This is a genomic window from Geovibrio sp. ADMFC3 (assembly GCF_054687035.1).
In genome coordinates, this window is sequence record NZ_BAAFZG010000002.1 from 1,550,399 (window position 1) to 1,607,282 (window position 56,884).

Sequence of the window (56,884 nt, forward strand, 5' to 3'; positions counted from 1 at the left end):
TCGTAACCGAAAGAGGAAAAATAATGCCCAGAAGGCTGACAGGCACATGCGCCAGACACCAGAGAGCCCTTGCTTCTGCTGTTAAAACCGCACGTACGATCATCCTTCTTCCCTTCAGCCTTGACAGATAATCATAGGCTGTACCGGAATTAACAGGTTACGGTAAACAATAAAATAGATTAGGGAGTCCTTTTTAAGGACTCCCTTTTTTTATTTGATTTTTAAACCTTCGGGAGTGATTTCAAGAACACCGTAACCTCCGGTGGTTTCCTTCAGATAAGCGTACATTCCTGCGCCGTTAAACATGGTGAGTATTTCGTCGATTATCCCTGCGGGGTCAATATCGCCGTATTTGTCAGGATAGGCGGATTTTGCCATGAGAAAAGCATTAACATAAAGCATTTCAGGGTTCACGAAATAAGACGTATGAGGCGGCAGAAGATATGCTCTTCCGTTTTTGAACGCCTTGAGCCTTGCATAAAACTGCGGGTTTTTCCGCACATCATCAGCGATTATGCCCAGCCCGTTTCCGTCAATAAATATAATCTCAGGATTTTTCAGCAGAAGATATTCTCTGTTCACGAAAAACTGTCCGTTTTTCCGTTCCCCGTCAGTAACATTATTTATTCCGGCGAGCTTCATCGGCAGAAAATCCGCCGCTGTGCTGTTTATTCCCTGATTGCCTCTGTAGGAGATGCCGCCCACATAGGCTTTATTTTTTTCTGCGGGTTTATAGTTCAGCTTTGCGGGTATTCCTTTAATATAATCGGTGAGTTCCTGCGCTCTCTGCTGTCTGTTAAGAATATCCCCTGTGAGCTTAATGGAGCGGATGAATGTCTCCTCATCAAAATTAGGCATGCCGTAGCTGACAGCAACAACGGGAATATTAAGCTTCCGCTGCACAAGCTCCGGCTCTCCTCTGTCTGTGGATATTATAAAAACCACATCCGGTTTGAGGCTTATAATCCTCTCATAGTTCGGCATCCTCACAGCGCCGCCCTTACCGATAACAGGAAGGTTTTTGACATGTTCAAGGTTGGCTCTGATATACGGCTTGGTGGAATCAGCCATCTTGTCCATATCCTCAACGCCTGCGATCATCTCCTGCGCTCCAAGATATGTCACAAACGACAGACTGCTCCCTATACCGATTACCCTCTCAACCTTATCCGGCACTTCCACAGCCCGCCCGAAAACATCTGTAACGGTCTTTGCCCATGCGGGGAAAGAAACTAGAAGAATGCAGAGGCAGAGTATCAGGCGTGCCATATAATCATCTCTATGCTGTATTGGGTTCGTTCGATATACTTTCCGCTTTCAGTATCCAGACACGGCTTGATGTTCGCCGCAAGAATCTCATCATCCGGCTTTATATCATACATAAAAAGCATATCACGGCAGTTTGAAACAGCCTCATCGTATGTTCTGGGCACAACCCATTCACCGTCTACAGGATAGGATTTATAATCAATACCTCTTTTTTCAAGCCACTCACGCATAACCGGAGCATCATGAAACTTCTTCGGAGTTATACCGTAATGCTTATAAAGACCTGCTACCATGTTAGATTCCATTCTGCCGGCAAAGCCCATGTACACAACCCAGCCTTTTGCATGTTCCATAACCTTCGCCCTTGCCTCTTCAGACTGAACAGCGGGGGTCATGGAGCAGAATATCACATCAAACTTTTTGTCCGATTCAAACTCCATCCAGTCACCCAGATAAGTGTCAATATTCTCCAGACCAAGCTTAGATGAATCCTCTTTCAGTATGCGGAGCATCTCCTTTGAGATATCAGTTGCCGTAACGTGCTTTGCCTCTTTGGCAAGACGTATGGTATACATCCCGCTTCCGCAGCCTATATCAAGAATATCCGCATCCTTAAAAACAACGCCGTGCTTTCTGGCAATGTCCAGCATGCCTGCTTCGTAGTTATCTTCCTTCTCCTCATAACGGGGAAAAGTCTGCGCTTTATTGTTCCAGAATGTTTCCTGCTGTTCTCTTGTTTTTACAAAGTCCATTTAATGCTTGCTCCCATATTGAGACCCATGGCGGGGTATCCCCATGTCTCTTCATATTCCTTGTCCGTGAGGTTCTCACCGTATATTTCAAGTACCGTATGCTCATCGAGTTTATATTGGAGACTCGCATCAACAGTGGTGTAGCTCCCCAGCTCTCCTTTGTCCAGAGATGCCGTGTTGACAGTGTAAAAGCGCTTGCCTGTATAGTTAAGCCCCGCATCCAGAGAAAGTTTCTTTGTGATGTTCCAGCTTATACCGGCGCTTCCCTTAACATCGGGAATGTAATCCACTTCCTCCAGCACACCGTCAGGGTCTGCGGGGTCGCTCTTCTTTTCCGTCTGCTGATAGGTGCTGCTGAAACGCACATTTAATGAGCGGGTCATGTCGTATGCACCGTCAAAGGTCACCCCGTAGAACACTGCATCCGTATTGTATGCCGCCCATGCCTGATAACTCTGGGGGCGGTTTACGTACACTGCCTTGTGGAGTATATAGTCTTCTATATCATAATAAAAGCCTGAAAGGCGGGCAAAGCCTTTGCCGCTGAATGAGTGCCTGTAAGCAATGTCCAACCCTGTAGCTGTTTCAGGTTTAATTTTTTTACCTATAAGGTAAGGAACGTTCACAGTGCCGTCGTCAGAGCTTGACTGCGAGTTCCACCAGAGTTCCGGCAGAGTCGGTGTTCTGTAGTTCTGGTAAACATATACAGATATTCTGTCATATGGAGTCACTGCATATGTCAGACCTGCCTTGGGGGTCGCTTTCCCGTCTTCATAGCTTTTCTCTCCGCTTTCAGCTTCGTATCTGTCATAACGGATGCCGAAATCTGCTGAGAGTTTATCTGTCACCCTGTAGCTGTCGGATATGAAGAATCCCTGAACATCCGCTTCTGAGCCGCTGCTTCCCTGTGCTGTTCCGGTCCATCCGTTTGAGCCGTGTTTGTTGTAGTTTGTATCAACATAACGCACATCGATTCCGCCGGATCTCAGAGCTTTGACTTCTGCCCCTGCTGTCACTGTATGCTTATCGTAATCGGCAACGGCTTTAAACTTGTAACCGTAGCTTCTGTCCACCTCAATTTTTCTGTCCAGAACCAGATCACCGTCTGATGTGAGAGACGGATCAAAGGTGTCCATGGGACTTTTCTGCACCTGAACCCTTGCGGCAACATCGGCATAGTTTTTTTCGTAACGGTCTTCGTAGTTTTTATATGCCATAGCCTCTATGTAGACATTATCACTCAGCGGCTGGATATAAGTTATATCAAGCATATGCCTTATTTTGTCCCAGTACGCACCGTCGCCTATGACATTCATAGACGGAGTGGGCGTTCCCCCTGCGAAATATTCACCGCTTGCGGTGGGGTAATCACTGTCAATTGCCGTATCAAACCCCGGAAGCGAAGAATCACTGTCTGATGTGGGGTTTCCGTCTGCTCTGTTGGAGCGTATGAGCCCTCTCTCTGTTTTACTGTACTTGTAGCCGAGTATCAGTTCACCCTTCCATGGCAGAGTAAGGTAAAACTTAGGGTTGATGTGGAGGGATTCATAGTCGTTATTACGCAGATAGGCGTCCGCTTCCTGATGGCTCGCACCAAGGCTTATGCCGAGATTGCCGAATCTCTTTGCGAAACTGCCCCGTATGTTGTGGTAGTCGTCCGCATTGTCCCATCCGCCCATTGTGGCGTATATTGAAGCGGAAGCCTCCTTAGCAGGGCGTTTGGTGTAGGCATTGATAACCCCGCCCAGAGCATTGTTACCGTATTCTGCGGAACTGCCGCCTTTAATTATCTCAAGCTTTTCTATGTTATCAAGGGGGATAGTTCCGAAATCTATATAATTTCCGCCGACATTCCCGGTGGAGCTTATGCTTCTTCCGTCAAGGTTAAGCATGATCCTCTTGCTCTCCATGCCTCTGATGGAGATAATATCCCCGCTGTCCCCGAAAACTGCTTTGCGTTTAAAGGAAATTTCAGGGTCTTTTACCAGAAAGTCTGCTATGTTTCCGCTCCTGTTCTTTTCCGCAACTTCTTTTTCGGTGATATTAAGATTCTCTTCCCCTGCAGATGCAGCGGTGACTGACACTTCCTCCAGATAAATAGTCGTAGTCATAAGATTATCATCCGCAGCAGCGGAACAGACGCAGAATGCAAATACACTCACTCCCAGAATAAACCGTTTCAAAACAACCTCCGTGATGTGTTACTGCAATTTCACTGATAACACAATTTACGGAAGTCATAACACTAGGCTGACTCCCATGTCAACATCTAGTAACACATTATATATATTTCGTGTTACATCGAATTATCCAGACAGATTAACAAAAAGGATCATTTAATGGACATTAAACATTTTTACGGCTAACATTAAGCGGACAATAATAAACATAAAGAGCATTAATTATATGAGAGTTTTTTATCTTCCGGCGGCAAGCCTGATTCTTTTTGCAGCGGTTCTTTTTTTCCCCAGAATAGGGGGACTGTTCATCCCGTTTTCGCCATTGCTCCTCCTGCTTTACTTCTCTGAGCCTGCCAGAGAAAAAAAGTCGGACATTCTGCTTCTTGCTGTTATTGCGCTTTGCGCCGCTTTTGAACCATATTTAAGCGTATATTATGTAATAACCGTAATGTTCACCGCGTACATGATCAACCGCTTCCAGAACATGCCTGATTCAAACTGGCTTCCCGTTGCAGCCTCCCCGATCCCTGCTTTTGTGGTGTCATCTGTTCTGGTTTTCTTCTCAGAGAGTGTGCGGGAATCCCTCATTGAAAATGTTATAAATATTCTTGAAACCCTTGTAAAAGCAGCTAAAGATGCACCCGACACCGGAGCGGCGGCTTATGCGGCTGTGGTGGAGAAGAATATGGATCTGGCGGCGCTCTCACTTGTGCTGATTTTTCCGGGGCTTATCTTCCTTACTTCAGTGCTTGTGGCATACTTTACCAAAACGTTCTTTTACAAAATAAAAAAATATCCGCATGAGATTTTCCGCCTGCCGGATAACCTTGTATGGGTGATGCTCGCAGGGCTTGCCTTCTTTTTCACAAAAGATGTGTATATGCGCTCAGTGGCGTTCAACACCCTGCTTGTTTTCGCCGGACTGTATTTCATTCAGGGGTTTGAGGTTCTGCGTCATTGGGTACACAGGTTCAAGCTGGCAGGCATTTTCAAGGCTATCATCTATATTATAATTTTCTCCGAGCCTCCGCTTATGCTTGCACTCGCCATGGTGGGACTGTTCACTATCTGGTTCAACTTTTTCGGCAAACCAAAGCAGGAGAGTACGGAAGGCTAAATGCTGCCCAACAAAAAATACGCAACTCTCATTTCTGTAAATACCGCATTTGTTCTCGCAGTTGTTAAGCTTATAGGCGGCGCTGCCACAGGTTCGGTATCTGTTCTGGCATCGGCAGTGGACTCAATACTGGACGTGGGTTCATCCACAGTAAACTACTTTGCCATAAAGCAGTCCGAACAGCCGCCTGATAAGGACCACAGATACGGACACGCTAAATTTGAATCCCTCGCATCCCTTATTCAGGCAGGTGTGATAACCCTTTCCGGTCTTTACATTCTCTATGAGGCTTACGTCCGTTTTGAAAGCGGCAGAGCAGTAAAGAGCATAGAGGGCGGCATATGGGTCATGCTGTTCTCCCTTGCTGTCACCTTTATGCTTGTAATACTCCTCAGAAAAGTTGCAAAGAAGGAAAACTCCTCCATTCTGAAAACAGAGTCCCTTCATTATGAGATAGACCTTCTCACCGGCGGCGGTGTACTTCTGGGTCTGGTGCTTGTTAAAGTTACAGGTATAAATGCCATTGACCCGTTCATATCTGTTCTGATAGCATTAAAGACTGTATACTCTGCCCTTGTGCTGGGGAAAGAGGTGTCCGAAGACCTTGTGGACAAGGCTCTGGACGAGGATGAGCTGGTTAAAATCCGCGGTGTACTTGAGGCTTATGATTGTGTTATAGTCGGCTGGCATAAGCTCCGCACCCGTAAAGCCGGAGCAGAAAAGTTTGCGGATCTGCATGTTCAGGTAAACAGGCACTTGTCTGTGGAAGATGCACATATGATTGCAGATATGATTGAAAATGATATTTCAGAAACTTTAAACGGTGCTGATGTTCAGATACATATTGAGCCGTGCGAAGGTGAATGCACGCACAAAATCTGCGCACTTTGCGATACAGAAATCAAAAATGAAATAAACAGACTTAAAAACAAATAATCTGGGGGTATTAATGAGTATTTTCATGGAAAACATGATTGCTGACCGCCTCGGCGGAAAGATGTTCGGCAAGGACACCACCATCTACAAATTTGAGAAGATCAAAAGGGCAAAAAGAGCCGCTGTTGAAGCTAATCCCAATATCGAGCTTATCGACATGGGTGTCGGCGAACCTGATGAAATGGCTGATGCCTCTGTTGTGGAAACCCTTTGCAGGGAAGCACAGAAAAGAGAAAACAGGTTTTACTCTGATAACGGCATTCAGGAATTTAAGGACGCCGCAGCGAAATACATGAAAAAACGTTTCGACGTTGATATTGATCCCAACACTGAAATCAATCACAGCATTGGTTCAAAGCCTGCTCTGGCATTTGTTCCTCTCTGCCTTATCAACCCGGGTGATGTTGCGCTGATGACTGTTCCCGGATACCCTGTTTCCGGCACAATCACCAAATATCTCGGCGGAGAAGTTTACAACCTTAAACTCACAAAAGAGAACAACTTCCTCCCCGATCTGGATTCTATCCCTGCGGATATACTTAAAAGAGCGAAGTTCCTTTACCTCAACTATCCCAACAACCCCACAGGCGCACTTGCCCCTGTTTCCTTCTACGAAAAGGTTGTTGAGTTTGCTAAAAAGAATGATATAGCCGTAATCTCCGATGCGGCATACATAGAACTTACCTACGGTGAAGACCAGCCCTCCTTCCTCAGCGTCCCCGGGGCGAAGGAAGTGGGAATCGAAATCCACTCACTCAGCAAGTCATACAACATGACAGGCTGGAGGATGGCATTCGTTTGCGGTAACCCTCACCTTGTAAAAGCCTTCGCCACTGTTAAAGATAACAATGACTCCGGTCAGTTTATCCCGATACAGAAAGCTGCTGCATTCGCTTTGGAAAACACCGCTCTCATAGAAAGAATCAAGTCTAAATATGCCCGCAGACTTAAAGCCCTCGCAGCGGTTCTCCGCAAGCACGGCTTCTTTGTGAACGAGCCCAAGGGAACATTCTATCTGTATTTTGAGATCCCCAAGGGAACAGCTTCCGGTAAAAAGTTTGAAAGCGGCGAGCAGTTCTGCGACTATATGATAAGGGAGAAATACATCAGCTCCGTACCGTGGGATGATGCAGGCAACTTCCTCCGCTTCACTGTCACTTTCATAGCGGACACTCCCGAAGAGGAAGAAAGAATCATTAACGAAATCGACAGACGCCTCGGCGAAGACAAGTTCGTTTTCTGACAACTAAAACACAAGGCTCCCTTCGGGGAGCCTTTTTTTATTGCAGCATCATCTTAACTGCCGCTTCGGCGTGAATCTTTGTGGTGTCAAAAAGCTTCAGCGGGCTGTCCTTCTGATGAACCAGAAGAGGAATCTCTGTACAGCCGAGGATAACCCCTTCCGCACCCTCTGTCCGGAGTCTGCCTATAATCTCTGAGTATTTCATGCGGGATTGAACCCTGAAGTCACCGAGGCACAGCTCATTATATATAACATTATGCACGAACTGCCTGTCCTTCTCATCCGGAACAATAATTTTAAGTCCGAGCTTTTCCATACGCCCCTTGTAAAAATCACGTTCCATTGTAAATGCCGTTCCCAGAAGTCCCGCTTTTTTCACACCGGAAGCCAGAGCGGCTGACGCTGCGGAATCGGTAATCCTCAAGAGGGGTACATCCAGAGCATTTTCAACCTCATCCGCCGAAATGTGCATAGTATTGGTGCAGATCATTATGAAATCCGCACCGGCTCTTTTGAGCTTAAGCGCCTCATCAATCATCATTTCTGCGCCCTTCTTCCATTCGCCTCTTTTCTGAAGCAGCGCAACCTCGTCAAAATCAACACTGCTTATCAGCATCTTTGCCGAATGCAGACCGCCGAGGGCATTTTTTATTCCTTCATTAATGTATCTGTAGTACAAGGCTGTGGATTCCCAGCTCATTCCGCCTATAAGACCTGCTGTCCTCATATATCACCATATTAATGTATTAGTTACCCGGAAATTCGGATTCATTGTGGATTTTATAATCATACCAGAAGTTTTTTGGATTATAATCTCAAAAAGGGGGTAACGATGTTTGAAGCGGTGGAATTGGGACAAAAAGTCAGCAAAAAAGAATTTGACGATGCCCTGCCCGAACTGCGGACAAGGCTGATACAGGCACAGACTGCCTTTTCAAAATATCACGGACCTCTGGTAATCATACTAAACGGAATGGACGGAGCCGGCAAAGGCGAACTGATGAACTACCTCGGCGGACTTATGGACCTCCGTAACGTTATAATAAAAACCTTCTGGCAGGAAAACGGAGAGGAAAAAAGCAAACCTCTTTACTGGAAATACTGGATGAGTCTTCCGTACAGAGGGCACATCGGCTTCTTTTTCGGTGCGTGGTATTCAGGAGAAATGCTGGAAGCTGCCAAGGGAAATATAGAATCCGCAGAATATGAAAGACGCATGAAAAGGGCGGCTGCTTTTGAATCCTCTCTGGCGGATGACGGAGCAGTATTTGTAAAGTTCTGGTTTCATCTGAGCAAAAAAACCTCAAAGAAAAAAACAGACGAACTTAAGAAAAAGTTCGGTAAAGGGGAAATTGTGGAACGTGCCATGTGGCACAGGGAAAAGTATGACGCCATTGTGAAAGCAGCAGAGAGAGGCATACGGCTCACTGATCATTCCAAGGCACGCTGGCATCTCATAGAGGCGGACGATAAGCGCCACCGTACACTAAAAGCCCTGCGTATAATTGTGGAAACCCTTGAGGCAGCGGTCGCCTCCATAGGAGCAAAACATAAAGCGGAAAAAAGAGCAGTGGGCATAGCTCCGCCTGTTTTATCAAAGGTGGATCTGTCTCTGACAGCGGAATACGAAGACTATAAAAAGAAACTCCCTGAACTGCAGGAGCGTCTTAATGCGATGGCGTGGAAGGCATACAACAAAAAACGTTCCGTCATAGCCGTATTTGAAGGGTGGGACGCCGCAGGCAAGGGAAGCGCAATCCGCCGCATTGTTCAGGGCACTGACATACGCCTTGCAAGCGTTATCTCCGTGGCGGCACCCACTGATGAGGAAAAGGCGCATCATTATCTCTGGCGTTTCTGGCGGCATATCCCCTCCGCAGGGTTCATCACTATGTATGACCGTTCGTGGTACGGGCGTGTTCTTGTTGAGCGTGTTGAAAAATTTGCCGCAGAAAACGAATGGGCCCGCTCCTTTGAGGAGATAAATGAGTTTGAAGAACACCTCACCGAAAGCGGAATTATCCTTGTGAAATTCTGGGTGCATATAAATCAGGAGGAACAGCTAAAGAGATTTAAAGAAAGGGAAAAACTTGCGTGGAAACAGTATAAAATAACCGACGAAGACTGGCGCAACAGAGAAAAATGGGATATGTATGAGGAAGCGGCGAATGAAATGATCGCCCGTACAAGTACGGGACATGCTCCGTGGAATCTCATAGCCGGGAATGATAAGAAATACGCACGGCTTAAAATACTTGAGACTATGTGCGGAGCAATGGAGGAAAAACTATGATAGATTACGAAAGAATAATTGACCAGGTCACAGCACACGCAGCGGATTATGCCTTAAGGTTCGTTGCTGCTATCCTGATCTTTTATATAGGTAAATTTCTTGCCAGAATGCTGGCAAAACTCGCCCAGAGGGCAATGACAAAAACCCATATGGACGAAACCCTTGCAGGTTTCCTTAAAAATGTTATATACGCTCTGCTGTTTGCAGTGGTAATTATCGCATCTCTCAACGCCCTCGGCGTGCAGACAACTTCACTTGTTGCCGTTATGGGTGCCGCAGGTCTGGCTGTTGGTCTTTCATTAAAGGATCAGGTTGCAAACTTCGGCGCTGGGGTGCTTATAGTTATGCTCCGTCCTTTCAAAGTCGGCGATGTGGTGACTTTAGCAGGGCAGACAGGCTCAGTGCTGACCATTCAGGTATTTCAGACAATACTCAAAACCTTTGATAACCTTACGATAATGATCCCTAACTCCAGCGTTATGGGCGGAACAATAACAAACTTCTCTCTTCAGGGAACAAGGATGATTCCCCTTGTTATAGGCATAAGCTACGGCAGTGACATAAAGAAGGCAAAAGACATAATGCTTGAGACGATGACCGCACATGAAAAAGTGCTTAAGGATCCCGCTCCTGCGGCAGGTGTTCTTGAGCTTGCGGACAGCTCTGTTAACCTTTTTGCCCGCTCATGGGTTGAAACTGCCGACTGGTGGGGCACCAAGGCCGACCTCCTTGAAAACATCAAAAATAATCTCACCGCAGCAGGCATAGAAATCCCCTTTCCGCAGATGGATGTTCACTGCTTTAAGATGGATGATAAAGCTTGAGAATTCTGCACGTTGACACAGGTAAAGAATGGAGAGGAGGGCAGAGACAGGCCTTCTTCCTCCATCAGGGTCTCGCAGACAGAGGACACCACAGCCTTATGGTCTGTGCCAAAGGCGGAGAGCTTCAGAAAAGGGCGGAGAACACCACCCCGCTGAATTTCCGCAGCGAAGCAGATCCTGTTTACATATTCCGCCTGCTTAAAATAATAAAACAGTTTAAGCCGGACATTGTCCACTCCCACGACAGCCACTCCCTTACCCCTTGCATTGCCGCTTCATGGCTTAACAGCTCATTCAGGCTTGTCCATACCCGCAGGGTTGATTTCCCTCTGAAGAAGAAGCTCTTCAACAAATACAGAAGCAGCCGGATCAATCTTGTGGCGATAAGCAAGGCTATACGGGAAACAATTGCCTCAAGCGGAATTGACAAGTCAAAGATAGGACTTATCTACAGCGGTTCAGATAAACCGAAAAAGCTTAATGCGGAACTGGCATCTGAATTTGCAAAGAGATACAACCCAAACGGAAAAAAAGTCATAGGCACTGTTGCGAATATTTCAGAACATAAGGACTACCCCACGCTTTTAAAGGCATTTGATAAATTATGTGAAACACGCAGCGACACCATTCTCCTTGCCGTGGGTGACGGTCCTATGTTTCAGGAGATAAAAGATTTTGCAAATACCCTGAAATGCAGGGAGAAGGTTGTATTCACAGGTTTCAGTCCGCATATAACCGAAATGCTCTCCCTGATGGACATCTTCACAATGACTTCAACAAAGGAAGGACTATGCACATCGATCATTGACGCCATGAATTCATCTCTGCCTACAGTGGCGACAAGAGCGGGCGGAATACCTGAACTTGTGGAAGACGGCGAGACGGGATTCCTTTGCGATGTTGCCGATGATAAGGCACTCTCCGAAGCATATGCCAAACTTCTGGAAGATGAACCTCTGCGCATGAAAATGGCTGAAAATGCCCTGAAAAAAGCTTACGGATTCTCCGCCGAAAAGATGGTTCTTTCTTATATCGATTACTATACCGAACTGTTGAAATGAGCGGACTATACATCCACCTCCCGTTCTGCCGGCGTAAATGCCATTACTGCGGATTCATGTCTCTGGATTCCTTTGATGATGGGCTTATCGGCAGATATTCCGACGCTCTCCTGGAAGACCTTGCCTCAACAGGGAAAACAGCATTCGATACAGCCTATATCGGCGGCGGCACACCCAGTGCCGTACCGTATGCGCTGCTGGATAGTTTTCTGGGGAAGCTTCTGAAAAGAGTATCGGTATCCGGCGAATTCACCGTAGAGGCAAATCCGGAATCTATTAGCGAAGGTTTCCTTAAAACCGCCGCCGCACACGGGATAAACAGATTGAGCATGGGGTGCCAGAGTACGGATGATGCGGTATTAAAGCTTCTGGGCAGGCTGCATGACCGAAGAGCGGTATTCACCGCTTATGATCTGGCAAGAAAGCACCTGCCTGAAGCAGGAATCAACCTTGATCTCATATTCGATATTCCGGACACACAGCAGGAAACAGCACGCAAAAGCATGGAGGAGATAACATCTCTTAACCCTGATCACATATCCGCATACTCATACTCCTTTGACACCGGCTATCTGGCGGAAAAGGGCGAAGTGCCTGACAGCATGTTTCTTGAGGTTAAGCACTTTTTACAGTCCAAAGGCTACACCAAATATGAAATATCAAACTTCTCCGGAAAAGGACACGAAAGCAGGCACAACATAAACTACTGGAAGCTTGGGGATTTCACCGGAATAGGGGCATCAGCATGGTCTCTTGAGAACTATAGCGCAAAACGGATTCATAAGGGAAAAGCGAAAGATGTGAACATTTATCTCTCTGATCCGTCATGCTATGTGGAAACCTCTGTTACAGAACAGAGTGATCTTGTTAAGGAATCTGTGGTTTTCGGTTTAAGAATGGCGGAAGGGGTTGACATTAACTCTCTTTCATCATTTTATAACCGCAGAGATACAGAGCTTGAAGAAAAAATAAACCGCCTCTGCGGCGAGGGTCTTTTAGAATGGAAAGAAGGAAAAATACGCCTAACAGAAAAAGGGGAATTGCTTGGGGATTCGGTGTCGGAATTTTTATGGTAGCCCTGACAGCGCTCTACCCCGCATCAGAAGCTGACGCCGGCTGCGCCGGAGACTGTATGACCTGTCACCAGAACCTTGCAAACAGCAAAGAGCATCAGCCTCTTAAAACCTGCATTCAGTGCCACGAACCTTCAGAAAAAAAGACTTTCCTGCCCATGGCTTCTGCCGACGGCTGCGGCACACGCTGCTTTGACTGCCATAACCAGTGGCCCGCAGACGGCTGGCACGCTCCCCTTGACAAATGCTCAGAATGTCATAAGGTTTCAGCAAACATCCTGAACAGGTAAGATAAATCAGCCCTGATCCACCAGCCATAAGCCTATGGCGGCGATTGTTATGCTGTGGGTTATCCCGCCGGTCTGTACCATTTTCAGAACCTCTTCCCGTGTAAATTCGACAGGTTCGGTCTCTTCAAAAAGATCATGATTCATACTGCCCCCGTTCACACAGTTTTCCGCAAGGAAGCAGTGGCAGGTGTTGGTCATAAAAGCCGGGTTGGGGTGCATTATACCAAGGCTTTTTGCAGACAGAGAACTGTAGCCGGTCTCTTCTGCAAGCTCACGCAGTGCGGCGTCTGCAGTAACCTCTCCGTCATCCACAGCACCCCCGGGGAACTCATAGGTCACGCTGTCTGTGCCCACACGAAACTGACGCACCAGAACAAGCTTTCCGGAATCTGCCACGGGTACGGTTATCACCCAGTTTTTGATATTTACAACGGTGAAGGGCATGGAAGCCCCGGCACCGTCAAAGTGATAATGCCTGTGTTCCACAGAGAGAACACGGTCGGCATATTTTTTCTCAGTTTTAATATACCGCCAACGGCTTTTCATTTAAATAATGATCCCGCTGTCGCTTCTGCCTTTGGGAGCAGCGCCGCCCAAACCGCCGATTCCGCCGCCGCCCGCCATGCGGATTCCGCTTTTGGCCTCGATATATTTGTTTTTGATGTCTTCAGGGAATTCAGCGTAAACATACATAACCTTGTCCCAGCCGATTTCTCCGCCTATTTCGTCTTCGTAAGGAAACCCGAAAGGGAGAATTGCTATCTGGATGCCTGAACCACCCATAGGCACAGCCTGAACAACGGCAACATCCTTAAGGATGTTCTTTTCATCGTCTTTTATCCCTATGCATGTATCACCGCTTACCAGCTTGACAAATTTGATATTTTCCATTCCTGCACCGTACCTTAACATTAGATTTTAAGTCGTTGACCTGCTTATTTAGTATATGCTTTTGCACAATAATTCAACGTGTTTTCATTTTTCTTCTGAAACCCCCTAAAGTAAGGTGTTTCTAACTGTCATTTTTGTATTGACAGCCCAGAGGCAAGATCATATGTTCGGAAAATAATATTGGAGGTGTGACATGGCTCACAAAATTACTGACGCCTGTACAAACTGCGGTGTTTGCGAAGACGAATGTCCCGTAAACGCTATCTCTGAAAGCGATGACGCAAGAGTTATCGACGCTGATGCCTGCACTGACTGTGGTGCATGTGTAGAAGTCTGCCCTGTTGACGCAATCGAGGCATAATTAACCAGTGCTAATAATTGCCCCGCAAAACGGGGCTTTTATTTTAATATAGAATACTACACCCGGAGTAGGATATGAACGTATTTCAATATCTCAAGGACGAAATAAAAACAATATATCAGCGTGACCCTGCCGTGCGCAGCGTCGCAGAGGTAATTTTCTGTTATCCGGGCTTTCACGCCATGCTTTTTTACCGTGTTGCAAATTGGTTCTGGCGCAAGAAGCTTTTTTTCCTCGGCAGGTTTACCTCGCACATAGGCCGATTCTTCACGGGTATCGAAATCCATCCCGGAGCAACCATAGGCAGACGCTTCTTTATTGACCACGGAATGGGTGTGGTAATAGGCGAGACAGCCGAGATCGGAGATGACGTAACTATATATCAGGGAGTAACTTTAGGTGGAGTTAGTCTCAAGAAAGAAAAAAGACACCCTACTTTGCAAAATAATGTTATAGTTGGTTCAGGCTCAAAGGTTTTAGGGCCTTTTACTGTTGGTGAAAACGCCAAAATCGGTTCAAATTCAGTAGTTGTGAAGGAAGTTCCGCCCAACGCCACAGTGGTGGGAGTTCCCGGAAGAGCTGTAGGTCAGCAGAAGGACGATAACATCAGTGCGCTGGATCATGACAAGCTGCCAGACCCCGTGGCAAAAGCAATCAGTTGCGTGGTTGCGAGGGTTGTTGAGCTTGAGAAAGAGATTCAGGAGCTAAGAAAAAGGCTGAAAGAACATGAAAATTACGACTAAAAGCAGATACGCTATCAGGGCAATTTATGCCCTTGTTGTTCTGGGCGGAGACAAAGAGCCGGTCGCATTGACGCAGATCGCCCAAATGGAGACTATTTCACGGAAATACCTTGAACAGATCTTCATCCAGCTTAAAAAATACAATATTGTCGTAGGTTCAAGAGGTGCTGGCGGCGGATACATGCTCTCACGGGATGCCGCAGGCATAAGCGTTAAAGATGTCGTGATCGCAATGGACGGACCCATAAGCCCTGTTGACTGCACAGACGGAGAAGACTGCTCCAAGTTCAGCACATGTGCCATCAACTGGCTGTGGCTCGGACTCAAAAAAAATGTTGATAATTACCTTGAAAATATTACTATAGAAGACTTAAAGAAGCACGCACTCGGAGGAAAAAATGCCCATTTATCTGGATTATAGCGCAACGACCCCTGTGGACAGGCGGGTTTTCGAGGCTATGATTCCGTTTCTCACGGAAAAATACGCCAACCCATCCAGCATCCACGTTCTCGGTAGAGAAGTGCGGGAAGACGTTGAAAACGCCAGAGCCGTTGTTGCCTCCTATATCAAATGCGAACCACATGAAATTGTTTTCACCGCAAGCGGAACAGCATCCGACAACCTCGCCATTAAAGGCATGGCTGAGGCGATGAAGCATAAAGGCAAGCATATAATCACAACATCAATAGAACACAAGGCTGTTCTGGAGACATGCAAATCCTTGCAGAAAAACGGATTTGACGTAACCTTCCTGCCGGTAAACAAAGACGGCGTAATCTCAGTTGATGACTTCAGAAAAGCAATCAGACCGGACACAATTCTTGTTTCCGTGATGCTGGTTAATAACGAAGTCGGCACTGTCCAGCCTGTTAAAGAGATAGCCGCCATCGCAAGAGAGAAAGGGATAATTGTCCACACAGACGCTGTTCAGGCTGTTGGCAAACTCTCCACAGATGTCAGCGAACTTGGCGTACACCTGATGAGCTTTTCGGGACACAAGTTCAATGCTCCCAAAGGAATCGGCGTACTTTACATTGATGAAAACCTCAAAGATCTCATAATCCCCATAGTATGCGGCGGAAGTCAGGAATACGGACTCCGTGCCGGAACGGAAAATGTGGCAAATATAGCCGCTATAGCAAAAGCCATAGAGCTTCTTGAAGCCGAAGGCGAAGAAGAAGTAAAAAGAATACGCAGATTCCGTGATATGTTTGAGCAGGAAATTCTTGCCCGTGTACCGGACACATATGTGAACGGCGGCGGAGCAGAAAGAGTATGCTGCATATCAAACATAGCTTTCAGATACATAGAGGGTGAGGCGCTGATGGTCTACGCCAGCGAGGTATGCTGCTCCACAGGCAGCGCATGCACGTCAGACAGTGTGGACGCCTCCCATGTTTTGTATGCCATGAATGCTGACCCTGTGGACATGCACGGCTCACTCCGCTTCAGCTTCGGCAGGTTCACCACCGAAGAGGAAGTTAAGCAGGCTGTTGAAATGATCTGCACAAGCGCAAACAAACTCAGGGCTATGTCACCTCTGGGCTGATGTGAATATAAAGGCTGAAAGCCGGCGCATGATCCGTGCCGGCTTAATAACCTTCTACTTTCTCCACTTTTCCACACTGGGGAGCATGTTCCCTTACGCAGGATATTTCTTTAAATCACGAAACTTCTCAGGAACAGAGATAGGCATACTGCTTGCGGTGTTCCCGGTAATGAAGTTTCTTGCCACCTCTCTCTGGACGGAAACATACAGCAGGCAAACATGGAAAACCTCCTTTGTGCGCTTGGCTGCGGCGCTTTCGTCACTCTCCCTGCTTCCGTTGTTTTTTCTTGAAAGTTTTTCAGCAGCATTTATCTGCCTTATACTCTTTGCATTCTTCAGAGTAGGTATTATCCCTGTCATAGAAAACGCTGCCATGGGATTCTCTGAGCAGTACGGAACACCCTACGGACGTATGAGAATGTTCGGCTCTATCGGCTTCACCATTTCGGCTGTGGTTTCAGGCTTTGTAATAGACCGCTTCGGCGCTTCGGCATTTATTATTCAGTTCACGCTACTTGGGCTGCTATGTACTGTTCCGGTGGGTATGATGCGCCTTGAGCATTGGTCTAAGCTCCACAAAAAAGCGAAAGCTATCCTCCTTGACCGGAACACAGTGCTGATGACAATTATGCTGATTGCATATCTTTCATCCAACGCTTTCCACGGCAACTTCTTTAATATAAAAGTCAGCGAGGTTGGCGGTTCACAAACCTTAGCAGGATATATGTGGGCAGCGGGTGTAATGTGCGAGGTACTTTTGCTTTATTTTACTGACAGTGTGCTTAAGACATACAGCGCAAAGCAGGTAATGCTTTTTTCAGTTTTTATGTCAGTTATACGTTATATTCTCACGGCGTTCAGCCCTTCCCTGACAATTCTTTTCATAGCAAATATGTTCCACGGCTTCAGCTACGGTTCATTCCATGTGGCGGCTCTGACATACTTCCGCAGGGTTTTCGGCGCCGATAAACAGCTTAAGGCTCAAAGCATATACTCCGGTCTGGGGTTCGGTCTGGGCTCCGTTGGCGGTTCATTTATATCAGGTGTAGCATACGACCTCAGCGGCAGCACTGGAGTATTTGCCGCAACAGCAGCGGTGTGCGCAGTCTCCATGGTTCCCTTAATATTTATGAAAACAGATAGATAAGTTGCAGTAAATCCCGAATGGGATATAATATCCTCAGATTCTAAGGAGAACGGATAAGCTGCATGAGCAAAACCAACACCCTGCTGAAAGAACTTGAGGAACTTGCCGCCAAACTTAACATTAAGGTGCGGTATGAAAGAACCAAGGCAAGGGGAGGTCTCTGCCGAAAAGGAGAGCAGTTCATGATAATTATCGACCGCTCCGCAGACCCTCATTACAAAACCGCAGTAATAGCTGAAGCAGTGAAGAAGTTTGATCTTACTGATGTCTACATCAGTCCGAAAGTCCGTGAAGCTATAGAAAGCGCTGATTAACGGGGAAAACAGATTGGAAAAAAACAAACTGGATATAGACCTTGTTTATAATATTCTGGAAGAAGAGTACGAAAAGCTTGAAAAACCTTCTGTAACCGCAATAGCGGAAAAAAAGCGTGACCCTTTCCGTGTTCTTGTCAGCACAATCATATCTCTGCGCACCAAGGATGAAGTGACAATAGCTGCATCTGACAGGCTGTTCAGCGTGGCTGACACTCCGCAGAAGATCCTTGAGCTGGACACGGAAACAATGGAAAAACTTATTTATCCCGCCGGATTCTACCGGAACAAAACAAAAACAATTAAAGATATAAGTGCTATACTCATAGAGAAATACGCAGGCAGTGTCCCTGCGGATATTGATGAGCTTGTCAGGCTGAAAGGGGTGGGGAGAAAAACCGCCAACCTTGTGCTTGTGGAAGGCTTTCAGATACCCGCAGTCTGCGTGGATATACATGTTCACAGGATTTTCAACAGGCTGGGATACCTGAACACCAAAGACCCCGACAAAACAGAGACGGAGCTTAGAAAAACGCTCCCTCAGAAATACTGGATTAAACTGAACGAAATGATGGTTACTTACGGCAAATACGTATGCCGCCCGGTGTCTCCATTTTGTTCTGCTTGCAGGCTTTCTGAATGTTGTGCTAAAGTCGGCGTCACTACAAGGAGGTAAGCCGTGGCGCACCGTATTGATGAAACTGATGTACAGATACTGAACCTTCTCGCTGAAAACTCACGCATTTCCTATGCGGATATAGCAAAAACAGTGGGGATGAAATCACCTTCCGTTATTGAGCGTATCAAGTGGCTTGAATCCGAAGGAATTATCACAGGCTACACAACCCAGATAAACTATAAAAAACTCGGCTATGACATACTTGCCTTCATCGGCATTTTCATAGACAACGCCGACAATATCGCCGACTTTGAGCATCACCTCAAGAAACTCGGAAAGGAAATAATCGGCTGTCATCATGTTACCGGTGAATACACTATGCTTATCAAAGTTATTGTGAAGAATACCGACTCCCTCAGCACACTTATCAAAAAACTCCGAAACACACCCGGTGTAACCAAAACTAATACAATTCTTGTATTCTCAACCATACTCGACCGCTCAAGGATGCTTTGAGAAAAGTTACCGCAGTCATACCTGTCTATAACAGAACGGAAACGCTGAAAGACGCAGTGGAATCCGTTCTGTTTCAGGATTCCGGAGAGATTGAGATCATCGTTGTGGATGACGGCTCGGAAACCGACCTTAGACCCCTCCTCAAACCTTACCTGAACATTATCCGCTTTATCCGCCTTGAGAAAAACATGGGCGTGAGCCGTGCCAGAAACGAAGGCATAAAAGCAGCACAGGGAGATTATATAGCCTTCCTTGACTCGGATGACGTCTGGCTTCCATTTAAAATCAGACATCAGCTCGAAATAATGGAAAAAGAGCAGTCAAAAGTCTGTCATACAAACGAATTCTGGTACAAAACAGACCGCTTCATAAACCAGAGCAAAAAACACACCCGCTACGGAGGAGACATCTTCCCTAAGATTCTGGACATATGCAGAATAAGCGACTCCTCTGTGATTATCGCAAAAGAGGTGTTTGATGAAGCCGGAATGTTTGATGAAAGCATGCGTGTATGCGAGGACTATGATCTGTTTCTGCGGATTGCAGCGCTATATAACGTAAGCTACATTGAAAAAAAATGTATCATAAAAAGATCAATAACAAACGATCAGTTAAGCACCTCGATCAGCCATATAGAGTCTATACGGCTTGAATCACTAAAAAAATTCACCAATAGTTTCAAAAAGTTATCGGAACAATACATGAGTACCGCTCTGGAAGAGATAAAAAGAAAAGAACAAATTGTTAAATCGGGGCTCATTAAAGACAGGTAGGGGTTTAAACTAATTTCTTGCTATTTTAAATTAAACCTGTATAAAAAGCTAAAGAAGACGATGACCTTATCATTAAAGAAGTAATTGAATTTTATGAAAAAATATTTAGCAATTATCCCAGCAGTTCTTTTTGTAGTGTCGTGTGCGGGCAAGCCCGGTCCGAAGTATTCCTCTCTTGTGCAGGAGCCTTCGGCTGCGGAAGAGTCCGAAGTTCAGGAAACCCCTGACACCATGGCTTTTGAAGCCTTCTCTCCGGTATTCCTCACTGATGAAATATCGAAGAGAGAGCTTAATTACGCTCTTCTCCCCTCAAAGCCTGAATTTCATTTTGATGATATTGTACAGGCCCGTTATGTCTATGATGTAATCCCTCTCGTTGAAGAAGACAGATACGAGTATTACGTCAGGCGTTTCACAAAAGACATCCCAAATGTTTTCCAGAACTGGCTTAACAGATCAAACAAATACTTATATATAGTTAAAGACATCCTCCGCAGGGAAGGCGTGCCCGATGAGCTTGCTTATCTCCCCTTCACCGAAAGCGGATTCAACGCCACAGCGATTTCCCGTGCCGGTGCAAGCGGCATGTGGCAGTTCATGAAAGGCACAGGCAAGATCTATAACCTTGACGACAACTTCTGGGTGGACGAACGCAGAGACTTTGAAAAAGCAACAACCGCAGCAGCAAGGCATCTACGTGATTTATATGAAGATTTAGGCGACTGGCACCTTGCCCTTGCAGCCTATAATGCAGGCATGGGAAAAATAATTCGTGCCATCAGAATGTACGAATCAAGAGACTTCTATACGCTCTCCAGATACAGCTACCTGAAAAGAGAGACCAAAGACTATGTGCCTAAGTATCTGGCACTTCGTCATATATTCTGCAACTATCAGGAATACGGCTTTGAGACCCCGGTGGAAACTCCTCTGATTTTTGACCGTGTCACTGTGGACAGGCAGGTGAATCTCTACGTTATAGCCAAGCTGGCCGGAACAAGCTACGATGTGCTGAAGGATCTCAACCCCGAACTCAAAACCCCTGTGACACCTCCCGCAGATTCTTATTCAATAAGAGTCCCCTACGGAACAGGCGAAAGCCTCTCTGTTCAGATGGCGAAGATGTCTCAGGATGAACTTCTGATGTATAAAATCTACTATGCGAAGAAAGGTGAAAGCCTTGATAATATCGCAAGAAAATACAATGTGAGCCTTAGCAATCTTAAAGCCTCAAACGGATTAAGGCACGCAAAGCTCTATATGAATACTCCAATATTCATCCCTGTTCAGAAACACTTCGATCCGTCAGTGGACAGAGAATTCGCAAAGTCACTCAAGCCTTACAACCCCAAGGTACATGTTGTCAGAAAAGGTGAAAACCTTTCTGTAATAGCACGCAAGTACGGGCTGAGGCTTAACGAAGTTGTGGCTATGAACAAGGGAATCAAACCGAGCAGAATCCGCCCCGGACAGAATATCATTGTGTCTGTGGATTATAAAAGAAGCGATAAAAGATACGTAGCCCAGACTAATACATATAAAAAGTACAACACCACGGCAGCAGCTGCGAAACAGAAACGCCATGTGGTAAGAAGCGGCGAATCTCTCTGGGCTATAGCACAGAAATACGGAACAACCGTAAACGCTATCAAGAAAACAAACAAACTCTCCGGCTCTCAGATCCTTCCGGGCAAAGTGCTTATAATTACTGATTAAATGCGGCTTCGCTGCGCACGGCGCAGTTACATCCATGTAACTGTTAAGACTTCTGGCGCATGGCGGATTTCTTGTCTTTATAATCAAAAATTTACCTTCCATGGAAATTTTTGATACACGTTCGCGCCGCATTCAATGCGGCTTCGCTGCGCACGGCGCAGTTACATCCATGTAACTGTTAAGACTTCTGGCGCATAGCGGATTTCTTGTCTTTATAATCAAAAATTTACCTTCCATGGAAATTTTTGATACACGCTCGCGCCGCATTCAATGCGGCTTCGCTACGCACGGCGCAGGTACATCCATGTAACTGTTAAGACTTCTGGCGCATAGCGGATTCCTTGTCTTTATAATCAAAAATTTACCTTCCATGGAAATTTTTGATACACGCTCGCGCCGCATTCAATGCGGCTTCGCTGCGCACGGCGCAGTTACATCCATGTAACTGTTAAGACTTCTGGCGCATAGCGGATTTCATTAATACAATAAGGTCATAAACTCTTTTGACGTCTTTTTCGGTTTCTTCAGGCGTGCCTGAGTTATTAACAATAAAATCAGCGTACTTCACTTTTTCATCTATCGGCATCTGTGTACGGATTATCTTTTCTGCATCCTCTTTCGAGATATTATCACGAAGCATAAGCCTCTTAAGCTGTTCCTCCGGTTCGCAGTAAACCACAATCAGCCCGTCAAACCTTGTGTATACACCGGTCTCTACGCAAAGAGCCGCCTGTGTGAGTATGATTGCCTTATCATCCTTGCCCTTTATCTCACCGACAAGCCTGCTTTCAGTTTTCAGAATTGCCGGATGAACTATCTCCTCCAGCCTTTTACGGGCGGAATCGTCATTAAAAACCACCTTACGAAGTACAGCTCTGTCGATATTACCTTCTTTATCAAGCACATCCACACCGAAAGAATCCACAACAAAAGGGTATGCCAACCCTTCCTTAGCCATAACCCTCCGGCTTAGGATATCGGTGTCAATGGTATAACAGCCCAGCCGCTCAAACATCTTTGCTGCTGTGCTTTTTCCGCCTGCGATATTTCCTGTCAGTCCGAGATACATTTCAAACCCCGTATATCTTCCGCATAAGCCTCACCCTGTCCTCTTCGGTGAGGCTTGAGAACAAAACGCACAGTTCATCAGGCTTATAGCCCGAACAACCCCACGGTCTGTTCTCATATATGCCGCATTGCTTACCATTCGTCAGATGAACACAAGGCTCTCCGGCTTTTTTGCCAAGCTCGCTTATGTCAAACGCAATGCAGCAAGCCCCGCACATGAGGCATTTTATTTCCGGTTTATCAGGCTTCCCGCACATAATTCCGGAGAATGCCAATATTCTCCACCTCAACCTCTACCACATCACCAACCTTAACCGCTCCAACTCCGGGAGGGGTTCCGGTGGCGATAACATCACCGGGGAGAAGGGTCATGATTTCAGAAATGAATGAGATCAGCGTAGGGATGTCAAAAATCATCATATCTGTTGTTCCGTCCTGCTTTGTTTCCCCGTTGACTCTGGTTTTTACGGAGATTCCACGCCAGTCCATATCTGTTTCGATCACCGGACCAAGGGGAGCGAATGTGTCAAAGCACTTGGCACGGGTAAACTTGTTCTCTTCCTTCTGAATATCCCTTGCAGTAAAATCATTCATAACTGTATAGCCGAGGATAAACTCCTCTGCTTTTTCAGGTTTAACATTTTTGCAGTGCTTGCCTATGACAACAGCCAGCTCGCCTTCATAGTCAACTTGCTTTGAAGAACGTGGATAAATAATATTCCCTTCGTGTGCAGCAAGGCATGTGGAAGGTTTAATAAATATCAACGGAGTTGTGGGTACATCATTGCCCAGTTCCTTCGCATGTGCAGCATAGTTCCTCGCCACACAGACAATCTTAGACGGCAGAACAGGGGGCAGAATCTCAACATCTTCAAGAAGATATTCCTCAGTGGTAACAACGAAATCCTCGAACATCGAACCCTGAATACGCCTGATTTTTCCGTCTGTAAGGATACCCTTCTTCTCAACCTTTCCTGTTCTGAACCTTAGAAGCTTCATCTATCCGATCTCCGTATGTATTTTTTATATATTTTTCAGCATCTTCCCTGTCTGTTAGCTTGCCGCTGACAAGGCGGAAGGATACATCCTTTATTATCTCGCCCATAAGCCTGCCCGCAGGCACACCCATTAACGACAGAGATTTACCGTCCACGATGTTCTCTTTATCAAAACGCATCAGCTCATATGCGGAATTGAGCTTATCCATAAGCGATATTTCACCCCTTACAGCAACAAACATATCCGCTGCCGTGCGCCATTCTTCTTTATTATTATAGATATATTTTACAAGGTTATCCACACTCCGATCGGGCAGGGCGGAGAGTTCAGCATACGCCGAAGCGGCACCGGCGGCACGCTTTGCTATTTTGGCGGGGTAGCATTGCCCGTCCATGACTTTTAACGGGTTTTTTCTGAACCCGTAAATAAATGCGCTGACCTTAATGAGTATATCATCCGCTGACATCGCACCGAGGGCATCAAGCAAAAGCTTTTCCTCTTCCTGAGACGTCTCAGCGAAAATGCGGAGTATTCCTTCATCAACCAGCCTTTTCAGCGCACCTTTGTAATATCCGCCTTCGGCAAGCTTCTGCATCTCAGAGAAAATACGCTCCGCTGCAACGGACTTGAGCAATGGTGCCTTAACCGCGGAGAGTTCCGCTGTTTCAGGGTCCATATCAAAACCCAGCTGGGATGCAAACCTGTACATCCTCAGAACACGCAAAGGATCGTCATCAAACACATGTTCATGCACCATCCTGATCAGACCTGCTTTTATGTCCGCATCACTGCCGATAAGCTCCCCGTCAGAAGAAAGGGCAAGGTTATTTATGGTAAAGTCTCTCTTGGATAGATCCTCATGAATATCAGCACCTCTTGGGGCTGATACGTCAAACTCCACACCGTTTTTGGCAATCCGTACATTATCTTTAAACTTTATGGCAGCGGCTTTCAGCCTGTTTGCCAGCCTGAATGCGAGCTTTTCATAATCTGCTGCAAACGGAACCATATCCACATCCTTAACCTTTCTTTCAAGGAGGATGTCACGCACGCAGCCGCCCACAAAATAGATCTCCGCTCCGCTTTCTGCGGCAGTCTGAATAATCTTATTCACGAACGGCAGTTTATTTAATTCTTTCAGAAAAAGCAAAGTTCCTTCCCGAACGGACAAGCCGTTATTTATTGACGAAAGGGTAATAAGTAAAATAAACTTATACCCGTATGAGAATTTTAATTATATCCGATACCCACTCCGATTCAATAGAAAAACTCCCCGCCGCAGTTCTGAACGAGGCAAAGGGAGCGGATGCCGTGCTTCATGCCGGTGATATTATCGGTCTTGGACTCGTTAATGAACTCAAAAAAATCAACCCATCAACCTACGCAGTGAAAGGAAACATGGACAGCATGGTAGCGGAAGAACTTCTTCCCACCAAGAGACAGCTTATATTCGGCGGAATAACTGTCGGGCTGATGCACGGCGACGGAAGTCCCTTCGGGTTGGAAAACAGACTCCTTTACGAATTTGACGGGGCGGATATAATAATATACGGACATACCCACAAGCCCTTCTGGGGAAAAATAGGTGATGTCTATTTTCTCAATCCGGGAAGCCCAACGGCAAACAGATACCAGCCGCAGGGCACATACGCTCTCCTGTTCATAGAAAACGGCAGGTTCAGAGCGGAGATAAAACAGATTCAGGAGTAATACAATGCGTATAGCCATAATAGGCGCAGGCAGTGCGGGCATTACCGCTGCTTATCATTTCCTTAAGGAAACGGGAATTCAGGTAGATCTTTACGAAAAAGGGAACAACATACATAACAGACAGCGTAATGAGGTTATGTCCGGCTTCGGCGGGGCAGGCACATATTCCGACGGGAAGCTCACCCTCACAACGGAATATGGCGGCTGGCTGACAGACTACATGAGCGAAAAAGAGCTTGAAGTCCTCATTGAGGAAGCTGACGATATATGGAAAAATGTCAGCGGTGTACTGGAGCTTGATTCAAAAAGCAATTACGAAGCAGTGAAAGACCTTGAGTATTCATGCAGCAGACAGAACCTTAAGCTCTATCCCGCTAAGATACGCCACCTCGGCACTGACAACTGCCTTCTCTTCATCCGTAAAATGTATGAGATGTTTGAGCAGGCTCCGCACATAAATATCCGCTGCAACAGTGAAATCACCGACCTTATAGTTGACGGCGACAAAGTAACCGGACTGCGCACAGTGGAAAACGGAGAAACTGTTGAACGTGAATACGATAAAATAATCGCCGCTGTTGGCAGAAGCGGAAATAGCTGGATGCAGGAAATTGTACGCAAATATTCTCTGAGCTATGACCTTAACCCTGTTGATATTGGCGTAAGGGTGGAAGTTCCCCGCTCCGTTACTGATCATTTCACCAACCAGCTCTATGAATTTAAGATCAAATATTACACCAACGGGTTTGAGGATGAAGTGCGTACTTTCTGCGTAAATCCCGGCGGGTTTGTGGCAATAGAGCGCAACAAAGACAACCTCCTCACGGTAAACGGGCACAGCTACAAAAACCGCAAGAGCGACAACACCAACTTTGCCCTTCTGGTTTCCACTAAGTTTACAGAGCCCTTTGACGAACCCCTTAAATACGGTGAATACATAGCCCGCCTTGCAAATATGCTCGCAGGGGGAGATAATATTATTGTTCAGCGTTACGGCGACCTCACAAGGGGCAGACGCTCAACCAAAAAACGCATAGAGAAAAACTTTGTTCACCCCACACTCCCCGGAGCAATGCCCGGCGACCTTTCATTTGTGCTTCCCTATCGCTATATAAGCGACATCACGGAAACAATTGAACGACTGAATACGGTAATGCCCGGCATGAGCGACCCCAACACCCTTCTTTACGGCGTGGAGGTTAAGTTCTATTCAGTGAGGATCAAGGTTGACGGAAAAATGCGCTCTGCAAATCTGGAAAACCTTTACTGCGTGGGCGACGGTGCAGGACTGACCAGAGGAATCATTCAGGCATCCGTATCCGGGCTTATCGCCGCTAAGGATATACTGGGAGAATAAAACTGATATGGACTCCGCAACATTAAACAGGCTGAAGGCTCTCCGTAAAAAATACAGAGAAGAGGGCTTCATAATAATAGGCTACACTGGCAGTTCCGCACGGGGCGAGGATACTTCTGAAAGTGATATTGACCTTGTTTATGAAGTTGAAAACCCTAAAGAGTTTGCCGTGCGCAACGGCGGATTCGGTGCTTTCAGCCGCATAGCGGAAATACGTTCAGAGCTTGAAAAAGAACTTAATAACAAAGTAGATCTAATAGCAAAAAATTCGCTCAACGAAGTCGGTATAAAATATATTCTGAAGGATATGAAATATGTCGATTAGAGGGGATGCCGCCAGAGCCGAAAAACCGGAGAAACATTAAGCAAGATCAATCCGGAGCTGATTGAAAAGTTTGATCTTTCCACAGAAGTGAAAGGTTCTTACGGTCTAAGGAACTTTATTGCCCATGATTATCTCGGGGTAGATCTTAATATAGTTGAAAGTGTGATCAAAGAATTTATCCCTGACCTGAAGCGTAAAGTCAAAATGCTTTACGCCTCAGTAAAAGAACACAGTTGATAACTGCCTCCGGCGGCTTCGCCAAAGGCAGCTTAGTATCTAAAAGATTGCTTTTGTAACGATATTTTCCAGAGAATTCGGTCCTTCGATTTTTATAATTCTGTCTCCGCCGAGGACAACAACAGGCGGATTGATTATTCCGTATTTCTGCGGAACGGGTTCTTCTGATGTGTCGATAAGGCGCACATCAACCTTTGCACCATAGCGGTACCTTATGTCTTCCGCTAATTCAGGTGTTTTTTTATCGATCTCGCCGTCATAGAATATTTCGATAAGCATAGCATCCTCCCTGAGCATTAAAACAAACCCCATTATAACGGGCATATGATAAATATATATCCCCTTCATACAGTTTGCCAAGTGAATCTGGCGCAAAACACGTCTGATTGACTATTATGTTATGCTGTAGTATGGTTACGTGTTCCAAAGACAGGCAATATTATTCCGTTTGAATCAGGATTCTGCGGGGTTGCCTGAAAACAACGCAAAACAACTCCCCTATGCGGAGTTTCGCTATTTTTAGCGAACACATCAATCCGGCAGAACATGAGGCTTGATGCTATAAATAATGAGAGGTTCTGAACCATGCTTAAAAAATATCTGCTTGCTCCGGGTCCCACACCCGTACCTGAAACTGTTCTGCTTGAGATGGCACGCCCTATCATCCACCACAGAACATCAGAGTTTTCAGCAATTTTTGATAATGTGCGTAAACGCCTTCCTGAAGTTTTCGGAACAAAAGAGGAAGTTCTTATGCTCGCCGGCAGTGGAACAGGCGGTATGGAAGCGGCAGTGATAAACACCATAAATGCCGGAGAGAAGGTTCTCATTATAGATGCCGGAAAGTTCGGTCAGCGCTGGGGCGATATATGCAAAGCATTCGGCATGGATGTCCACAAGATAGAGCTTGAATGGGGCTCATCCGTTAAGCCCGAAATGGTGGAAGAATTCCTCAAGGCAAACCCCGATACCAAAGGCGTATTTGTTCAGGGAAGCGAAACATCCACCACTGCCTGCCACCCCATAAAGGAACTGGCTGCTGTTGTTAAAAAATATGACGACACCCTCTTCATCGTTGACGGTATAACGTCAGTCGGCGTTTATGACACCCGTATGGATGAATGGGGTATAGATATACTTGTGACAGGCTCACAGAAAGCCTTTATGCTTCCCCCCGGGCTTGCGCTTATCGCACTGAGCCAGAAGGCATGGGCAAGAAGCCAGAAGGCAAAAATCCCCAGATATTACCTTAACCTTGCAAAAGAGCTCAAGGCGCATAAAGACTCCACAACTGCATATACTCCTGCAATATCGCTCATCATCGGTCTGGACAAGGTTCTGGACATGATGTTTGATGAAGGGCTGGAGAATGTTTACAACAGACACGAAGTAAACGGACAGGCTACAAGAGCGGCTGTTCAGGCAATGGGCTTTAAGCTTCTTGCCAAAGAGATGCCGGCCAACTCCGCAACCGGATTTTTCCTGCCCGAAGGGTTTGAAGGCGGTAAGTTTATAAAATTCATGCGTGAGAAAGTCGGCGTCACATACGCTGGCGGTCAGGATCACCTTAAGGGTAAAATCATGCGTATATCAACCCTCGGCTACCATGACGCTTTCGACACCATAATAGGAATCAGTGCCCTTGAGATGGGCCTGCGTAAGTTCGGTGTTGAAGTTGAACTCGGCAGCGGGGTTAAAGCCGCCGAAGCCGTGCTTGAAGACTATATCGGGAAATAATGATGAAGAAAAATATGCTCGCATCCGCCGGAACAAATATGGCGCCTCTCCGCTCAAAGAAACTGAATGAGATAGAATCGTCTCTCAGGGATGTTCTCTCGGCATACGGCTGCATCGAAATATTCCTGCCCATATACGATTATTACGACATGCTCTCCAGCACAACTCAGGGGTTCAGCGATGAGAATATCATCCGCTTCATAGACAGGAACACAGGCAAATCCCTTGTTCTCCGTCCGGATTTCACTCCGCAGGTGTGCAGGTATGCAGCAAACTATATGAACAACTACCCTCTTCCCTTACGTCTGGGCTACAGAGGGCGGGTTTTCAGAAACGTCAATATGGACAAAGGTATAAAATCGGAGAAAACGCAGGTCGGGTGTGAGCTTTTCGGTCTGGAAGAGATGACAGGAGACATTGAGCTTCTGCTCATAGCGGAAAGAGGCATGAAGGCACTGAACCTCAGCGGACACAGATACGTTATCGGCGATATGAAGTTTAATTCTTATCTTCTGAAGCTTGCCGGAGACATCCGTGAGGAATTTCTTAAAGCGCTTTCAGCCAAAAATCTTGACCGTATGAAAAAAATTGTCAACGAATCCCCACTTGATGATAAGGTTAAAACATTCCTCAAGTCTGTCCCTTTTGCATACGGAGGCAAAGATGTTCTCGAAGAACTGAAAAACTCCGCTCCGGATGAAGAGATCAAGACAAGAGTTTCATACCTTGAGAAGTTTTTTGACAAACTCATCAGTCTGGGAATAGATGAAAAAGCTTTGGTATTTGACGCATCAGAATGCAAGGGGTACGATTACTATACGGGGCTGACATTTGAAATACTCCACGGGAGCGTAGGTTCAAAAATCGGCACAGGCGGAAGATATGACAATCTTGCCGGAAAATTCGGTTTTAATGTTCCCGCCTGCGGCATGGCATTCTACGTGGAAGAGATTATAAATGTGGACAAGCCTGCCGGAGTAAAAGTATCCTTCGATTACATGACGGATAGTCAGGACAAAGCTGAAAAGCTGAGAGCCGAAGGAAAATCGGTTCTCTATGTGGAAAACAAGGAAAATAGAGATAAATTTCTCGAATTTTACGAAATAGGACAAATCCTATAATTTGCGAGGTTGAAATGAGCTGTACTGTAGTTCTCGGCGCCCAATGGGGCGATGAAGGGAAAGGAAAAATTGTCGACATTCTTACGGAAAAAGCGGATGTAGTAGCCCGTTATTCCGGCGGTCACAACGCAGGGCACACAGTTGTCATCGGCGGCGTGAAATACGTTCTTCACCTTATCCCTTCCGGCATTATGCATGGAGAAAAAGTAAACATCATCGGCAACGGTGTCGTGATAGATCCCAAGGCGCTTCTTGATGAGATGGATGATCTCAAAAATCAGGGCGTGGTTTTCGGCAAAGGTTTCTACATAAGCAAAAGAGCCCACGTAATCTTCCCTTTTCACGGCATCATAGACCGCCTGAGAGAAGAGATTAAAGGCAGTAAAAAAATCGGAACAACAGGCAGAGGAATAGGTCCCACATACGCAGAAAAAGCCGCCAGAAACGGCATCCGCATATGCGACCTTTTCGATAAAGAAGTCTTCCGTGAAAAGCTGGAGCAGAATGTTAAAGAGGCAAACTTCCTCCTTGAGCAGAAATACAGCTCCGATAAGCTGGATGTTGACGCAATATTTGAAGAGTACCTCGGTTATGCGGAAAAGATACGTCCCTTCATCGCTGAAACGGAATATCTGATCAACGACCTTTACAACTCCGGCAAGAAAATCATGATGGAAGGTGCGCAGGGTTCACTTCTTGATGTGGACTTCGGAACTTACCCCTTCGTAACATCAAGCAGCTCCACTGCAGGCGGCGCATGCACGGGAACAGGGCTTTCACCCAATAAAATAAACAAAATCGTCGGTGTTCTTAAAGCCTACACCACAAGAGTCGGCGGCGGACCTTTCCCCACTGAGCTTTTTGACGAAGACGGCGAAAGACTCCGCAAAGTCGGCAACGAATACGGCGCCACAACAGGCAGACCCCGCCGCTGCGGATGGCAGGATCTTGTTGCTGTTAAATACGGCGTAATCGTAAACGGAATAACCCACATCGCCCTCACTAAGCTTGATGTACTCACTGGTATGGAAAAGCTTAAAGTATGTGTAGGCTACAAAATAAACGGCGAAGTGACCACAGTATTCCCGCCTGAGATCAAAAATCTTGAAACTTGCGAACCAGTTTACGAAGTTCTGGACGGCTGGACAGAAGATATTTCCAAAGTTCAGAACTACGATGAACTGCCAGTAAACGCTAAAAAGTATCTGGACTTCATCAAGAACTTCCTCGGCATAAAATACTGCCTTGTATCCGTGGGTACAGACAGAAAAGAAACTATGCTGCTTGAGGATGTTTTCTAATTAATAATCGCAGCCTGCCATCCGTGGAGGCTGCTTAAGCCGCTCGCGGTTTGCGGAGCAAACCTTCGCTGCGCACGGCGTGATTCCATCCATGGAATCAAAAGTTATAATCGCAGCCTAACATCCGTGGAGGCTGCTTAAGCCGCTCGCGGTTTGCGGGGCAAACCTTCGCTGCGCACGGCGTGATTCCTTCCGTGGAATCAAAAGTTATAATCGCAGCCTAACATCCGTAGAGGCTGCTTAAGCCGCTTGCGGTTTGCGGGGCAAACCTTCGCTGCGCACGGCGTGATTCCATCCATGGAATCAAAAGTTATAATCGCAGCCTAACATCCGTGGAGGCTGCTTAAACCGCTCGCGGTTTGCGGAGCAAACCTTCGCTACGCACGGCGTGATTCCATCCGTGGAATCAAAAGGTATAATCGCAGCCTGCTTGTATAAAGGCTGCATTTGAAGCAAAAAAACTATTGGTGCCGCTTCCTTAACAGGAGGCGGCTTTTTTAAGCGCAACAACAAAAATAACTTCTTTTCTTCACATCTTTTTTGGTGACAGAAGCAGAAGTTTCATGTAGATTAGTCCTTCAAGTTCAGTATTTTCGGTGTCTTTCGGCACATCAGGAAATTACCCGAAAATAATTGAATTTTTTTTAAAAAAGTCGTTGACAAAGATTAGCGGATTTTGTTATAAACCAATTCCCGCTTGTGAGAAACGCACTTGCGAGCAGAGAGAGCCATTAGCTCAGTCGGTAGAGCAACTGCCTTTTAAGCAGTGGGTCGTTGGTTCAAGTCCAACATGGCTCATTATGTCCCTTTCGTCTAGCCCGGCCTAGGACACCGCCCTTTCACGGCGGCGACAGGGGTTCGAATCCCCTAAGGGACGCTATATAAATTAAATTCCCGGGCGGTTAGCTCAGCTGGGAGAGCATCGGCCTTACAAGCCGAGGGTCGCAGGTTCGATCCCTGCACCGCCCACTCCACAAACCATGGGGGCGTAGTTCAGTTGGTTAGAACGCTGGCCTGTCACGCCAGAGGTCGAGGGTTCGAGCCCCTTCGTCCCCGCTTAGTGACAAAGGGCTTCGGAGAAATCCGAAGCCCTTTTTATTTGTCCTTTTGTCTCACTCACCATCTTCCAACGCTCTTTCCCTTTATTTTTCCCTTGTCAAACAAGCGGGATACACTAATATATGCAAATGCTCTATGAAATAAACGAGTCCTACGGACGAATCAAAAACTATATAAAGCACCTGCCGCTGTACTACTCCAACAACTTCTCCGAACTTTCCGGTGCAGATATATACTTCAAGCTGGAAAACCTTCAGCGCACAGGCTCATTTAAAATACGCGGCGCACTGAACTGTATTTTAAAAAATATTGATAAATGCAGAAACGGTGTAATTGCAGCATCAGCCGGAAACCATGCTCAGGGAGTTGCATTCAGCGCTAAATCCCTGGGGTTGAAGGCAGTTATCGTAATGCCCGAATTCACGCCCATGGTTAAAGTGAACAATACAAGAAATTACGGAGCGGAAGTTATTCTCTTCGGACGTTCGTTTGAAGATGCCTACAAGCATGCGGTTGCCCTTTCAAAAGAAAGAGGTCTTCAGTTTATTCACCCTTTTGATGATCCCGATGTAATAGCCGGACAGGGTACAGTTGGATACGAAATCCTGAATGAAAAGAGCGACATAGACCAGATTATCGTCCCTGTAGGAGGCGGCGGACTGATCTCAGGGATTGCCGAATATATTAAAAACACCCGTCCGGAAATAAAAATAATCGGCGTTCAGGCAGAGGAGGCGGCGGGCATGGTCAGCAGCCTTTCCGAAGGGCGTGTGGTAAGCCTTGCGTCCTCCTTCACATTTGCAGAAGGGATAGCAGTTAAAAAAGTCGGAGATATCACATTCCGCTGCTGCCAGAACTGTGTTGACCAGATAATTACCGTTTCCGAAAATGAAATAGCACTAGCTGTGCTTGAATATATTGAGAGAGCAAAGCTTGTGGTCGAGGGTGCAGGCGCAGCGCCGCTGGCGGCTCTCCTTGCCGGAAAGCTGGATGTTGCAGGCAAAAAGACTGTACTTGTAGTCTCAGGCGGAAACATTGATGTAACAACTATCAACAGAATTATCAGCCGTGGCATGACGGCAACAGGGCGTTTTATGACTGTTTCCATAATCCTTCCCGATGTTCCCGGTGCCCTCACTGCTCTTTCCGGTGAAATAAGCGGTCTTCAGGCAAACATTCACGAAATAGTCCACATCCGCAATGACCATAATGTCCCCCTAAGCCGCAGCAGGGTAAACATTTCCCTTGAAACAAGAGGCTTTGAACACATAGAGAGAATAATGGAGCGCCTTGGCTCATTATATGAAATTACAAGGCTGGTTTAATAAAACAGCAATTTCATACAAGAAAATTCCTTTGCGCAGGAGTAAATTTTTCTGATGAATAAAGCGCACATACTTCTCAGAGACACAGTCAGCCCCTACGGGCCGGTGAACATAATGCAGGCGCACATGCCTGACACCCGCTTTTCGAGGCACTCACACGATGGTTTCGGCATAGGGGTAATCACCGCAGGGGCTCTCTCTTTTTGCTACAGAGGAGAAAACCTCACAGCTTTTAAAGGGCTTGTGAATACAGTAAACCCTGATGAACCTCACGACGGCAGACCTGCAGCGGCATACGGCTGGGCTTATCGTATGCTTTATTTCAGTGAAGCAGTATTCAGAAACGCATTCCACGACATATCAGGCAAAACAAAAACACCATACATATTAAACGGCGTGATAAATGACCCGAAACTGGCAGGTGAAATATTCAGGTTTACCGAGCTTACAGCCGCAACACACGAAACTCTGGAAGCTGATTCGGCATTCTGTATTCTGATGTCTTCCGTGATGGCACATATTGATAAAAAACCGCAGAAAAGCAGAACCTACAGGCTTGGCGGCAAATTAAGAAAAGTCAAAGACTGTATAAACGAAAGGATAAACGAAAACATTACAGGCAAAGAACTTGCCGAAACAGCGGGTTTAAGCCTTTACCACTTCATACGCTCTTTCAAGGCGGACACTGGTCTGACTCCGCATGAATACTCTTCTGTCCGCAGGGCAATATATGCCAGAGATCTCCTGCTGAAAGGCATGACACCGGCAGAAGCGGCAAGCGAGGCAGGTTATTCTGACCAAAGCCACATGACAAGAAGGTTCAGACAGTTTTTCGGAGCAACGCCTAAAATTTTCAGCAAAAACATTCTATAATCGGATTCAAATATTGAGGATACTCCTGTTAAAAAGGAGTTTCGTCTTGAAACATCATTTTTTCCTCGCTTCTGCCATGTTAATCGTGGGCAGTTCCGTAACCGCCGGAAAATTTATCGCCCTGAATACTCCCGTAAACCTCTCAATGTTTCTGCGCTTTGCGGTGGGAAGTGCAGCCCTTTATCTTTTTATGATTTACAGAGGAGAAAAACCTCTGCGTCTTCCTTTGAAATCAGTTTTACTCATAGGAGTTCAAGCTCTTACGGGTTCTGTGCTGTTTAATATATTTCTCCTGAAAGGGCTGAAAACAGTCTCTGCCGTTTCATCAGGCATAGTATCAGGCTTTACCCCTGTGATGTTTACGATTTTGGCATTTGTTCTGCTGAATGAAAACCAGGCAGGCTAAAAATTATTGCCGCCGTCACAGCTTCTGCCGGGGTTGCAGCAGCAAACGCAGATTTCAGCGTGGCAGGCATGACAGGAAGCGCAAGCGGGCTGCTTTTTGTATTTGCGGCGGTTATGTGTGAATCGCTTTTTCTGATAATGAGGAGAATCATAAAAACCGAGATCTCCTCATTGTGCCTGTCACTCTATCTTTCACTCGCAGGGATGTTATTTTTTGCACTTCCCGCCGCAAGAGAGATAAAACCCTTATCAATGCAGGAACTTGCAGTAATTGCATACTATGGAATATTTATTACAGCAGCAGCTTATCTGCTCTGGCTTGAGGGGATAAAACATGTGCAGGCGTCCTCCGCTTCCGCTTATACTGCTGTGATGCCGATAAGCGCCGTATTCACAGGAGTTGTTTTTCTGGGGGAACCGGTGATGCTCAGACACATTGTTGGGCTCGCCCTTGTGACCGCGGCTATAATAATGTCCGGCAGAAAATGAAAAAGCCTCAAAGCCTCCTGATTCGCATAAAAGTTTCACTCATGTTCTTCCTTTTCTTTTCCCGGTGATATAAACTGAGCAGAGATTACGCAGGGTGAAATATGGCTAAAAAGACAGTAACAATGGCAATTGCCTACGACTTTGACGGAACACTCGCTCCGGGAAACATGCAGGAATATGACTTTGTCCCCAAAGTCGGCATGACCACAAAAGATTTCTGGAATGAAACATCCGCAGAGACAGTAAAACACAATGCCGACAGAATACTAATATACATGAAACAGATGCTTGATAAAGCACAGGCTGCGAGAGTTTCCGTCCGGAGGGAAGACTTTGTGAACTACGGCAAATCCGTTCAGCTTTTTGCAGGTGTGACCGACTGGTTCAGGCGGATCAATGAATACGGCAAAACAAAGCACGTATCCGTGGAACATTATATAATATCGTCCGGAATTAAAGAGATGATAGAAGGGACACCCATAGCCGATGAATTTAAGGCGGTATATGCGTCCTCATTTGTTTACGACCATAACGGAGTGGCTGTCTGGCCTGCACTGGCGGTAAACTATACCACAAAAACACAGTTCCTCTTCCGCATAAACAAAGGCGTTTTTAATGTTTATGACGACCATAAGGTGAACGAATATCTTCCGCAGGATGAACGGCCGGTCCCTTTTGAAAACATGATATTTGTGGGTGACGGAGAAACAGATATTCCCTGCTTCAGGCTCGTTAAAGAACAGGGCGGACATTCCATAGCAGTGTATCCGCCCAAGAAAAGGGGAGCAAAAACAAAAACCGATAAACTCATATCCGAAGGAAGAGTAAACTTCGCCTGCATTGCCGACTATTCCGCCGGAACAGATATAGAAAATGCCGTTAAGGCGGTTATAGACAAAGTATCCGCTGATTCCGCCCTGAAACATCTGGGAAAAATACCGTGAAAAGGGCAATATGCAGTGATATGCTTTATTATGGAGATTTGTCATGAACGGAAAAACTAATTCAGCAGCATTAATCCTCGGCATTTTCATAATGCTGGGGCTCGGCATACTCGGCTGGCAGCTTGCTTCTGCTGCCATAAAGTACAAATCATTTGAAAGAACAGTTTATGTAAAAGGTCTTTCCGAAAGGGAATACCCTGCGGACATAGTTCTCTGGACTCTCAAATTCAGCGTTGCTGAAAATGACATTACGAAGCTCTACACCGAAATGGAGAAGAATATCTCTAAAATTAAAGTATTTCTTCTGGACAACGGAATTGACGAGAGTGAAATCAGCGTCTCCATTCCAGCCATTTATGATGTCTACGCCAACCAGTACGGTACTGACCGCAGACCTGAATTCCGTTATACAGCAAGACAGGCGGTCACAGTTTACTCGACTAAGGTCGAAGCTGTCCGTTCTCTCATGACGCAGACCGGAGAGCTGGGCAAGGAGGGGTTGGTTCTCACCGGAAATGAATATGAAGCGCCTGCGGAATATATTTTCACACGCCTGAATGAAATCAAGCCTCAAATGATAGAGGAAGCCACAAAAGCAGCGAGGGAAGTTGCCCAGAAATTTGCCGAGGATTCCGGCAGCAGACTCGGCAAAATCAAAAGCGCTTCACAGGGTCAGGTCACTATTACAGAAAGGGACAGCAATAACCCTCACATAAAGAGTGTTCGTGTGGTTTCCACTGTGGAATATTACCTCTCTGACTAATCCATCTGCCCAAGGGGCAGGCGAAGAGCTGCATGGAATGATACAGGAAACAGAGGTCCGTGGGATAGCTGCGGATACTCCCTGTATCTGACTGTGATGCCTTTCACTGCGGCAAAGCTGTATGCAGCGGTTTTTGCAGCATCCGCAGGAACAGAGCTGACAGCCTTTACACGGGCTTCATATGCTTTGCGTTTTTCATCGTCAAACTGCCTGTTTCTGCTCTCCTGACCGCTCTTCATTATCAGAAGATTTATTCCATCAAGTTCAGCGCCGGAAGATGAAAATTCTTCTGTCCTTTTCAGCATCTCCCCGCCGCCCCACCACAGAGCAGGGTCAGCAGCCGCATAAGCCTGAAAACTTTCAGGGGACGATGTAAGCACATACAGCACAAAGAGTCCCCCGTAGGAATGCCCCCACAGAGCCTGTTTCGATTTATTAATCTTAATGTGCTCTTCAACGGCAGGTTTAATCTTTTTTTCTATAAGTTCCAGATACATTGCCGCACCTCCGTTCATCCGGGTGCTGCGGAGGGCATCAGGCATGGGCTTACCGTCCGCTGAAGGCGGGGTGTAGTCGAATGCCCTTGAGTCAACATCAAACCGCTCCTCTGTATCATAGCCGATAAACACCACCACAGGCGCTCCTTCCCTGAAGATACGTGTCCGGACATCTTCACTGAAATCAGCTAAGGCAGCGTTGCCGTCCAGAGCATAAAGCACGGAATACCCGCCTTCAGGAACAGGAGTGGAAGGAACACCTATTACAACACTGTAGTTTCGCCCGCCGTCAGCGGACGTAAACTTGAGAACCTCAAAGCTGTATGGGGATTCGGCAAATGCCGGAAAAGCACAAAGCAAAAATATCAGGAAAGCATATCTGAACATCATCGGCCTCATAATATGATCCTCATTATATGCCCTGCGGCGGGATTCGGAAATTTATCAGAGAGACTACATTAATTTGAGTATTAAAACAATTTTAAATAAATAGCACCCCGGGAGCTTAACTTCAGACAAAACTATTTAACAATACACAAACAACCTTTTTTGGCATGAATTTTGATTAGTATAAAGGCATACACAAGAAAATCTGCCGCCATTGAAGGAGGACGCCATGTTTAAATCAGAAAAAATATATTCTATCAACGGTCATAATCTCAAAGTTGCTGGATGTGAGATACTTGCAGAAACAGGTATTCCGAATCAGGTTCTTTTTGCTTCGGAAAACGTTGAGCTTGAGCATTTCCTCTTCAGAAGAATGATGGATACCCAGAGGCTGCATACTCCATATGTTCATTCGGATAACTACTTCTGGACAATGAATCTTTCTCCGGCAGCCATTGATAAAATCTGTGATGAGCTTCCTTTTTTACCTTCAAATTTCTTCATAGAAATAACAGAAAGAGGAAAATGCTCCGCTGAGTTTATAGAAAAGGTAAAACCCTATGCTCATATGCTTATAATTGACGACTTCGGTACAGGAAACGCCAATATGGAGACTGTATTCAGCCTGAAACCCCACGGAGTAAAAATTGATAAAACTATATTCCGCAGTGCGGGCAGCTACCTGAAACCCCTTATGGCAGAACTCAGAAACCATGTTTCCGTAATAATAGCGGAAAAAGTTGAGAATGAAGATGATTTTGCACTGATGCGTGATCTTGGGGCAGACTTTTTTCAGGGGTATTATATGCCTGATCAAAAACTGAAACTTACCTCCGGAAAAGCTTTTTCAATGGTTTAATATGCCATAAGGCATGTTTGATTACAGAGACGGAGAAGTCCGTCTTTTTTTATGTCCTATTCAGCTTAATTTTTTGCAGATCAGTGCTTATAATTGAGCAGAAGGTGACATATGAGGAAAATACTAATAATAGATGACGACATTTTCTTTTTAAAGGCATTAAAAAGGATGCTTGCGACACTGGGAGACTACCACGCCGATATATCCACAGACGGAGAGCAGTCATTCAGAAGTGACGAAATAAAGGGATACGACCTGGTTATGCTTGATTTAAACATGCCCAAGCCCGACGGCAGAGAATGTCTGCTTGCAATAAAAGCATCAGTGCCGTCAGTCCCTGTAATAATAGTCACAGGAGAAAACAGTACCGAAACGGCTGTGGAGTATCTCCGTTTAGGCGCTTATGACTATCTCACAAAACCGGTTGACCGCAACAGACTGAAAGCCACGCTGGAAAACCTTTTCCGTATGAAGTCACTGGAAGAGGAACTTGGCTCCATAACAAGGCATCTGCTTAAAAATGAGCTTGAAAACTCCCATCACTTCGACAAGATTCTCACATCTGATGAAGTCATGCTGAAAAACTTTCGTTATGCTGAAGCCATAGCCCCCACATCCAAACCCGTTCTCATATGCGGTGAAACAGGAACAGGAAAAGAGATAATGGCAGAAGCGCTGCACCTCTCAAGCGGACGCAAAGGGCGGTATGTTTCCGTTGATGTTTCAGGCATAGACGACTCCGTATTTTCAGACACTCTTTTCGGTCATGTGAAAGGGGCTTTCACCGGTGCGGATAAATTACGAAGCGGGCTGATAGAAACAGCAGCAGGCGGAACTATCTTCCTTGATGAAATAGGCGACCTTCAGGAAGCAAGCCAGATAAAGCTTCTTCGTCTTTTGCAGACAGGCGAGTATTACCCGCTGGGCAGCGACACTGCAAAAAAAAGCACAGCAAGGATAATAACCGCAATTAACAGAGTGCCGGAAGCTCTGCTGGAAAAAGGTTTCCGGAACGACCTTTATTACAGACTAAGCACATACAGGATAGATCTTCCCCCTCTGCGTGAACGTAAGCAGGATATCCCTATGCTGGCACGTTTTTTCTACACTGCTGCGGCAAAAGAACTCAAAATACCTGACCAGCCTGATGAAAAGACATTTGAACTGCTCACCTCATACTCTTTCCCCGGAAATATAAGAGAGCTTAAAAGCATAATTGAAGACGCAGCCCTCCAGCAGAAAATAGGGCAAAGCCTTTTGGACACAATAATCTTAAAGCTAAACATTAAAGATATTACTTTAGTTAAAAAAAATAGCCTAAGAATTAAGGATGTTTTCGGATTTCTACCTACTCTGACTCAGGCTACAGACAAGCTGATACAAGAAGCAATGGAGGAAACAAACAACAGTCAGAAGGATGCCGCAGCTATTGTTGGACTCAGCAGGCAAGCCTTTAACAGAAGACTGAATATTCAGAAAAAACGATAAACTGGCACAGCGCTTGCAATAGAAAAGATGCAAGGAGCCGACATGAAATATCCACAACGAAAGATCTGACAGGCTACATGGTTGACACCGTCATGGCTTCAGAGAAGCTCGTTGCCGGACGCCCCAAAGATCTCAGAAAAATAATAAAGGCATGGTACAGAGCGCAGGAATACATAAGGACGCACCCAGAAGAATCTTTCAGGATAATGGCAGCTAACGAAGGCATGTCTGCAGAGGATTCTGCATTATTTTACAAAAGCTTCCGCTTTTTTACCGCAGAGGAGAACAGGGTAATACCTTCTTCTGACAGGTTTAATAAGGTAATAAATGAAATAGCTTTTTTTCTGTAAGTCAACCGTGATGACTATGAAAATATCGCTACGAATGAGTTTCTTCCCTAGGCATATAAGGAGAAGCATATATGAAAACGATTTTCAGACGAAGAAACTCACTTTTCGTCAAACTTCCTTTTTTTATCGTTCTGATGATCCTAACTGTGGGGACATCGTCTGTTTATTTTTTTAAGGACAGTGTGATGAAAAAAGCAGAGTCCAGAACTGCGGAAACGGCTGTACTCAGCCTCACAAGCCTTGACTGGTCGGTGGCTTCTCTTCTCAGAAACGAGGACTATAAGTCTCTTCAGCGGCTTATGGAAAATGCCGGTTCAAACAGGTTTATGGATGTCTTAATGGTATGTTCAAATACAAATACAGTGATAGCCAGCAACAACCCTGCGGAAGTTGGAACACAATGCTCACATGAAACAGTGGATAAAGTGCTTGCCGAAGGGAGCCTTATCGAAAAAAGATTCACCGATGCGGGTACCTTTGAAGCAGCAATACCGGTCACTGGTCCATCTTACGATGTAAATTCCAGAAGCAGCGTGCAGGCTGTTTTATACATCCAGACAGACAAATCCTTCATCAGCAGAACGTACAAGGAATACATGGAATTTTTTATAACACAATATGTTATAGTATCCCTGCTTGTTGCACTTTGTCTGCTTTTTCTCATCAGCAGCATGATCCTGAAACCTCTGAAAAGATACAAAACAGCAATAGATCTGATATCCCGGGGCAATTACGGGACACATATAGAAATCCTCCGCAGAGATGAACTGGGAAGCTTTGCGGAAGGGCTCAACACCATGTCATATGAAATAGCCAAAAAGAACGAAGAACTGAAACGGACTAATAAAAACCTTGAGGAATATCTGAAAGCAATTGATGAAAGCGTCATTGTAATCCGCTCCTCAATAGCAGGAAAGGTAACTTACGCCAATAAAAAGTTTTATGACATGTCCGGCTACTCTCAGGAGGAAATAGTCGGCTGCCCCATAAATAATCTCCGCAGTTATAAAATGAATACAGATGATATCATCGACTACTGGGAAACTCTTCTTAACCACTTTATCTGGAACGACGTGATTGAAAATATCGCAAAAGACGGAAAAAAATATTATGTAAACGCCACGGTAAACCCGATTTGTGATACAAACGGTGAAGTGGTCGAATTTATTGACATATGGTACGATATCACAAGGATATATGAGCTGAAAGAGGAGCTTGAGCTTCATAAAGAACACCTGGAAACACTTGTTCAGGAACGCACAAAGGAACTCTCTGAATCACATGTTGAATTACAGAAGCTTTATGAGGAATCTAAAAAGCTGAATAAAATGCTGTCTGTAACCCAGACCAGAATGCTCCAGCAGGAAAAACTCGCATCCATAGGTCAGCTTGCCGCCGGCGTGGCTCATGAGCTTAATAACCCCATCGGATTCATTTCCAGCAACTTTGATGTTCTTAAAAGCTACTATGAAGCCACAATTCTTTATATGAACGAAATTGCGCATTCTGTTCAGAATTTTGAAGAACAGGATTTATCCGCACAAATATCAGACACACTGTCTGAAAAAATAAGCCGGATCAGGGAAGAGTATCAAATCGACTATATAATCAGCGACATAAAGGAGATATTCAGCGAATCAGACCATGGATTTTCAAGGATTACTGCGATTATCAACAGTCTCCGTGACTTTTCCAGAATAGACACAGACAGCAGTAACGCCGGATATGACCTCAACGAAGGGATCTTAAGCACACTAAAGGTTGCCAGAAATGAAGTTAAATATGTGGCGGAAGTTGAAACAATTCTGGATCCAGAACTCCCGAACATTGCATGCAACGGCGGTGAAGTAAATCAGGTTCTGCTTAATATAATTGTCAACGCTGCTCAGTCTCTGGCATCTGACGGCAGAAGCACAGCAGACGGGCGGATAGAAATCAGAACCGCCCGTGAAAACAACTACGCCGTGTGCATCATCAAAGACAACGGAAAGGGAATACCTGAAAACCTGCTGAACAGGGTTTTTGATCCTTTCTTTACCACAAAAGCCCCCGGAAAAGGTACAGGGCTTGGACTCAGCATTTCTTATGACATCATCGTCAATAAACACAAGGGTATGCTCACAGCAGAAAATGATAACGGGGCTAAATTCACAATAATGCTGCCGCTCACAGGAGGAGAAAATGTCTGACAAGTGGATGATACAAAAGATCAGTACAGCTCAGAGCTGTGCAGATGAATACACTAAAGCTGCGCTCAGTCATTTTATTAAAACTGCCGGATGCAAAGCGGAAATTATCAGTAAAACAGAAACGGAAAAAAATCTGACCGGTGCCATATATATATGTATGGGCGAACAGCTCATGAAAATATCAGATATTTCCCCGAACTTTTCTCTGGATAAAGCGGAAATCTTTGCGAAAATAATGGAACTGGAGATCAGGGAAAGAAAAAGCAAAGAAGAAACAGAAGAGCTGAAAGAATTTATTCACCGGAATAAACTATGCACATGCAGCCAGATAAAAATCCCTCAGGAAGCTCTGTTCAGGCAGGAAAAACTTGCAGCAATCGGTCAGCTTTCCGCAGGAATAGCCCATGATCTGAACAACCCCATCGGTTTTATATCCTGCAACTTTGACGTTCTCAAAAATTACGCTTCTGAGATAAGAAATTTCATCTCAGCGGCAGGCAGACTGATAGAGCCTGAAGTTTTTGAAGAAGTTAAGAGCGAATACAGAATTAATGATATAATTCAGGACACAGAAGATATTTTTCAGGAGTCTGAAGAAGGGTTCAAAAGAATAACAGGAATAGTTGCAAACCTGCTGGCTTTTGCCCGTTCTGATGCAGACAGAATAAAGCGGGACAACCTTAATGCTGCAGTTGAAAATACAGTTTCAATAGCAAAAAGCGAATTCAAATTTATTGCCGATGTCATAATCGAAGCAGGAGACCTGCCGGATTTCATATTTAATACCGGGGAAATCAGTCAGGTGCTGCTGAATATTCTGCTTAATGCTGTTAAGGCTATAAAACAGCAGAAAAGAATGGACACCGGGCAGATTATTATCAAGACATGGGAAGAAGATGGCTTTGCCTGCTGCTCACTCTCAGATGACGGCCCCGGGATATCCCCTGAAAATATCGAAAAGGTTTTTGACCCTTTTTTCACAACAAAACCCGTGGGCGAGGGAACGGGGCTTGGACTGAATGTTTCATATGATATAATAGTAAACAAACATAAAGGCAGTATAACTGTAAGAAATAACCCCGAACAAGGAGCGGAATTCTTGTTCCGAATCCCTATTATGCAAGAGGCGGAAGAAGAAAATGGATCATGAAGCGGGAACTATTCTGATAGTTGACGATGAGCAGAACATCCTCAATTCTCTTAAAAGACGCTTTTTCGGGAGCAAAGTACGGGTTCTGACAGCATGCGGTGCGGCTGAAGCATTAAAAATAATGTCTGAGAACAGCGTGGATCTGATATTGAGTGACTATAAAATGCCTGATGTTAACGGAATTCAGCTCCTTACACAGATAAAAGAAAAATATCCGAACACATTCAGGGCTATACTCAGCGGATACGTGGAAACTGATGCAATAACCCATGCCATAGGGAAAGGCATCGCCATGGCATATTATAAAAAACCATGGAACGAATATAATCTGCCGGAAAAGCTTATTCATATAATTTCCACCATGCACCGGATAAAAGACAAAGAGCTTATAACAATTTTCAGCAGGCTTGAAAAACTGCCCAGCCTGCCTGAAATATATATCCGACTTGACAAAGCCATTGAAAACGGAGCCCCTGTGGATACGATCACAGGTATCCTGAAAGAAGATGTATCTCTTACCGCTAAGATAATGCAAATAGGCAATTCCGTGTTTTACAGAGGCAAAGAATATTCCTCACTGGAACAGACGGTGCTTATGATCGGGCTGAATGCCGTAAGGGAAATAGTTCTTATTTATAAGATGACCGAAAATACACTTTATTCAGTAAATGACTCTAAACTTTCAGCTATTTTCAGCAAAGGACTGATACTTAATAAAGGGATTGATTTCTGCCTTCGCCAGACAGGACAGGAATACAATAAAAGCATAGCCTCCACAGCAGGACTTTTATCCTGCATAGGGGAAATAATCCTGCTCTGCTTCCGGCAAGAAAGATATGAACAGACACTCGCTGCCGCAGCCCAACACTCATGCTCTTTTTCGGAAGCAGAAATGCTTCTTAACATAAAAACAGACCTCAGCACACATATAACAGGCTATTTTCTGGATCTTTACAATATGCCGTTCGGTACTATTGAAATAATGCTTTATCAGAACAATCCGGAGGAGGCTTCTTCGGAAAACAGAATAATCGCCGCCGCCCTATGCGCTGTGTCAAAGATAACTGCGGCAATTGAAAACGGCATAGAAATCGACAGCAGCCTACTTGAAACGTGCGGCAAAGAACTGATAAGTCATGATGCTGCACTGAAAACCGCAGAGATGCTTAAGGAGATATTGCCGGAGCAGAAGTAACTCCGCTCCGGCAAATATTTTGGTTCGATCATGTTGCGGGTGACCGTCAGGAGGAAACAGACGGTCGTTCCCCCCTCGTTTAGTTCTTCGGTTTAAAGAAAATTGAAGGTACTGTATCTCCTGAAGTAAGGGTATTACCGTTAGAGTCTTTTGATGAATCAGGCATACCTACTGCTGTTCTTATCGCAGTGGGGTATTTTGCGCTGATCTCTTCCACTGTGCCGAAGTCAAGCGCTCTCTGGGGGCATGCAGCCACACATGAAGGCGCAAGACCATCATCAAGCCTGTCCCAGCAGAAAGTACATTTCTGCACAGGGTGAGCGACTGCCCAGCTTGCCTTCTTAACAGGTTCGGACTCATCGTCTCCGAACTGAGGAGCGCCGTAAGGGCACGCTACAGCGCAGGAACGGATGTTCTGGCATTTGTCACGGTCTACTATGACTATGCCGTCCTCTTTTCTCTTATAAATTGCTCCCACGGGACAAGCTGCCGTGCAGGCAGGGTTTGCGCAATGGTTGCAGGAAAGTACAAGGTTAAAAACCTTTACATTCGGGAAAGCTCCGCTTTCAGTTACACTGAGCTTTCTCCAGCTTGCTTTGCCGGGTTTAACATCGTTCCAGTCTTTGCACGCCACAACGCAGGCGTGGCAGCCCATGCATCTATTCTGGTCAAAGTAAAATGCCATCTGTTTAGCCATGGTTTAATCCTCCCTACGCCTTCTCGATTTTGACACGGCAATCGTTTTCACTGTTATTGCCTTTGCATATTCTGGATGGTCTGGCGCTGGTTACTGTACTTACACAACCACCGACATCAATCCCGGAGCTGTTAAGATTTACCCAGCCGCCTTGTCCCATGGCTGCTGTCCCTTTAGGAACTCTCTGAGTAACAACAGCAGAAACATATATTTTACCTCTGTCGTTGCTGACAAGAAGTCTGTCACCGTTCTGAACACCTATACCCACAGCATCTGCAGGGTTAATCCAGATAGGTTCATATACGCCGTCATCCCATACGCCGTCTGTCCAGCTTCTTTCGGGGTTAAAGTAGGCAGGGTTACCGTCTGCGTCTTTTTTATAGCACTCATTGAGGTATGCAATGTTATTCAGGGATGAGTGTGACCTGTACATCATGTGCCATGTAAGCAGTGTGAAGCTGTATCCTTTCGCTTTGAGACCAAGGGGGTCATCGTGGCAGAGAGGATCACTGGGGTTGATATCGTCAATGGCATGTCTGCCTTCAATTGTGGGTATGTACATGGGGATGGGGTACACAAATCTTCTGGCGGTGCTGCTTCCGTAATGTTTGGAATATATTTCACCAGTTCCGTATAATGTGTCCTGACCGCCGGCATCAGCTGTTACAGTATCAATATTTTCATGATAACGGGCTTCATAGTCTTCCATCATGTTAAGGCAGTAAGCTTCAAACTTACCTGATGCTGTAGCAAGAGGACTGCCGGATGGGTTAGCACGGTAAGCTTTGTGGTTAACTGCGTATTCGGAGTAAGTTCCTGCAAATGAAGCGACACCTTTTTCACTCCATTCGTCAAAATCCATACCATACGCAGATTCGAGATTGGCTGAATCAAAGCCGGCTCTCATTCTGGCATCCATTCCTTCCTGACCTTCAGGAAATCCGCCGAGGAAGTCGTCTTTGTAGCCAAGTTTTTCTGCTATACCTGTGCATATGGAGTATTCATCAAGAGCCTCGCCGGGAGCATCAATTATCTTGTTGAGCTTGATGGCAACTTCGCCTGTTTCCCACATATTTGCTGAACCGGGTTTTTCGCCCACGACAGCAGAAGGAAGAACATAGTCGGCAAGTATAGCTGAGCCTGTAAGGAACGCATCCATATTAACTATAAGCTCAAGCTTGTTTTTATTCTTGAAGATCTCTCTTGTGTAGCCGGTATCGCAGTGCTGGTTATGGGTTACGTTACTTCCGCATGAGAAAAGCACCTTGAAAGGAGTTGTAATTTTATTAATCTGTCCGTCATTCCATTTTGACTTAAGCCCGGCGTAGCCTGCATTTTCAACTGCATCGGGAATTGTGAAAACGGAAAGGTTTCCTCTCTGGGGAGTCGGCACATAAGCAAGGGGAGCTGTAAGCCTTGTGCTGTCGTATATTTTACTTGCGAGGCTGACACTGTTACTAACTCCGGAGCCGAGGCTGTTGCCGGGCAGAGGAACACTCATATTGTTCATTGTTCTGCCGTAGCATGCGCCGTGTATACCGAAGTTTTTTGTCACAGCAGAAAGAATACGGAGAAGCCATATAATCTGCTCTGCTTCAGCACCTCTGTTATATCCGAGACCGCTCCATGTAGTAACCTTGGTATCAAGGTACATATCAGCAAGTTCACGGATTTTAGCAGCGGGCACACCTGTAATCTTTTCTGCCCATTCAGGAGTTTTGGGAAGCTGTCCCCAGATGCTTACTGTTTTGCCGTAGAGGTCATCATCAGTATTTACGTTATATCCGATGGTGTCAGGATATATTGATGTTGCTGCGTTGTGCCCTTTTGTCACGAGGAAATTATCGTTTCCGAGGACATAGGCAGAAAGAGAACCGCCTGCGGGCACAGCATAGTTTACTGTGTCGAGATCTCCGTGGTATGATGTGTTTCCGTTGTCAAAGAATCCGTAAACATATTCATTGATAAAGTTTTTATCAACATCGTCGTATCTTTCAACAATAATCCTGTAAAGCATGGCAAGAACAAGCGCAGGGTCGGTGGCTGCTTCAACATCCACAAAATTATCCGCAACAGTTGCAGTTGTTTTAGAGAACCTTACATCCACGGTTGTAATAGGTACGCCGCGTTCTTTTATCTGCTGAAGATACCAGCCTGAGTTTGTTCCGATAATGGATTCGTGGAAGTTACAAGACCAGAGAACAAGGTTGTCAGCATTTATGGCATCCTGTTTTGCGTTACCCTGAGGGTTTGAAAAGCCAACACCGTCAACAAATCTGGCAACGTGCTGAAGTGTGGGTGAGCTGTATGACAGATAGTATGAAGTGTATCCGCCAAGAAGATTAAGCAGTCTTCCGGCTGAACCTGTTGACCAGCCTGTAACATCACCGGAAGCGTACTGAAGATGGAATGCTTCGGGACCATACTGATCGCTTATTGTCTTCATTTTCTGTGCTATTTCAGTATATGCCTGTTCCCATGAGATTCTGACAAATCCGTTTATGTCGCCTCTTTCTCCGGTCTGTTTCAGAGGGTAAAGGAGACGGTCATTACGATAGAACCACTGTTTTCTTGAACGACAGCGTACACATGAACGGTACTGAGGTTCATCGCCTTCTGCTATGCTTTTATCGGGACGTTCATCAGTGGTAATTCTTTTGATTACGCCGTCCTTAACATAGTATTTACTTACGCAGCGTCCGCCGCAGTTGTGAGGGGTTGAACCCATTATTACAGTTTCTGTTATCGCCGGAGGAGTAAGATTTGATTCCTCGTCCTCTTCCATGTATGTTTTTCCGCCGTCACCGGAGCCGCCGCAGCCGTAAACTGCTGCTGTCGCACCTACTGCGCTCACTCCCTTAAGGAAATCACGGCGGGTTACCTGATTAAGTTTATCTTTAAGACTCATATTATCCTCCTAATTACCGACCCAAAAACTGCTTCCATGCGTTTTTGAGCAACGTTACGCCCGGGATAAACCCGTGCTATACTCCACTTCACTGCATATTATGCAGTCCTGCATAACATCAGCTCCGTGAGGCACATCCCTGTGCCTTTCAGTATGCATTAGGCGCGTGCGCCGTTTTGTGGCATACAAAGCATGTGTTGTCCTGCACGGGGTAGTGGCAGTTGTTACAGTGTCTCTGAAGGCTTGCTCCCGAACCGCCCCAGCCGGGTCTGTGGTCAGCAGGGGGAGTTACGCTGTGACACTCTATACAGCTGTCTTCCTTATGGCAGGTCGTACATGAACTTCTGTCCCATCTCGCCTCAAGTCCGTGACCTTTCTTTGTCCACGAAGGCGTATGGTTTCTCGGAGATACCTCCTGATGACACTGGATACAGCTCACCTGATCTGTATGGCATTCAAGGCATTCCTGCTTGTTTACCTTGCTGGCTGAACCGTGTCTGTTCATCCAGGACATGTCATGGCTGGAGGGTTTATTGGATTCCACGGCAAAGGCATACATCGCTATAAGCAGCATACCCATTACCATAGAGAGTACAGTTATCTTCGCTTTCATAAATCTCCTCCCTAGAAAATAATGTTAGCCCACAGCTCTGCCGTGTAGTTCTTGTCAAGGCTGGAATCAACATCATCATAAAACTCTGTGTCTTCCATGCTCAAGTCAGCCATAAGGCTTAAGTACTGCACAGGCTGATACTGTCCGCCGACATAGTAGCTTCTCACGGAGTCCTTCCTCTTGTCGTTTACGTAGTCATACTCGTAACGGTTGAAGGAGGTTCCTGCCCAGACATCCATAGTGCGTCCTACTTTCTGGCTTATCTGAACACCGTACTGAAGACGCTCGTTGTCGTCTGAGTCCGCTGTGTTTTTGATGTCCCAGTAGTCTACACTGAACGATATGTAAGTGTTCTCTGAAGGGAGTCCGAAAATGTCGAATTTACCTTTGATTCTCGAATAATCACGGTTGTCGAAGTTCTCTTTACCGCCCACTGCCTTAGCCTCATAGGCGAGACCCGCTGCGAAGTTCTGAAGAAATGACTGATAAACTGCCGCTTCATACTTGTTGTACTTGCTTGCAGCAAGAAGCGTGTTCGTCAGAGGGTTCACTACGTAAGAGTTCTCATAGTCAACCTCGTCAAGAAGACCCTCATACTTCAGGGTGACGATAGTGCCTGTGGCAGCTACTTCATACACGCCTTCGGCGTTCACTGTGGCTGCATCATTCAGAAGCGTGTACTCAAGAACAACATTACCGTTAGGGATAGCCTGATCAACTCTCAGCTTAGTGTAGTCGTCTTCTATGTCTGTCACATCAAGACGGACATACTCGGCACCTATCTTAGTTGTTTCCATCACCTTTACATTGATTCCGCCGCCGAAAACAGTGTCGTCATCAATATCGTAATAGTAGCTTACGGGCTTGCCTCCGAAGGCATAGACCTCAACCATATCACCGAGTTTCACTGAAGCGTCTGCTCCGTCAAGCTGGAAGGTGTTCTGGTGGGAAAGATAGAAGCGTCCTACGTTGAGGACTGTGTTCTTGATTACGCCGTCGAACTGAGCATAACCGTGGTAAAGTCTCGGAGCCCAGTCATCGTAGCCGAGCTGGGTATCAAGAGCGTCACGGTGATAATAGTAGTAATCATCGCCCCAGCTCTTCTTGTGGTCTCCGTCAATGTCATCAGCGAATCTTGCGAAAGCGGCAAATCTTACTGTACCGTCTCCAAGCTTAACTGAATCTGTGTGGACTCTCAGATACTGATAAAAGTCCTGATCGTCTGCGTAGTCGTTTGTACGCAGTCTGTAGCGTGACGTCAGCGTGAGGTAGACCTTAGTGTCATCTGTAAGACCTATACCTTCGTAGCTCTCCTTAAACTGTCCGGGAGAGACCTGCTGCGTCCAGCTGTCCGGCGTGTTTGACGCGCCGTTCTCAAATGCTTCCGCCTTCATTGTCAGCGTGGACAATAAAAAACAGAAGAGCATACACATAACCGACAGGTAGCGCATACTTCCTCCTTGTAGAAATAAATAACAAACGTTAATGGTAAACGCTGTAATTAACATACGCCTTTCGACTGCCATTAAAACTGTGAATAAGTAGTAAAAAAATGGGTACTAAGCGGGTAGAACAATGGTAAATAGTTTCTTAACTAATAATAATTTATATCTCTAGCGATAAAATCTTACAGAAGTCATAATATCAGCGGTGAATAAGCTCAACATTATTTTTAAGGTAGAATTTAAACTCTTCCACAGAGTCAGGAACTCTCACTGCAAGAGCTTTTTCAGAGCATACTTTAAGACAGTTTCCACAGTCGGAACACATGCTTTTATTAAAAGCGATCCCAGCTTTTTTTAAAAATTCGCCGTTATCCTCACTTATTTCAGATAAGGCGCCTGTAGGGCAAAGCTTATAGCATATACCGCACAAACGGCATTTCTCACTGTTTATATACCGGATCCCTACCCATTCCCTGACCAGATGTTCATTAAACTCAGCATCATCCTTAAGGATCCTATAAAGAGCAAAATTAAGCGCTCTTTTTCTGATCGGTAAATCAACTGCAAAAGAACTTTTCTTTTTACCGTATAAAATTTGATGGCTGAAGCTATTCATTATACCAGTGGCGGAGGATTTTGTTTTTCGGTTCAAATGGCGGAAAAAGTCCCGTCGGGAAATAGGGCTGCTTATAGAAGTCTTTGCGGCAGCTTCCTCGATATCCACTGTTATTCTGTAAATGCTGCGTGCTTTTTCTGCTTCCTTTTCAGCGGCAGAAGCACCATTAATACGGCGGCATTCGGTACATTTTTTATGATAAAGCCTAATTTCTTCGGCTCCGGAAGCAGCGCAGAACAACATGGTCTCCGCTGTTACATAGGAGAGGCAGGGAACACGTATTGCACCGCTGTTATCAATATCAGAACATTCGGAGCAGATAATCTTCACCGGATCAGAACCGGCAGATTTTGAGATCAGTGCATCAAAATATGTTTTTTCAGAAAAACCTTTGACAGAGAGCGCTCCCACCTTACAGGCATTAACACATCTGCCGCACGCTGTGCATTTGTCCTGCTCAATAAACACACCTTCACTGCTCACTGTTATCGCAGAGACAGGGCAGACTGCCGAACAGTTAGTACAGTCTGCCCTTTTATTGCGCTGCCTGACGCATTTGCAGATCTCGATTCTCACGGAACTGTCAAATGCGCTGAGGATCTTGTCTGCGGTACGGAGTCTCCCGAACATATTTTTTTCAGATTTCTGTTTTAAGATGCCCTGACAAATCAGCCAGAAAAGAAGCGTCTATCAACGTGAACCCGAAAGTAAGCTCACCCAGCATTCCGTAAAGACCTTCAGGGTCATGATGCATTAGGTCTCTGCTGAGTGCAGGAAGCCATTTAAGCAGGTGTTCATGTATAAAAGAAAGCTGGCCGTCCAGTTTGCGGATAATTTCAGGCAGATCCTTCCCTGCGTTAATATCATTTGCTGTTTCATTGTTGAGTGAACCAAGAAAACTGAGTTCTGCGGCTATATGATCCTCCGGTTCATGGAAAGTTTCACTTATACCGTGACCGTATTCAGCATAAAATTCAACTACCTGATCTCTCGGTTCCTGCATCACCAGCCTTTCCGGTGAAAGATAAACAGATTCAAAAGGATTTATATTATCTGACGCTTCATTTGAAATATTAAGAAACAGAGAAACAAATCTCCTTGCGTAGTCTTCCGTCAGTTTTTTTTCATCTTCAAGTGATTCCATAAATGATGCAATGCGTGATACTGCATTTTTGTATGCCTTGTTTTCCGTTTGGCTCCCAAGTTCACGCAGCATAGGAAGATAACTGCGTATCTGTTCAAGATACTCATGGTCTATTTCGCTGGAAAAGCCTCTCGACAGGAAATTGTATATGCTGCCCCGAAGTGCAATGACATTCAGCAGATCAATTTCTTCCGCCACATCCTGATTTTTATTACTCATATCTGTATCCTCCAATAAAAGTGCCGCATTATGTAGGCTGCTGCCGCAGAAAACCGCAGCAGCAGCTATTAAGAAATTATACTTTTTTTGCTCTGGCTTTGAAAATAATATTAGGTTTGGTGTAGATGCCCATAGAGGGGATCTCGTCACTGGCAAAATTTTCCAGTGTTACTACAGCATTCGGATATTTTGCTTTGAGTTCCTCAATAGGCCCGCATTCAAGGGCTCTGCCCACACATGCCGCAACGCAGGCAGGTTTAAGCCCTTCACTTATTCTTTCATAACAAAGAGTACATTTTGTCATGCGGGGGCGTTTAGGGTCTGCATCCGCATAGCTTCTGAACTCAGGGTCATAGAACTGAGGCGCATCCCACGGGCAGGCATCCTTACATTTTCCGCAGGAAATACAGTATTCATTATTGACAAGTACAGCACCAAATTTGCTCTCTTTCTCTATAATCTGCATCGGACATGCTTTTACGCAGGCTGGCTCATCACAATGGTTGCAGCCTATCGAAACATTGAGAACATCAATATTAGGCGGAACATCGCCATATTCTGTAGCTGTAACTCTGCGCCAGTTTTCTTTCATATGATATTTTCTGTATTCAGCATAGTTCTGTGCACCGGTACTTCCGCTGAGTGCTTCATATGCAGACGGGTTATCATACTTACCCGTTTCAATCCATGAGAGAGGAACATTCAGTGAAACGTCCCCTCTTTTATCATCATTCCATGATTTGCAGGCAAAAACACATGCCTTGCAGTTAAAACATCTTGTCTGATCGAAATAAAATCCCCATTGACTCATATCCCACTTCTCCTTCACTACATTTTGTCAGGATGAACTTTGCTGACTTCGCACAGGTTGCCGACTGTAGACAGAATATGCCCGCTGGGAACAAGCGGATCAGATGCTCCGGTCGGTCTCCCTTTGATAAGCGAGTTTACGTTTCCGCCGACATCCACAGGAATAGTGTGTTTTTCCGCCACACCGTCTCCGTTTGTGTCGTACCATGCATCGTATGTTTCAGAGCTGCTAGCCCTGTACCATGCGCCCTGTCCGATGACGATCGTTTTGGGATGTGTTCTCTTTGTCAGCTCAACTTTCAGCTTGATGCATCCGTTGTCATTGTAAATGTAAACCATATCACCATCGTTTATACCTCTTTCTCCGGCATCAATGGGGTGCATCCACACAACCTGCGGCATAACATCTTTCAGCACTGCAAGGTTATCGTACTGAGCGTGCGCCCTCTGAATTATGTGAGGAGTGGCAAGCTGAAGAGAATATTTCAAACCTTTTTCGCCTACTTTTCCGCCGTTTTCCAGTATATCCTCATAGCCCTCTTCAGGTCTTACATACTGTGCGCGGTAAACGCCAAGAACTGCTCTGCCCCTTTCCGCAAGGTAAGGAGACCAGAAGTTGATCTTACCTGTATCGTTAGGGTATTTACCCGGCTCAATAGAAGAAAGAGCAACGAGGGTTTTATCAAGAGGAACAGGAAGCTGAATATCCGCTTCCGATATCATTTTCTCATACGTGGGAAGCTTCGCTGAAGAATCTATGGACATATAGCCCGCAGGGATGGATGCTCCCTCCCACTGAGTTTTCATTATCTCCTCATCGTCTGCTCCGCCTCTTTCCATATCAAGACCCATTTTCTGAGCAAGCATCTGGAGAATAAGCCAGTCGGGCTTTGCTTCATAGAGAGGTTTGACAGGTCCGTTGCAGGCAAGCTGATCGTCCGTATATCTGTTTGTAAAATAACTTCTTTCAAAGTTATGAGTTACAGGGAGGACTATATCAGCGATGGAAGCCTCTGTTGACATGTGCATTTCGTGAGCAACAATGTATTTGATTTTGCTTCTGTCACAAAAGGTCTGGATATTTTTGCTGAGGGTAGGTGACTGGTTGAAGGGCGATGAGTCGCCTGAACCTCTGTAAACCATCTCTATTTCCACTTTTGCATCAGCACCGAGATCTATACCTGTCGCCACCTGAACATCACTGCGGAGCTGTTCTGCTGTTCTGAAATCCCTTCCGGTAAGCACAACGTCAGAGAGCTGCCATCTTGAAACAGACACTGCCTTACCCACTGTAGGCGGGTTTACTGAAGCTGGTTCAGCACCAAGGGATATCTTATAGCCATCACCGAACCTTATTTCTCCGGGACCGCCGCCGCGTTTGTTTATGTTACCTGTCATAGCGCTGAGAGCAATAAGCAGCCATGAATAGTACATGCCGTGCTGCGCTCTGTTTGCTCCGCCATTGTATGCGGAATGGATGAAAGCAGGTTTTGCAGTTGCATATTTGATTGCAAGCTTTTCAATAACATCAGCCTTTACGCTGGTGAGTCTTTCAGCCCATTCAAGGACTCCCTGATAGCTTCCGTGTTCTGTTTCGAGCCCTTCAAGGTATTCCACAAATGACTGCCCGGCAGGCACGGTGAATGTTTTACCATTATAGGACTCTTTAGTAACAGGGTGCTTCTGTGTTGACTGGCTCACAACTGAATCGCCGGGGTAGAAGCCGAAGCAGTAATCGTTGATAAAGTCTACATCATGCAGGTTGTTTTTGTAGATAACATAACACATTGCAGCCTGAAGCGCCGTATCCATGCCTGATCTGACAGAAATCCACGCAGGTACACCATCAACAGTTCCTGTCCCCATAGTTGAAACAGTATCAGTATGTCTACAGTCGATAACTATAACAGGTATTCCCGCTTCTCTGGCTTTTGTCATGTAGAAGGGAAGATTGTTTCTGGTAACTCTGGAGTCATTTGACCAGTTTATAATCAGACTGGAGTTAAGCATATCCAGAGCAGTGTTTGTCTTAATAAGGCTGTATGAACCGATTGAAGCGTACCACGCATCAGCAAGACCCCCGTAAGAAGCGTTGCCGAACCAGTTTACATAATTACCCAGCTTACTTGTGATACCGCCAGTATCAAGCACAGGCATGTAACCAAGGGCGCTTTCTCTGGCTTTCATCTCGGTGAGCCACCCAGCTATGGTTTCAAGAGCCTCGTCCCAGCTTATTCTTACAAAGCCGTTTCTGTTGCCTCTTTCCAGAGTCTGTTTCATGGGGTACTTTATTCGGTCAGGAGAATAGATCCTTTTGACCTCACTCAGACCTTTCATGCAGCAGCGCCTCTGAATGGGTGAAAGGGATTCATCTGCAGCCTCAGTTCCGCCCCATACTCCGGGAACAATACCGTACTGGTTTACAGCAAAGAGTTTTTCGGCGTTCTTTTTTGCTTTATCGTATGAGATATCACCGGGAGATGTAATTTTAATCACTCGTCCGTTTTTGACATGAAGCTTAAGCACACAACAGCCGCCGCAGTGAACGTGGTGTCCGTGATTAACTTCTTTTACCGATTTATCAAATATCAAACCGTCCTGCGGTGTAACAACAGGGTTTTCATATGGGCTCCCGCCGTCTCCGTTTCCGCCTCCGCAGCCGTAAACCGCAGCAGTGGCACTTAATGCTCCTGCCCATTGCAGAAAACTTCTGCGTGTAAGCTTTGTTTTATTAGTTTTTCTTTCAGTACTCATAGAAATTCTCCTGAATTAAACAATAAACATTTTAATTATCTTTCAGTATGCATTAGGCGCATGCGCCGTTTTGTGGCATACAAAGCATGTGTTGTCCTGCACAGGGTAGTGGCAGTTGTTGCAGTGTCTCTGAAGGCTTGCTCCCGAACCGCCCCAACCGGGTCTGTGGTCCGCAGGGGGAG

At 45.7% G+C, this 56,884-nt stretch carries 59 protein-coding genes and 4 tRNA genes (2 of these 63 cut by a window edge); 42 read left to right on the top strand and 21 right to left on the bottom strand.

Translation table 11 applies throughout. The annotated features are described in order from the left end of the window. Positions 1-131 carry the 3' portion of a 30S ribosomal protein S18 gene (rpsR, locus tag ACYRYY_RS07785; protein WP_460215041.1) on the top strand. Its footprint begins 100 nt before the window's first position, so 131 of the gene's 231 nt are visible here — the last part of the coding sequence; the start codon falls outside the window, past its left edge; its stop codon occupies positions 129-131. A 79-nt stretch (positions 132-210) separates the two neighbouring features. Here the strand turns inward: rpsR and ACYRYY_RS07790 are convergent, their stop codons facing one another. The 3 genes from ACYRYY_RS07790 to ACYRYY_RS07800 are packed head-to-tail and all read right to left on the bottom strand — an operon-like array spanning position 211 to position 4,204. Next, the gene (locus tag ACYRYY_RS07790) at positions 211-1,269 is read right to left on the bottom strand and encodes an iron ABC transporter substrate-binding protein (protein ID WP_460215042.1); all 1,059 of its coding nucleotides are present in this window, start codon (positions 1,267-1,269) and stop codon (positions 211-213) included. After that, entirely contained in the window at positions 1,257-2,021 is a 765-nt protein-coding gene (locus tag ACYRYY_RS07795; RefSeq protein ID WP_460215043.1) for a class I SAM-dependent methyltransferase, read from the bottom strand. The genes ACYRYY_RS07790 and ACYRYY_RS07795 overlap by 13 nt, the downstream gene beginning before the upstream one ends. After that, a complete protein-coding gene (locus tag ACYRYY_RS07800; protein ID WP_460215044.1) occupies positions 2,009-4,204 on the bottom strand; it encodes a TonB-dependent receptor plug domain-containing protein in 2,196 nt (731 codons plus the stop codon). The genes ACYRYY_RS07795 and ACYRYY_RS07800 overlap by 13 nt, the downstream gene beginning before the upstream one ends. A 223-nt stretch (positions 4,205-4,427) precedes the next feature. On the opposite strand from ACYRYY_RS07800, the gene ACYRYY_RS07805 reads away from it, so the two are divergent. The 3 genes from ACYRYY_RS07805 to ACYRYY_RS07815 are packed head-to-tail and all read left to right on the top strand — an operon-like array spanning position 4,428 to position 7,497. Next, the gene (locus tag ACYRYY_RS07805; RefSeq protein WP_460215045.1) at positions 4,428-5,318 is read left to right on the top strand and encodes a DUF2232 domain-containing protein; all 891 of its coding nucleotides are present in this window, start codon (positions 4,428-4,430) and stop codon (positions 5,316-5,318) included. Beyond that, positions 5,319-6,254, top strand: coding sequence for a cation diffusion facilitator family transporter (locus tag ACYRYY_RS07810; RefSeq protein WP_460215046.1), 936 nt, complete (start codon positions 5,319-5,321; stop codon positions 6,252-6,254). Between the two features lie 13 nt (positions 6,255-6,267). Then, complete coding sequence (locus ACYRYY_RS07815) at positions 6,268-7,497, top strand: LL-diaminopimelate aminotransferase (protein WP_460215047.1); 1,230 nt, start codon at positions 6,268-6,270, stop codon at positions 7,495-7,497. A gap of 37 nt (positions 7,498-7,534) precedes the next feature. Here ACYRYY_RS07815 and ACYRYY_RS07820 read toward each other — a convergent pair whose 3' ends face one another. Then, a complete protein-coding gene (locus ACYRYY_RS07820) occupies positions 7,535-8,224 on the bottom strand; it encodes an aspartate/glutamate racemase family protein (RefSeq protein WP_460215048.1) in 690 nt (229 codons plus the stop codon). A gap of 105 nt (positions 8,225-8,329) precedes the next feature. Between ACYRYY_RS07820 and pap the strand changes: the two genes are divergently transcribed. The 5 genes from pap to ACYRYY_RS07845 are packed head-to-tail and all read left to right on the top strand — an operon-like array spanning position 8,330 to position 13,038. Continuing rightward, positions 8,330-9,790, top strand: a complete 1,461-nt coding sequence (gene pap / locus ACYRYY_RS07825; RefSeq protein ID WP_460215049.1) for a polyphosphate:AMP phosphotransferase — start codon at positions 8,330-8,332, stop codon at positions 9,788-9,790. Next, positions 9,787-10,614 carry a mechanosensitive ion channel family protein gene (locus ACYRYY_RS07830; RefSeq protein ID WP_460215050.1) on the top strand — a complete coding sequence of 276 codons (828 nt, stop codon included), beginning with the start codon at positions 9,787-9,789 and terminating at the stop codon, positions 10,612-10,614. Before pap ends, ACYRYY_RS07830 begins: the two co-directional genes overlap by 4 nt. Next, positions 10,611-11,675, top strand: a complete 1,065-nt coding sequence (locus ACYRYY_RS07835; protein WP_460215051.1) for a glycosyltransferase family 4 protein — start codon at positions 10,611-10,613, stop codon at positions 11,673-11,675. Before ACYRYY_RS07830 ends, ACYRYY_RS07835 begins: the two co-directional genes overlap by 4 nt. Continuing rightward, the gene (hemW, locus tag ACYRYY_RS07840; RefSeq protein WP_460215052.1) at positions 11,672-12,751 is read left to right on the top strand and encodes a radical SAM family heme chaperone HemW; all 1,080 of its coding nucleotides are present in this window, start codon (positions 11,672-11,674) and stop codon (positions 12,749-12,751) included. The genes ACYRYY_RS07835 and hemW overlap by 4 nt, the downstream gene beginning before the upstream one ends. Continuing rightward, positions 12,745-13,038 (top strand): hypothetical protein, encoded by a 294-nt coding sequence (locus ACYRYY_RS07845; protein ID WP_460215053.1) that lies wholly within the window; start codon positions 12,745-12,747, stop codon positions 13,036-13,038. The genes hemW and ACYRYY_RS07845 overlap by 7 nt, the downstream gene beginning before the upstream one ends. A gap of 6 nt (positions 13,039-13,044) precedes the next feature. On the opposite strand, the gene ACYRYY_RS07850 is transcribed toward ACYRYY_RS07845, so the two are convergent. Together ACYRYY_RS07850 and ACYRYY_RS07855 are read right to left on the bottom strand one after the other, a co-directional pair. Continuing rightward, positions 13,045-13,584: an NUDIX hydrolase gene (locus ACYRYY_RS07850; protein WP_460215054.1), complete on the bottom strand. Its 540-nt coding sequence runs from the start codon at positions 13,582-13,584 to the stop codon at positions 13,045-13,047. Further along, the gene (locus ACYRYY_RS07855) at positions 13,585-13,929 is read right to left on the bottom strand and encodes a hypothetical protein (RefSeq protein ID WP_460215055.1); all 345 of its coding nucleotides are present in this window, start codon (positions 13,927-13,929) and stop codon (positions 13,585-13,587) included. A 193-nt stretch (positions 13,930-14,122) separates the two neighbouring features. Between ACYRYY_RS07855 and ACYRYY_RS07860 the strand changes: the two genes are divergently transcribed. From ACYRYY_RS07860 to ACYRYY_RS07905, 10 genes are all read left to right on the top strand, one after another. Beyond that, entirely contained in the window at positions 14,123-14,290 is a 168-nt protein-coding gene (locus tag ACYRYY_RS07860) for a DUF362 domain-containing protein (protein WP_460215056.1), read from the top strand. A 74-nt stretch (positions 14,291-14,364) separates the two neighbouring features. Further along, positions 14,365-15,033, top strand: a complete 669-nt coding sequence (gene cysE / locus ACYRYY_RS07865) for a serine O-acetyltransferase (RefSeq protein WP_460215057.1) — start codon at positions 14,365-14,367, stop codon at positions 15,031-15,033. After that, a complete protein-coding gene (locus ACYRYY_RS07870) occupies positions 15,017-15,454 on the top strand; it encodes an RrF2 family transcriptional regulator (RefSeq protein ID WP_460215058.1) in 438 nt (145 codons plus the stop codon). The genes cysE and ACYRYY_RS07870 overlap by 17 nt, the downstream gene beginning before the upstream one ends. Continuing rightward, positions 15,432-16,583 carry a cysteine desulfurase family protein gene (locus ACYRYY_RS07875; protein WP_460215059.1) on the top strand — a complete coding sequence of 384 codons (1,152 nt, stop codon included), beginning with the start codon at positions 15,432-15,434 and terminating at the stop codon, positions 16,581-16,583. The genes ACYRYY_RS07870 and ACYRYY_RS07875 overlap by 23 nt, the downstream gene beginning before the upstream one ends. A gap of 1 nt (position 16,584) precedes the next feature. Next, a complete protein-coding gene (locus ACYRYY_RS07880; protein ID WP_460215060.1) occupies positions 16,585-17,730 on the top strand; it encodes an MFS transporter in 1,146 nt (381 codons plus the stop codon). A 62-nt stretch (positions 17,731-17,792) separates the two neighbouring features. Further along, entirely contained in the window at positions 17,793-18,044 is a 252-nt protein-coding gene (locus ACYRYY_RS07885; RefSeq protein WP_460215061.1) for a hypothetical protein, read from the top strand. A 13-nt stretch (positions 18,045-18,057) separates the two neighbouring features. Beyond that, positions 18,058-18,720 carry an endonuclease III domain-containing protein gene (locus ACYRYY_RS07890; RefSeq protein ID WP_460215062.1) on the top strand — a complete coding sequence of 221 codons (663 nt, stop codon included), beginning with the start codon at positions 18,058-18,060 and terminating at the stop codon, positions 18,718-18,720. A 3-nt stretch (positions 18,721-18,723) separates the two neighbouring features. Beyond that, complete coding sequence (locus ACYRYY_RS07895; RefSeq protein WP_460215063.1) at positions 18,724-19,179, top strand: Lrp/AsnC family transcriptional regulator; 456 nt, start codon at positions 18,724-18,726, stop codon at positions 19,177-19,179. Continuing rightward, positions 19,176-19,952 carry a glycosyltransferase family 2 protein gene (locus tag ACYRYY_RS07900; RefSeq protein ID WP_460215064.1) on the top strand — a complete coding sequence of 259 codons (777 nt, stop codon included), beginning with the start codon at positions 19,176-19,178 and terminating at the stop codon, positions 19,950-19,952. Before ACYRYY_RS07895 ends, ACYRYY_RS07900 begins: the two co-directional genes overlap by 4 nt. Before the next feature lie 93 nt (positions 19,953-20,045). Continuing rightward, on the top strand, positions 20,046-21,668 hold the full coding sequence (locus ACYRYY_RS07905; protein WP_460215065.1) for a LysM peptidoglycan-binding domain-containing protein: 1,623 nt from the start codon (positions 20,046-20,048) through the stop codon (positions 21,666-21,668). Positions 21,669-22,116: 448 nt separating this feature from the next. Here ACYRYY_RS07905 and coaE read toward each other — a convergent pair whose 3' ends face one another. From coaE to ACYRYY_RS07925, 4 genes are read right to left on the bottom strand one after another with little or no spacing between them, the layout of a single operon-like run. Further along, the gene (coaE, locus tag ACYRYY_RS07910) at positions 22,117-22,737 is read right to left on the bottom strand and encodes a dephospho-CoA kinase (RefSeq protein WP_460215066.1); all 621 of its coding nucleotides are present in this window, start codon (positions 22,735-22,737) and stop codon (positions 22,117-22,119) included. Between the two features lies 1 nt (position 22,738). Beyond that, positions 22,739-23,011, bottom strand: coding sequence for a YkgJ family cysteine cluster protein (locus ACYRYY_RS07915; protein WP_460215067.1), 273 nt, complete (start codon positions 23,009-23,011; stop codon positions 22,739-22,741). Next, a complete protein-coding gene (locus ACYRYY_RS07920) occupies positions 22,977-23,735 on the bottom strand; it encodes a fumarylacetoacetate hydrolase family protein (RefSeq protein WP_460215068.1) in 759 nt (252 codons plus the stop codon). The genes ACYRYY_RS07915 and ACYRYY_RS07920 overlap by 35 nt, the downstream gene beginning before the upstream one ends. Further along, on the bottom strand, positions 23,701-24,885 hold the full coding sequence (locus ACYRYY_RS07925; protein ID WP_460215069.1) for a tRNA nucleotidyltransferase/poly(A) polymerase family protein: 1,185 nt from the start codon (positions 24,883-24,885) through the stop codon (positions 23,701-23,703). Before ACYRYY_RS07925 ends, ACYRYY_RS07920 begins: the two co-directional genes overlap by 35 nt. A gap of 71 nt (positions 24,886-24,956) precedes the next feature. Between ACYRYY_RS07925 and ACYRYY_RS07930 the strand changes: the two genes are divergently transcribed. Genes ACYRYY_RS07930 through ACYRYY_RS07945 form a run of 4 tightly spaced genes read left to right on the top strand, consistent with a single transcriptional unit; the run spans position 24,957 to position 27,364 of the window. Beyond that, positions 24,957-25,445 (top strand): metallophosphoesterase family protein, encoded by a 489-nt coding sequence (locus ACYRYY_RS07930; protein WP_460215070.1) that lies wholly within the window; start codon positions 24,957-24,959, stop codon positions 25,443-25,445. Between the two features lie 4 nt (positions 25,446-25,449). Continuing rightward, on the top strand, positions 25,450-26,802 hold the full coding sequence (locus ACYRYY_RS07935; RefSeq protein ID WP_460215071.1) for an NAD(P)/FAD-dependent oxidoreductase: 1,353 nt from the start codon (positions 25,450-25,452) through the stop codon (positions 26,800-26,802). A gap of 7 nt (positions 26,803-26,809) precedes the next feature. Then, positions 26,810-27,127: a nucleotidyltransferase family protein gene (locus ACYRYY_RS07940; protein ID WP_460215072.1), complete on the top strand. Its 318-nt coding sequence runs from the start codon at positions 26,810-26,812 to the stop codon at positions 27,125-27,127. A gap of 45 nt (positions 27,128-27,172) precedes the next feature. After that, positions 27,173-27,364: a HepT-like ribonuclease domain-containing protein gene (locus tag ACYRYY_RS07945; RefSeq protein WP_460216472.1), complete on the top strand. Its 192-nt coding sequence runs from the start codon at positions 27,173-27,175 to the stop codon at positions 27,362-27,364. Between the two features lie 39 nt (positions 27,365-27,403). On the opposite strand, the gene ACYRYY_RS07950 is transcribed toward ACYRYY_RS07945, so the two are convergent. Continuing rightward, positions 27,404-27,643 carry a hypothetical protein gene (locus tag ACYRYY_RS07950; protein ID WP_460215073.1) on the bottom strand — a complete coding sequence of 80 codons (240 nt, stop codon included), beginning with the start codon at positions 27,641-27,643 and terminating at the stop codon, positions 27,404-27,406. A 306-nt stretch (positions 27,644-27,949) separates the two neighbouring features. Between ACYRYY_RS07950 and ACYRYY_RS07955 the strand changes: the two genes are divergently transcribed. The 13 genes from ACYRYY_RS07955 to ACYRYY_RS08015 all read left to right on the top strand — a co-directional run bounded on the left by ACYRYY_RS07955 (position 27,950) and on the right by ACYRYY_RS08015 (position 37,381). Continuing rightward, a complete protein-coding gene (locus ACYRYY_RS07955) occupies positions 27,950-29,101 on the top strand; it encodes a pyridoxal-phosphate-dependent aminotransferase family protein (RefSeq protein ID WP_460215074.1) in 1,152 nt (383 codons plus the stop codon). After that, the gene (locus ACYRYY_RS07960) at positions 29,101-30,222 is read left to right on the top strand and encodes an ATP phosphoribosyltransferase regulatory subunit (RefSeq protein ID WP_460215075.1); all 1,122 of its coding nucleotides are present in this window, start codon (positions 29,101-29,103) and stop codon (positions 30,220-30,222) included. Before ACYRYY_RS07955 ends, ACYRYY_RS07960 begins: the two co-directional genes overlap by 1 nt. A 14-nt stretch (positions 30,223-30,236) precedes the next feature. Then, positions 30,237-31,523, top strand: coding sequence for an adenylosuccinate synthase (locus tag ACYRYY_RS07965; RefSeq protein ID WP_460215076.1), 1,287 nt, complete (start codon positions 30,237-30,239; stop codon positions 31,521-31,523). A gap of 725 nt (positions 31,524-32,248) precedes the next feature. After that, positions 32,249-32,321, top strand: a tRNA-Lys gene (locus tag ACYRYY_RS07970). A 4-nt stretch (positions 32,322-32,325) separates the two neighbouring features. Then, a tRNA-Glu gene (locus ACYRYY_RS07975) sits at positions 32,326-32,400 on the top strand. 19 nt (positions 32,401-32,419) lie between these two features. After that, a tRNA-Val gene (locus ACYRYY_RS07980) sits at positions 32,420-32,492 on the top strand. Positions 32,493-32,505: 13 nt separating this feature from the next. Further along, a tRNA-Asp gene (locus ACYRYY_RS07985) sits at positions 32,506-32,579 on the top strand. A gap of 125 nt (positions 32,580-32,704) precedes the next feature. Next, positions 32,705-33,907, top strand: a complete 1,203-nt coding sequence (gene ilvA / locus ACYRYY_RS07990; protein WP_460215077.1) for a threonine ammonia-lyase — start codon at positions 32,705-32,707, stop codon at positions 33,905-33,907. Positions 33,908-33,961: 54 nt separating this feature from the next. Next, positions 33,962-34,780 (top strand): AraC family transcriptional regulator, encoded by an 819-nt coding sequence (locus ACYRYY_RS07995; RefSeq protein ID WP_460215078.1) that lies wholly within the window; start codon positions 33,962-33,964, stop codon positions 34,778-34,780. A 46-nt stretch (positions 34,781-34,826) separates the two neighbouring features. Continuing rightward, positions 34,827-35,186, top strand: a complete 360-nt coding sequence (locus ACYRYY_RS08000) for an EamA family transporter (protein WP_460215079.1) — start codon at positions 34,827-34,829, stop codon at positions 35,184-35,186. A 68-nt stretch (positions 35,187-35,254) separates the two neighbouring features. Further along, on the top strand, positions 35,255-35,674 hold the full coding sequence (locus ACYRYY_RS08005) for an EamA family transporter (protein ID WP_460216474.1): 420 nt from the start codon (positions 35,255-35,257) through the stop codon (positions 35,672-35,674). Positions 35,675-35,775: 101 nt separating this feature from the next. Then, the gene (locus tag ACYRYY_RS08010) at positions 35,776-36,618 is read left to right on the top strand and encodes an HAD family hydrolase (protein WP_460215080.1); all 843 of its coding nucleotides are present in this window, start codon (positions 35,776-35,778) and stop codon (positions 36,616-36,618) included. 43 nt (positions 36,619-36,661) lie between these two features. Further along, positions 36,662-37,381 (top strand): SIMPL domain-containing protein, encoded by a 720-nt coding sequence (locus ACYRYY_RS08015; RefSeq protein ID WP_460215081.1) that lies wholly within the window; start codon positions 36,662-36,664, stop codon positions 37,379-37,381. Here the strand turns inward: ACYRYY_RS08015 and ACYRYY_RS08020 are convergent. After that, the gene (locus ACYRYY_RS08020) at positions 37,378-38,277 is read right to left on the bottom strand and encodes an alpha/beta hydrolase (RefSeq protein WP_460215082.1); all 900 of its coding nucleotides are present in this window, start codon (positions 38,275-38,277) and stop codon (positions 37,378-37,380) included. The genes ACYRYY_RS08015 and ACYRYY_RS08020 overlap by 4 nt on opposite strands. Positions 38,278-38,494: 217 nt before the next feature. On the opposite strand from ACYRYY_RS08020, the gene ACYRYY_RS08025 reads away from it, so the two are divergent. The 6 genes from ACYRYY_RS08025 to ACYRYY_RS08050 all read left to right on the top strand — a co-directional run bounded on the left by ACYRYY_RS08025 (position 38,495) and on the right by ACYRYY_RS08050 (position 45,496). Beyond that, entirely contained in the window at positions 38,495-39,124 is a 630-nt protein-coding gene (locus tag ACYRYY_RS08025; protein ID WP_460215083.1) for an EAL domain-containing protein, read from the top strand. Between the two features lie 111 nt (positions 39,125-39,235). Then, the gene (locus ACYRYY_RS08030) at positions 39,236-40,612 is read left to right on the top strand and encodes a sigma-54-dependent transcriptional regulator (protein ID WP_460215084.1); all 1,377 of its coding nucleotides are present in this window, start codon (positions 39,236-39,238) and stop codon (positions 40,610-40,612) included. A gap of 77 nt (positions 40,613-40,689) precedes the next feature. After that, positions 40,690-40,962 carry a hypothetical protein gene (locus tag ACYRYY_RS08035; RefSeq protein ID WP_460215085.1) on the top strand — a complete coding sequence of 91 codons (273 nt, stop codon included), beginning with the start codon at positions 40,690-40,692 and terminating at the stop codon, positions 40,960-40,962. A gap of 71 nt (positions 40,963-41,033) precedes the next feature. Further along, the gene (locus tag ACYRYY_RS08040) at positions 41,034-43,151 is read left to right on the top strand and encodes an ATP-binding protein (RefSeq protein ID WP_460215086.1); all 2,118 of its coding nucleotides are present in this window, start codon (positions 41,034-41,036) and stop codon (positions 43,149-43,151) included. After that, on the top strand, positions 43,144-44,301 hold the full coding sequence (locus ACYRYY_RS08045; protein ID WP_460215087.1) for a sensor histidine kinase: 1,158 nt from the start codon (positions 43,144-43,146) through the stop codon (positions 44,299-44,301). The genes ACYRYY_RS08040 and ACYRYY_RS08045 overlap by 8 nt, the downstream gene beginning before the upstream one ends. Then, positions 44,291-45,496, top strand: a complete 1,206-nt coding sequence (locus ACYRYY_RS08050; RefSeq protein WP_460215088.1) for an HDOD domain-containing protein — start codon at positions 44,291-44,293, stop codon at positions 45,494-45,496. Before ACYRYY_RS08045 ends, ACYRYY_RS08050 begins: the two co-directional genes overlap by 11 nt. Positions 45,497-45,575: 79 nt before the next feature. On the opposite strand, the gene ACYRYY_RS08055 is transcribed toward ACYRYY_RS08050, so the two are convergent. The 9 genes from ACYRYY_RS08055 to ACYRYY_RS08095 form a co-directional block, all read right to left on the bottom strand. Continuing rightward, on the bottom strand, positions 45,576-46,193 hold the full coding sequence (locus tag ACYRYY_RS08055) for a 4Fe-4S dicluster domain-containing protein (protein ID WP_460215089.1): 618 nt from the start codon (positions 46,191-46,193) through the stop codon (positions 45,576-45,578). Between the two features lie 13 nt (positions 46,194-46,206). Further along, positions 46,207-49,101: a molybdopterin-dependent oxidoreductase gene (locus ACYRYY_RS08060; RefSeq protein ID WP_460215090.1), complete on the bottom strand. Its 2,895-nt coding sequence runs from the start codon at positions 49,099-49,101 to the stop codon at positions 46,207-46,209. A gap of 148 nt (positions 49,102-49,249) precedes the next feature. Then, a complete protein-coding gene (locus tag ACYRYY_RS08065; protein WP_460213486.1) occupies positions 49,250-49,714 on the bottom strand; it encodes a hypothetical protein in 465 nt (154 codons plus the stop codon). Between the two features lie 11 nt (positions 49,715-49,725). After that, positions 49,726-51,165, bottom strand: a complete 1,440-nt coding sequence (locus tag ACYRYY_RS08070; RefSeq protein WP_460215091.1) for a hypothetical protein — start codon at positions 51,163-51,165, stop codon at positions 49,726-49,728. A gap of 193 nt (positions 51,166-51,358) precedes the next feature. Beyond that, the gene (locus tag ACYRYY_RS08075) at positions 51,359-52,405 is read right to left on the bottom strand and encodes a DUF362 domain-containing protein (RefSeq protein WP_460215092.1); all 1,047 of its coding nucleotides are present in this window, start codon (positions 52,403-52,405) and stop codon (positions 51,359-51,361) included. Positions 52,406-52,412: 7 nt separating this feature from the next. Continuing rightward, positions 52,413-53,138: a TorD/DmsD family molecular chaperone gene (locus ACYRYY_RS08080; RefSeq protein WP_460215093.1), complete on the bottom strand. Its 726-nt coding sequence runs from the start codon at positions 53,136-53,138 to the stop codon at positions 52,413-52,415. Positions 53,139-53,214: 76 nt separating this feature from the next. Beyond that, the gene (locus tag ACYRYY_RS08085; protein ID WP_460215094.1) at positions 53,215-53,949 is read right to left on the bottom strand and encodes a 4Fe-4S dicluster domain-containing protein; all 735 of its coding nucleotides are present in this window, start codon (positions 53,947-53,949) and stop codon (positions 53,215-53,217) included. Between the two features lie 17 nt (positions 53,950-53,966). Beyond that, on the bottom strand, positions 53,967-56,702 hold the full coding sequence (locus tag ACYRYY_RS08090; RefSeq protein ID WP_460215095.1) for a molybdopterin-dependent oxidoreductase: 2,736 nt from the start codon (positions 56,700-56,702) through the stop codon (positions 53,967-53,969). A gap of 42 nt (positions 56,703-56,744) precedes the next feature. After that, positions 56,745-56,884 carry the 3' portion of a hypothetical protein gene (locus tag ACYRYY_RS08095; RefSeq protein WP_460213486.1) on the bottom strand. 325 nt of this gene lie beyond the right edge of the window, so only the last 140 of its 465 coding nucleotides appear in the window; its start codon lies beyond the right edge, outside the window; the stop codon is at positions 56,745-56,747.

Coding starts and splice junctions, on each gene's coding strand:
- ACYRYY_RS07950 (WP_460215073.1), bottom strand. CDS start 27,643: ATGCTTATCGAAATATTCTATGACGGCGAGATCGATAAAAAAACACCT.
- ACYRYY_RS07795 (WP_460215043.1), bottom strand. CDS start 2,021: ATGGACTTTGTAAAAACAAGAGAACAGCAGGAAACATTCTGGAACAAT.
- ACYRYY_RS08020 (WP_460215082.1), bottom strand. CDS start 38,277: ATGAGGCCGATGATGTTCAGATATGCTTTCCTGATATTTTTGCTTTGT.
- ACYRYY_RS07805 (WP_460215045.1), top strand. CDS start 4,428: ATGAGAGTTTTTTATCTTCCGGCGGCAAGCCTGATTCTTTTTGCAGCG.
- ACYRYY_RS07845 (WP_460215053.1), top strand. CDS start 12,745: ATGGTAGCCCTGACAGCGCTCTACCCCGCATCAGAAGCTGACGCCGGC.
- ACYRYY_RS07830 (WP_460215050.1), top strand. CDS start 9,787: ATGATAGATTACGAAAGAATAATTGACCAGGTCACAGCACACGCAGCG.
- ACYRYY_RS07920 (WP_460215068.1), bottom strand. CDS start 23,735: ATGAAGCTTCTAAGGTTCAGAACAGGAAAGGTTGAGAAGAAGGGTATC.
- ACYRYY_RS08025 (WP_460215083.1), top strand. CDS start 38,495: ATGTTTAAATCAGAAAAAATATATTCTATCAACGGTCATAATCTCAAA.
- ACYRYY_RS08015 (WP_460215081.1), top strand. CDS start 36,662: ATGAACGGAAAAACTAATTCAGCAGCATTAATCCTCGGCATTTTCATA.
- ACYRYY_RS08045 (WP_460215087.1), top strand. CDS start 43,144: ATGTCTGACAAGTGGATGATACAAAAGATCAGTACAGCTCAGAGCTGT.
- ACYRYY_RS08070 (WP_460215091.1), bottom strand. CDS start 51,165: ATGCGCTACCTGTCGGTTATGTGTATGCTCTTCTGTTTTTTATTGTCC.
- ACYRYY_RS07960 (WP_460215075.1), top strand. CDS start 29,101: ATGATGAAGAAAAATATGCTCGCATCCGCCGGAACAAATATGGCGCCT.
- ACYRYY_RS07850 (WP_460215054.1), bottom strand. CDS start 13,584: ATGAAAAGCCGTTGGCGGTATATTAAAACTGAGAAAAAATATGCCGAC.
- hemW (WP_460215052.1), top strand. CDS start 11,672: ATGAGCGGACTATACATCCACCTCCCGTTCTGCCGGCGTAAATGCCAT.
- ACYRYY_RS08065 (WP_460213486.1), bottom strand. CDS start 49,714: ATGAAAGCGAAGATAACTGTACTCTCTATGGTAATGGGTATGCTGCTT.
- ACYRYY_RS08030 (WP_460215084.1), top strand. CDS start 39,236: ATGAGGAAAATACTAATAATAGATGACGACATTTTCTTTTTAAAGGCA.
- ACYRYY_RS07905 (WP_460215065.1), top strand. CDS start 20,046: ATGAAAAAATATTTAGCAATTATCCCAGCAGTTCTTTTTGTAGTGTCG.
- ACYRYY_RS07870 (WP_460215058.1), top strand. CDS start 15,017: ATGAAAATTACGACTAAAAGCAGATACGCTATCAGGGCAATTTATGCC.
- ACYRYY_RS08085 (WP_460215094.1), bottom strand. CDS start 53,949: ATGAGTCAATGGGGATTTTATTTCGATCAGACAAGATGTTTTAACTGC.
- ACYRYY_RS08060 (WP_460215090.1), bottom strand. CDS start 49,101: ATGAGTCTTAAAGATAAACTTAATCAGGTAACCCGCCGTGATTTCCTT.
- coaE (WP_460215066.1), bottom strand. CDS start 22,737: ATGTATCTCGGACTGACAGGAAATATCGCAGGCGGAAAAAGCACAGCA.
- ACYRYY_RS07820 (WP_460215048.1), bottom strand. CDS start 8,224: ATGAGGACAGCAGGTCTTATAGGCGGAATGAGCTGGGAATCCACAGCC.
- ACYRYY_RS07815 (WP_460215047.1), top strand. CDS start 6,268: ATGAGTATTTTCATGGAAAACATGATTGCTGACCGCCTCGGCGGAAAG.
- ACYRYY_RS08055 (WP_460215089.1), bottom strand. CDS start 46,193: ATGGCTAAACAGATGGCATTTTACTTTGACCAGAATAGATGCATGGGC.
- ACYRYY_RS08035 (WP_460215085.1), top strand. CDS start 40,690: ATGGTTGACACCGTCATGGCTTCAGAGAAGCTCGTTGCCGGACGCCCC.
- ACYRYY_RS08080 (WP_460215093.1), bottom strand. CDS start 53,138: ATGAGTAATAAAAATCAGGATGTGGCGGAAGAAATTGATCTGCTGAAT.
- ACYRYY_RS07955 (WP_460215074.1), top strand. CDS start 27,950: ATGCTTAAAAAATATCTGCTTGCTCCGGGTCCCACACCCGTACCTGAA.
- ACYRYY_RS07935 (WP_460215071.1), top strand. CDS start 25,450: ATGCGTATAGCCATAATAGGCGCAGGCAGTGCGGGCATTACCGCTGCT.
- ACYRYY_RS07930 (WP_460215070.1), top strand. CDS start 24,957: ATGAGAATTTTAATTATATCCGATACCCACTCCGATTCAATAGAAAAA.
- cysE (WP_460215057.1), top strand. CDS start 14,365: ATGAACGTATTTCAATATCTCAAGGACGAAATAAAAACAATATATCAG.
- ACYRYY_RS08040 (WP_460215086.1), top strand. CDS start 41,034: ATGAAAACGATTTTCAGACGAAGAAACTCACTTTTCGTCAAACTTCCT.
- pap (WP_460215049.1), top strand. CDS start 8,330: ATGTTTGAAGCGGTGGAATTGGGACAAAAAGTCAGCAAAAAAGAATTT.
- ACYRYY_RS08075 (WP_460215092.1), bottom strand. CDS start 52,405: ATGTTCGGGAGACTCCGTACCGCAGACAAGATCCTCAGCGCATTTGAC.
- ACYRYY_RS07855 (WP_460215055.1), bottom strand. CDS start 13,929: ATGGAAAATATCAAATTTGTCAAGCTGGTAAGCGGTGATACATGCATA.
- ACYRYY_RS08010 (WP_460215080.1), top strand. CDS start 35,776: ATGGCTAAAAAGACAGTAACAATGGCAATTGCCTACGACTTTGACGGA.
- ACYRYY_RS07860 (WP_460215056.1), top strand. CDS start 14,123: ATGGCTCACAAAATTACTGACGCCTGTACAAACTGCGGTGTTTGCGAA.
- ACYRYY_RS07810 (WP_460215046.1), top strand. CDS start 5,319: ATGCTGCCCAACAAAAAATACGCAACTCTCATTTCTGTAAATACCGCA.
- ACYRYY_RS08050 (WP_460215088.1), top strand. CDS start 44,291: ATGGATCATGAAGCGGGAACTATTCTGATAGTTGACGATGAGCAGAAC.
- ACYRYY_RS07995 (WP_460215078.1), top strand. CDS start 33,962: ATGAATAAAGCGCACATACTTCTCAGAGACACAGTCAGCCCCTACGGG.
- ACYRYY_RS07885 (WP_460215061.1), top strand. CDS start 17,793: ATGAGCAAAACCAACACCCTGCTGAAAGAACTTGAGGAACTTGCCGCC.
- ACYRYY_RS08005 (WP_460216474.1), top strand. CDS start 35,255: ATGACAGGAAGCGCAAGCGGGCTGCTTTTTGTATTTGCGGCGGTTATG.
- ACYRYY_RS07790 (WP_460215042.1), bottom strand. CDS start 1,269: ATGGCACGCCTGATACTCTGCCTCTGCATTCTTCTAGTTTCTTTCCCC.
- ilvA (WP_460215077.1), top strand. CDS start 32,705: ATGCAAATGCTCTATGAAATAAACGAGTCCTACGGACGAATCAAAAAC.
- ACYRYY_RS07940 (WP_460215072.1), top strand. CDS start 26,810: ATGGACTCCGCAACATTAAACAGGCTGAAGGCTCTCCGTAAAAAATAC.
- ACYRYY_RS07965 (WP_460215076.1), top strand. CDS start 30,237: ATGAGCTGTACTGTAGTTCTCGGCGCCCAATGGGGCGATGAAGGGAAA.
- ACYRYY_RS07875 (WP_460215059.1), top strand. CDS start 15,432: ATGCCCATTTATCTGGATTATAGCGCAACGACCCCTGTGGACAGGCGG.
- ACYRYY_RS08090 (WP_460215095.1), bottom strand. CDS start 56,702: ATGAGTACTGAAAGAAAAACTAATAAAACAAAGCTTACACGCAGAAGT.